Genomic DNA, 53,845 nt, shown 5'->3' on the forward strand with positions numbered 1-53,845 from the left:
ATGTAAACCCCCCCCCCCACCCCCGCCCCCCCGAAAAACCAAAAAAAAAAACAAACACCACAAAAAAAAAAACCCGGGGGGGGTGGCCCCCCCCCCCGGTTCTTTCGGCCCAAGGGCGGGAGATTTGAAAATGGTTAGCGCGACACGAAACAGTTGCCGCCGGCAGCCTTGTAGTTGGTGCACAGGCTGATCGCATCGTTGCGCGACTTCGCCGGGACGCGAACGCGATAGAACGTTCCCTTGCCGGCGATCTCGGCCTTGACGATGTTGGCCGTGTGGCCGGAAAGCACGCTGCCATAGCGACGCTGCAGATCCTGATAGGTCGACTGGGCGCTTTCGACGGTCGGCTGCGAGGCGATCTGCATCGACCACGAGCCACCGCCGGTCGAGGCCGCCGCCGGACTGATGGATGCAACCTGGTCGGGCTTGACTTCACCGACGACGTCGACCGGCTGGTCGGACGGACGCTGCGGCGCCACCGGAACCGTGGCCGGCGTGTTGGCAGGCTGGTTGGTTTGAGCTTCAGCCTCAGCCGTGGGCACGGCGGCCAGATTGACTGCTTCCGGCGTGGCGGTTTCGGCCCGGTCGCCGGCCACTGGGTCGCCCACCGGATCGCCGCCCAACAGGTCGCCACTTGCCTGGTCGGCAACAGACGCTACGGTACCGGTCTGCGCCGCGTCGCCGGCCTGACCCGCCGGGGCCACAAGCTGCGGCGCCGGATCGACAGGCTCGACGGCAGCCACCTGCGATGCCGCGGGCGCCGGATTCTCGCGCGCAACCAATGACCCATCTGATTTGACGACCATGGTTCTCACCTTGCGTGGCGCAACGGCGACGACATCCGGCTCGATGCCCTGCTCGGCCTCTTGCAGAACCTGGGCGATACGATCCTCGGACTTGGGTGCCGGCGCGGCGGCGTCGGCATTCCCGGCCGCTTGCGTGCCGCCGGCCGCTTGCGTGCCGCCGGCCGCATCGGCGGCTTCAGCCGTGTCGATGTCGTCGGGCGAAAGATCGACCACACGGCTCTGCGGCGGTTCCTTGGCCGCCACGTCCACCGGCTCTTCGGTGTTGGTGACCAGTTTTTCCTGGACCGGTTCGGCAGGCCTCGCGCCCCCCTTGGCCACGGCGTCGTAAACCTTGTTGTCCTGGTTCGGCACGACGGTGCCGCCCGGGTTTTCCGGCCTGACCTTGATCGGTGCGTTGTCCGCCTTGACGATGACCGGCGCATCGGTGCCGCCGTTGCCGCCGAAAGACAGCGCGAAGGCGCCGAGACCGCCGGCGATCGCCACGGCGCCGACGACTGCGGCGACCAGCAGGCCGCGGCTCCGGGGCCTCGCGGCATTCTGCTCGGCCAGGCCTGGAACCGACATGGCCTCATCCAGTTCGGGGTCGTAGTCGAGTTCGTCCAGGGCAAAATCGTTGGCTTGCGCTTGCGAAACCGGCCGGCCGCTGGGCAAGTCGCCCAGATCAAAGCCGCTGGCGGCATCGGCGTAAGACGCACTGACGGGCGCTGCTGCCGGTCTCGCCGCATAGGTCCGCGTTTCAACGCGGTCGGGCTCATGGCCTGACTGGAACCCGGCCGCTGACTGGAACCCTGCCCCCTGTTGGGGTCCGGCCCCCGGCTTGAATCCGGATTTGTAGGATTCGTCGTCATACGCCGTGCTGCGCGCCGGGCCGGCAGCGACGTCCACGGCATTCATTTCCGAGAGAAGGTTGGCGAACTCGGTATCGAGATCGTCATAGGCAGGCGCCGGCGGTGCGTCTTCATTGACGTCGAGTTCCGGAATATCGAGGTCGTCCGCCAGCGCTACGACGCGCTCGGGCACATCGACTGTCTCGACATCGGGCATCTCGTCATATGCAGAGGCTTGTTCGCTTTGATCGGGCGCAGGTGCCGCATTGGCGGCATCGTCTTCGGCCGGCTCATCCTGATAGGCCGGCTCATCCTGATAGGCCGGCTCATCCTGATAGGCCGGCTCATCCTGATAGGAGGGTGCCGCAGCGGTTGGCGGTGTCGTTGTTTCTGTGGTCGCCGAAGCCGTCGGCTGGGCTGCAAAGGCGGGTTGCGGCTGTGCCACCGGCGTTACGCGGCTCCACGAACGGGCCGGCGCAGGCGCGGCGGAGGGTGCCGCCATCCAGCTGAGCGAATCATTCGGATCCTGCTGTGGAGCGGCGTCATCGCCATGATCCAGACCGATGTCCTTGGCGAAGGCGGCGTGCAATGCATCGTCGTCGAAATCGATATCAGCCGGTCCGGCAGCGTCTTCGGCGCCGAAATCATGGCCCACGAGCCCGTCGAGGAGAACGGTGTCGAGGTCGGCGTCGGCGGCCTGGACCGCGTCTTCATTCGACTGCTCCGAAAGGTCTTGCTCGTCAAGGCTCCCGGCCAGTTCGTCGGTGGGATCCACTGGTTCGTCGGCGGCTTCTCCAGCCGCGGCTACAGGTTGCTGGACCATGGCGGCCGCGGACGCTGCCACCGGGGCAGCCCGTGCGCTCATGGTGCCCAACAGCGCGTTCAATTCGTCTTCGAGGCTCCGCTCCTCAGCGACGGCGGCTGGCGCCGTCGGTTCGGCTGCAACGCCGGGGGCCCGAGTAGCCGGCTCCTCGGCTTCATCGGCAAGCGTGTCGTCGAAGCTCAATTCAAAATCGTCGTCGAACGCATGTTCCGGGGTCGCGGCGGAAGGCTCGTCGTCGTTGGCGGCGATAGAATCCGGCTCGTCAATTTCTGGCTCGTCGACTTCGACCGGCTCAGCCGTGCGAATGTCGAAATCCATGTCGACGTCATCCATGGCGACGTCGGCCATAGTGTCGTGGTCGGCAAAGTCCTCGTCGGACTCATCCGAAACGGCCCAAACAGCCGCAGCGGGAGCCTCGACAGCGGCCTCGATCGGCTCATGCTCGTCGAGCGTCAGCTCGTCTTCGAGCGAGCTTGCGACGGCGTTGTCGAATTCATCGTCGAACGCGGGTTCGGCGGCCGGCGCGGCGATGTCGGCGGCTTCGGCAGCCTGCTCCACCTGCACGTGCTCGTCGAGCGTCAGCTCGTCTCCGAGTGAGCTGGCGACGGCGTTGTCGAATTCATCGTCGAAGGCGGGGTCAGCGGCCGGCGCGGAGATGTCGGCGGCGGTATTCTGTTCGTCCGTCGCATCGTCGTCCAGCCGGAAATCCTGTTCGAGCGACGCAGAGAGTTCGTCGTTTACCGGCAAATCGTCTTCGAACGGCGACACGTCTTCGAGCGAACTGGCGATCGCATGGTCAAAATCGTCGTCGAACGCCGCTTCAACAGCCGGCGCGGATACTTCGGCAACACCGGAACCCAGGTCGGCGGCGGCAACGGCATGGGCAGTTTCGTCCGCCGTGTCGTCGTCCAGCCGGAAATCCTGTTCGAGCGACGCGGCAAGCTCGTCGTTCCCAAGCTCGTCGTTCCCAAGCCTGTCGTCCAACGGCAAATCGTCTTCGAATAGCGACACGTCTTCGAGCGAGCTGGCGAGCGCTTCGTCGAAATCGTCGTCGAAAGCAGCTTCAGCAGCCGAGGGAGTTCCGGCAACGCCAGAGCGCACATCGTCGGCAGCAATGGCAACGGCGGTTTCGTCTACCGCATCGTCGTCGAGCAGGAGATCCTGTTCGAGCGACGCGACAAGCTCGTCGTCGATTGGGTCAGTAGCAGCCGCGTCGAAAGCCGGCTCGCGAAGCTCGGCTGCGCCGTCATTGGCGTCGCCGCCGAATTCGCCCATCAACTCCTTCTCGAGGTCGATGCCGAAATCGCCGTCGTCCGCTGGCTGACTTGCTGCAGCCGCCGTCGACTGGGCCTGCGGCTTGACCGGCTGGCGCGGGTCGAAGCCCATGATCCTGGTCAGTTCCGCGAACGGATCATCGTTGGCGATATCGTTTTGGGCGGCTGCTTTCAGCTGGGTTCTGTCTGCCATTATTGTTCCCGAACTCGCACTCATTCGGACGCCGTTGACGTCGCGCAGGGTTGGCCCTTACCAGCGCAATGTGGGCAAAAGGTGACAGGTTTTTTAGTCAAACCTAACGCATTTCGGTGGGCGCATCGGCTCCGATCAGCGTCAGGCCGGACGTCAAAACGTCCGAAACAGCCTGCACCAGCCCTAGTCTGGCATGGGTCAATTGTCGGTCGTTAACCTTAACAAAACGTAAGTCGGGATTTTCGGTGCCGCGGTTCCAATGTCCGTGGAAACTGGAGGCGAGATCGTAGAGGTAGAATGCCAGCCGGTGCGGCTCGAGCGCAAGTGCCGCGGATTCGATCAGCCGCGGATATTCGGCAAGCTTCCTGATCAGGCCGATCTCGCCTTCGTCGGTCAGCGAAGCGGTGGCGGCGGCCAGCCGATTGCGGTCGAAATTGGCCTCGCCCAGCTGTTCGCTCGCCTGCCGGAACACCGAATGGCAGCGCGCCGAGGCGTACTGGACGTAGAACACCGGATTGTCCTTCGACTGCTCGGTCACCTTGGCGAAGTCGAAATCGAGCGCCGCATCGTTCTTGCGGTAGAGCATCATGAAGCGGATCGGGTCGCGACCGACCTCCTCCACCACTTCGCGCAGCGTTACGAAATCGCCCGACCGCTTCGACATGCGCACCGGCTCGCCCTCGCGAAAAAGCTTCACCAACTGGCAAAGCAGCACGGTGAGCTTCACCTCGTCGCCGGAAATCGCCCGGGCGAGCGCTTCCAGGCGCTTCACATAACCGCCATGATCGGCGCCAAGCACATAGATCAGCTCGACGAAACCGCGATCGACCTTGTCCTTCAGATAGGCGACATCAGCGGCAAAATAGGTGAAGGTGCCGTCCGACTTGACCAGCGCCCGGTCCATGTCGTCGCCGACCGCTGTCGAGCGGAACAGCGTCTGCTCGCGATCCTCCCAGTCGTCCGGCTTCTCGCCCTTGGGCGGCGGCAGCTTGCCCTTGTAGATATGGCCCTTGAGGGTCAGGTCGTTGATCGCCGAGCGGATTTTCCGGGCGTTGTCGGCGTGCAGGGTGCGCTCCGAGAAAAAGACGTCGTGATGCACATTGAGCAGCGCCAGATCCTCACGGATCATTGCCATCATCGCGTCGATCGTCCTGTCCTTGACAAGGGCAAGCGCTTCCTCATCCGGCATCTGCAGCAAAGAACGGCCAAATTCGCTTACCAGAGCCTGGCCGACCGGCACGAGATAGTCGCCTGGATAGAGCCCGGCAGGAATCTCGCCGATGTCGTCGCCGAGCGCCTCGCGGTAACGCAGCATGGCGGAGCGGCCGAGCACGTCGATCTGCGAACCAGCGTCGTTGATGACATATTCCTTGATCACGTCATAACCGGCGAAGGCCATCAGATTGGCGAGCGCATCACCCACCACCGCGCCGCGGCAATGGCCGACATGCATCGGTCCGGTAGGGTTGGCCGAGACATATTCGACATTGGCCTTCTTGCCGCCGCCAACGGTCGAGCGGCCGTAATTGCGGCCTTCGCCGAGCAGCGCAGTCAGATGCACCTGCCAGAACGCGTCCTTGAGCCTGAGATTGACGAAGCCCGGACCGGCAACGTCTGCAGCGGCGATGTCCGGGTCGGCGCGCAGCGCTTGCGCCAGCCTTTCAGCCAGTACGCGCGGCGGCTGGCCGGTCGGCTTGGCCAGCACCATTGCCGCATTGGTCGCCAGGTCGCCATGGCTGGCGTCGCGCGGCGGCTCGACGGCGACGCGCGACAAGTCCAGCGAACCGCCGTCTTTGTCTTTCAAATCAAGCGCTTCGACGGCCTTTATGATTCGCGCGTTGAAATCGGCGAAGATGTTCATTGGTGTGGCCCTGGCTCTGGCGGCTTTGCGGGAATCCGGTCTATTGGCCGGCAAAATCGCGCCCCGCCTAGCTTAATTCAGGCGTATGGTCAAACAAACGGCGGTGTTCCTTCAAAGCGTAGGTATCCGTCATGCCCGCCAGGAAATCGGCGACGCTGCGCGCCTTGATGCGATCATCAGCCCGGTCGAGCCCTTCGCGCCAGCCATCGGGCATGGCGCGCGGATCGGCGAAATAGACCTCGAACAGGTCGTTGACGATCTGCTCGGCCTGGTTGCGCACGCGCACGACTTCGCTGTGTCGATAGAGATGCTTGTAGAGAAAGGCTTTCAATTCCTCTTCGAAAGCGGCCATTTCGGCTGAAAAGGTCACCATCGTCTCGCCTGCCGCCCTCACCGCGTCGGCGCTGTCCGGCTTGATGCGGGCCAGATTGGCGGTGGTGGAGACGATGACATCCTCGACCATCATCGTGATCTGCCGGCGCATCAGTTCGTGCCCTGTCCTCACATCGTCCAGCGCCGGATAGCGCTGACGCACGCCGTCGAGGATCGAGCCGGGCAGCGAAACCTTTTCCAGCATGTCGAGCTTCAGAAGGCCCGACCTCAGGCCGTCATCGATGTCATGGCTGTTGTAAGCGATGTCGTCGGCGATCGCCGCGCACTGCGCCTCGATGCCGGCGAAGCGGTCGAGCTCGAGGTCGTGCAGCTCCGAATAGTCGCGGATCGCTTGCGGCACCGGCCCCTTCAGCCCGTTTCCGCTGGCGTCGGTCAGCGGTCCGTTGTGCTTGACCAGTCCCTCCAGCGTCTCCCAGGTGAGGTTCAGCCCGTCGAATTCGGCATAGCGGCTCTCCAGCCGCGTCACCACGCGCAGCGACTGTGCATTGTGGTCGAAGCCGCCCCAGGCCGCCATCTTCTGGTTCAGCGCGTCCTCGCCGGTATGGCCGAAGGGCGTGTGGCCGAAATCGTGCACCAGCGCCACCGCCTCTGCCAGGTCCTCGTCGCCGCGCAGCGCCCGCGCCAGGGCGCGCGCGATCTGCGCCACCTCGATCGAATGCGTCAGCCGGGTGCGGTAATGGTCGCCCTCATGCGCGACGAACACCTGCGTCTTGTGCTTCAGCCGGCGGAAGGCCGTCGAATGGATGATGCGGTCGCGGTCGCGCTGGAATGGCGTGCGGGTCGGGCTCTCCACCTCGTCGAACAGCCGCCCGCGCGACTTTGCCGGATCGCAGGCATAGGCGGCGCGCGGCCGATAACCAAATCCGATGTCGCCCAACTCATTTGTCATCGCCCCAACCGATTTCCATAACCCCAACCAATTTCCATAGCCCCGCCAATTTCCATCGCAGTTGACTTGCCCCCTCGCGCTTCATACCTATCATGTGAAACCGAAAGCAAGGTGACGCCCATGGGCGCTGATGCCAAGACCGCCATGAAAGTTGAGATGACCGACGCCGCCGCCAGGCGGATTGCCAAGATTGTGTCTGGCGAAGCCGGCAAGACGGCGCTGCGCGTTTCGGTCGAGGGCGGCGGCTGTTCCGGCTTTTCCTACAAGTTCGACCTGGTCGACACCCGCAACGATGACGACGTCGCCATCGAGAAGGACGGCGCCACCGTGCTGATCGATGACCTCTCGCTGGTCTATATGGGCGGCTCGGTGATCGATTTCGTCGACGATCTGATGGGCCAGTCGTTCCAGATCAGGAACCCGAATGCGGTCGCCTCGTGCGGCTGCGGCACCAGCTTCAGTATTTAGAGAATGCCTACCATTAGCGCGGTCCGTCAGGTCGCGCTTTCAGCCGGGCGCGATCTCGATGCAACGCTGGCGTTCTGGCAGGATGTGCTTGGCATGGCCGTGCACGTGCGCTTCGATCCGCCTGGCATCGCCTTCATCATGGCCGGCGATGTCCGGCTGCTGTTCACCGATGGCCTGCCGGCCGGCACCGTCTATCTCGACATTTCGGGCCTTGACGATTTCCACGCCTCGGCAAAAGCCGCCGGCGTCCCCTTCACCGCGCCGCCGATGCTCGTCCACCGCGACACCGAGGGCCTGTTCGGGCCGGCGGGGGAAAGCGAATGGATGGCCTTTCTAAAGGATCCGGCAGGCAATACGATCGGCCTCGTCGAACGCCATCCGCCCGAGCAGCAATGAGGCCGTCATGAAAATCGTCACCTGGAACATCAATGGTGTTCGGGCCCGCATCGGCAATTTGACGCACTGGCTGACGGAAAGCGCGCCCGATATTGCCTGCCTGCAGGAGATCAAGACGGTCGACGAGCAGTTTCCGCGGGCCGAGATCGAGGCGCTTGGCTACAACGTCGAAATCTATGGCCAAAAGGGATTCAACGGCGTCGCCATCCTGTCGAAGCTGCGCTTCGACGAGGTCATCAGGGGCCTGCCGGGCGACGATGCCGACGATCAGGCGCGTTTCATCGAGGGCGTGTTCTCGACCGACAAGGGCGCGTTGCGCGTTGCCTCGCTGTATTTGCCGAACGGCAATCCGATCGATGACGAGAAGAAGTTCTCCTACAAGCTGTCCTGGATGGCGCGGCTGGAGCGCTGGGCCGAGGAAAGACTCGCGCTCGAAGAGGCGTTGGTGCTGGCCGGCGATTACAATGTCATCCCCGAACCGATCGATGCGAAGTTCCCGGAGAACTGGCTCGGCGATGCGCTGTTCCAGCCGCAGACCAGGCAGGCGTTCCGCCGGCTGAAGAACCTCGGCTTCACCGAAGCCGTGCGCGCGGTCAGCGACTCGCCGGACATTTTTACGTTCTGGGACTATCAGGCCGGCGCCTGGCAGAAGAACAACGGCATCCGCATCGATCACTTGCTGCTCTCGCCCGAGGCCGCCAATCGCTTTTCCTCGGCCTCAATCGAAAAGCACGTGCGCGCCTGGGAAAAACCCTCGGACCACGTGCCGGTGGCCATCGAATTGGGTTTTGCGCCAATCTGATCATTTCGGGGCCTGAACCGCCGGATTGCCGGTGGATGGACCGTCATATCGCCACAATCGGGGTTTCCGCTGCAATCCGGGTTCGGCCGGGGTTCAGGATGACGATCAGGTTTGCGATTTGCCCATGTGCCGCCGCGCTCGCCCTCGCGGCGACGTCGGCGTTTGCCAATCCTGCATGCCTGGCCAACGGAACATCATTCCAGATCGGCCAGGTCGCCTGCCTGACGCTTTCCGGTCGGAGCCATCTCGCCCGCTGCGACATGGTGCTCAACAACACGTCATGGACAAGGATCCGGAACGATTGTCCTAAAACCAAGCTGGCGCCGCCGGCCACGCCGATTTCAACGCCGGAGTCCGGTCCCGTTCCGACGCAACCGACCGAGAATTGATCCCGACTTTTTCGAGATCGCCACTCTTCCTGACTATTGACCCAGCCTTTCTTGGCTGTTGGCGTCGCGACTACCGGTCGCCGCCACCCTTGGTGAGGATGTCGTCGGCCAGCGAAATCGCGGTGCGGCGGTCGGCCTCGCCCGCAGCGGCAAACGCCTCTTCCTGCATGCCGCGTATCCATGGCTGGTCGGAAGGCGCGGCCCGTTCAAGCGCCGCGGTCATCATCGCCAGCCCCCGAACGATCTTGCCGCTCTGGAAGAGCAGGTGGCCGAGCGTCGCCTGCGCGCCGGCATGGCCCTTTTCCGCAGCGAGCTGGAACCAGCGTCCGGCCTGCTTGATGCTCGCCTTGACGCCGCCCTTGCCATTCAGGAAGATCTGGCCCATCTCGAACTGGGCATTCGGGTTGCGGTAGTTGGCGGCGGCGCGCATGTAGTACTCCTGGGCCGCCACCTCGTTCTCTTTGATCGGGCTGCCGGGGATGCCCTTCCTCAGATAGTCGCCGAGCGCCACGAGCGCGTCCGAGACATAGCTCTCTTCCGGCGAGCCGGGCTCGACGTCCTGGTCGACGATCTCGCTGAAGAACTTGAACGCCGCGTAGTCGTCGCGCTCGACGCCGTCACCCTCGGCATACATGCGCGCAAGCTTCCAGGTGGCGCCGATCTGGCCGTTTTCGGCCGCGTATTTATAAGCCTCAGCAGCCTGCTCCTTGCGGCCGTTCTTGTAGGCGGAGAAGCCGAACTGGAACACCGCCCACGGGCTCGACTGCGGCTTCACGCCGGTCTTGTCGTCGAACACCTTGTCATCGAAGGCCATGGCCTGGCCTGCGGCGCCCAAGGTCGCGCCAAAAGTGGCGATCGCGACCAGTGCCGAAAAGACAGACAGCCTCAGCAACTCAGATATCCGCATAACAATGTGTTTCTCTCGCACCACCGGGATGGGTGACCGCCCCGTCGCGGGCAGGCCCTACCGTTTGTGCATATTTCCAGATCGCGCCCGACTGATAATCGGTCGCGCGCGCCTTCCATGCCTTTGCCCTGGTCGCCAGTTCGGTGTCGGACAGCGCCACCTCGATGGTGCCGTTCACCGCGTCGATCGAAATCAAGTCGCCATCCCTGAGCAGCCCGATCGGGCCACCCACGGCGGCTTCCGGCCCGACATGGCCGATGCAGAAGCCGCGTGTCGCGCCCGAAAAACGCCCGTCGGTGATGAGAGCCACCTTGCCGCCCATGCCCTGGCCATAGAGAGCCGCCGTCGTCGATAGCATTTCGCGCATGCCCGGACCGCCGCGCGGCCCCTCGTAGCGGATCACGAGGACCTCGCCCTCGCTGTAGCTGCGATCCGTAACCGCCTGGAAACATTCCTCTTCCGAATCGAAGCAGCGTGCCGGGCCAGAGAATTTAAGCTCCGACATGCCCGCGACCTTCACGATCGCGCCTTCGGGGGCAAGGTTTCCCTTCAAGCCCACGACGCCACCCGTTCGGGTGATTGGTCGGTTGGCGGGACGGACCACATCCTGGCTATCATTCCAGGCAACGTGCTCCATATTTTCGGCTAAAGTGCGGCCGGTCACGGTCAGGCAGTCGCCATGCAGATAGCCGTGGTCGAGCAACGTCTTCATCAAGAGCGGAATGCCGCCGGCCTCGAACATGTCCTTGGCGACATATTTGCCGCCCGGCTTCAGGTCGGCGATATAAGGCGTCTTCTCGAAGATCCTGGCGACGTCGAACAGGTCGAACTTTATCCCCGCCTCATGCGCGATCGCCGGCAGATGCAGCGCCGCGTTGGTCGAGCCGCCGGTGGCCGAGACCACGGTCGCCGCATTCTCCAGCGCGTCCAGAGTGACGATGTCGCGCGGGCGGATATTTTTTGCGATCAGCTCCATGATCTTTTCGCCGGAGGCGAAATTGAAGCGGTCGCGCATCTCATAGGGCGCCGGCGCCCCGCAGGAATAGGGCAGCGCCAGCCCGATCGCCTCGGCGACGGTGGCCATGGTGTTGGCGGTGAACTGGGCGCCGCAGGAGCCGGCCGACGGACAAGCGGCTTGCTCGATTTCGAGGAGTTCGGCGTCGCCGATCGTGCCGGCCGAGTGCTGGCCGACGGCCTCGAACACATCCTGCACGGTGATCTGCCGGCCCTTGTAGGAACCGGGCAGGATCGAGCCGCCATAAATGAAGATCGACGGCACGTTGAGCCGCACCATGGCCATCATCATGCCGGGCAGCGACTTGTCGCAACCGGCAAGGCCGACCAGCGCATCGTAGCAATGGCCGCGCATGGTGAGTTCGACCGAATCGGCGATGACCTCGCGCGACACCAGTGACGATTTCATGCCCTGGTGACCCATGGCGATGCCGTCCGTGACGGTGATGGTGCAGAATTCGCGCGGCGTGCCGTTCGCCGCGGCAACGCCCTTCTTGACCACCTGCGCCTGGCGCATCAGCGAGATGTTGCAGGGTGCCGCCTCGTTCCAGCAGCTGGCGACGCCGACCAGCGGCTGCGCGATCTCGGCCGCCGACAAGCCCATCGCATAGAGATAGGAGCGGTGCGGCGCACGCGCCGGACCGACGGTCACATAGCGGCTGGGCAGCTTGGCCTTGGAGATGACTCTGGCGTTCATTCTCTTCCCTTGCCCCGGGCGATGCGACCTGCGGTGCGACCTGCCCCAACGCCGAGCCCTTTGGCATGCCCTGGGACGCATTCGAGGTGCGCCGGGTTTATGGCGGGAAGTAGGCAATGTCGGCGGGCGCGGTTGTGGCGCGAGGGTTGTTCAGAAACTGTTGCCAAAACATCACGATCGCGTGAGGCAGAGGGAAGCGGGGTCGTTGCAATGACGGAGCAATGCCATCAGCTTGGGACCACCGGCCAGAAGGCCCACTCAACCAAAAAGGCCGGGCATTGCCCGGCCTTTTTATCGTTTAATTTGAGTAACCTACCACTTGACCTTGAAGGAAGCTGAAAGGGCGGTCACGAGATCGTCGCCGAAATCGTATGAAACGTCTGTGCCGTGAGGAATTCCGTCCTCGTCAGTGACCACTCCGACCGAACCACTGGTCAGGATGCCGATGGCACCGCCAAAGCGGAGTTCGACGTTTTTGGTGGGCGAGAAAGACGCGCCGGCACCAACCGTCCAGGTATCGGTTTGGGTGCTCAAGCCCGTGGTCGTTCCGCGATCCCAGGTAAGCGTCGCTGCAGCGCTCCACTGATCGTTGAACTTGTGGCCGATACCGCCGGATACGGTCCATCCGTCGCGATAGAGCAGATCCAGAGACGTGACGAAGCTCGGGCCTCCGAAGGTGCAGCCAACCGGAGCGCCGACAGCGCAGAAATTGACAATCTGCAGCACACTCCAGTCGACCCACTTCACCGACCCGAAGGCAAGCCAGCCCGGAGCAATACCCGACTGGACCTTGAACTCGACCGACTGCGGCATGCTCGCCGTACCGATCACAGGAATTACACCCCGGCCAGGGACCTGTGTAAGATCGACGTCCCCGGTCACGTCTCCCAAATCAACTTCGCTGTTGTAGACCAAGCTGGCACGGAGCGCGATTTCCGGAATCTCATAAGCGGCGCCGATGCGCCAGCCAACCCCGTTGCCTTCGAGGTCGATCCGACCTACGCCGGTGAAGGGTACAGGAAAGCCGGTAAAATCCTGGACCAGCCGCTCCTTGAAGCCACTGATATCCTGGTAGAACACACCGCCAATGAAGCGAAACTGGCCTTTGCCCGCATCCATCTTGTAGGAGCAGGTGGCTGCAAAATTTTCGCTTTCGATCTTGGTTTCGATATTGCTGTTGGCACCTGCCCAATTCAGACCGGGGGCCGAATGGATCCCCCAAGGCTGTGAATAATCGCCCATGCAATCGAGGTGGTCCCCGACTCCGACCTTAATTCCCATGCGGGGGACAAAATAGCTCTCCGAATCATCGGCAGAACCGGACCGAGAGTTCAAATCGCCACCGCCACGACCAGTAACGGGCGGTGGAAATGCGCTACTTGTATCCGTGTCTACGGCATTCTTGATCTTCCGTTCCGGCATCACATAAGTGCCCGAAAGCTCTCCGGCGACAGGCGCCGGATCGAAAAGCAGGTCGATGTTGTAGCCGCCGCGCTCAAGGCCGCCGGCATGCGCCGTCCCGATCAAAGCCAGCGAAAAGCACCCCGCCCCCAGCAGCGCTTTCCGACGCAAATTGTTCATGAATGTCCCTCCCCTAGTACGAATGGACTAAGCTAGAACCAATTCGAGTTAACGGCGCAACAACGAATTCTCGATGCGTACATGTACGCCTTCGCCGACCGCATTTCAGACAAAGTGACAGCTCCACAGCAAAGCCGGAAAACGGCTTGTTTGGCGGCAAATCGAGCAAAAACTCGGAAAAACGCACATGGAACGGCGCCAAAACCGCCCGTTTTGCGGCAACTGAGCCCATTGTTACATTATGGCAACAATGGGGCTAAAACATTCCGTTTACGTCAAGATTTACGCTGCGGAATGCCTATTTTTCGTGCAGCAAGCCGCCCGAAAAGCGCGGTCGCAGGACTCGCGAATCCTGAGCATCAGGCGCCCAAGAAGCGGAAGACGGTTTGGCAAATCCGCTCCTCCGCCAATTCGGTTCTCAAATACCACAGATGGGTCAACCGGCGTCGCGCACGCGTGTCAGCGCCACCGAAAGCTTCTCTTGCGCCTCGCGATACTCGGCGAGTTTTTCGCGCTCGGCTTCGACGACATCGTCCGGCGCGTTGGCGACGAATTTGTCGTTGGACAGCTTCTTGTGCAGGCGGGCGATCTCTTCGGTCACCTTGACCAATTCCTTCTGCAGCCGCGCCGCCTCGGCGGCAAGGTCGATCAGGCTGCCGAGCGGCAGGCAGATGGTGGCTTCGTTGAGCACGATCTGGGCGGAGCCCTTGGGCGCCGTATCGACAAGCGAGATGTCGCCGACCCGCGCCAGTCGCTTGACGGCCGATGCCTGACGCTCAAGCCTTTCGCGGGTTGCGGTATTGGCGCCGATCACCATCAGCGGCGCGATCGCCGCCGGCGGCACGTTCATTTCCGAACGCACGGAGCGGATGCCTGAGACCAGGTCGATCAGCCAGTTGATGTCGGCGGCCGCTGCCTCGTCCTCGAAGTCGGGCGACGGCCACGCGGCATGGCAAAGCAGCGACGGCCGTTGCTTGCCCTCACCCGATGTCTCAGCCCACAGCTCTTCGGTCATGAACGGCATCATCGGATGCAGCAGCTTGTAGATCTCGTCGAGCACGAAGGCGACGCAAGCCCGGCTCTCGGCCTTGGCTGCCTCGTCCTTACCCATGAAGACCGGCTTCAGCAGTTCCAGGTACCAGTCGCAGAACAGGTTCCAGACGAAGCGGTAGGCAGCAGTCGCAGCCTCGTTGAACCGGTATGAGGTGATGCCGTCGGTGATTTCGCGCGCCACGCGTGTCAGTTCGGTCAGGATCCAGCGGTTGACCGCCAGCTTGGCGTCGTTCAGCCAGAAATCGTCGTTTCTCGCGACGTCGTTCATCTCGGCAAAACGCGTCGCGTTCCACAGCTTGGTGCCAAAATTGCGGTAGCCGGCGATACGAGCCGGATCGAGCTTCACGTCACGCCCTTGCGCGGCCATCACCGTCAGCGTGAAGCGCAGTGCGTCGGCGCCATATTCGTCGATGAGATCGAGCGGGTCGATGACGTTGCCTTTCGACTTCGACATCTTCTGCCCGTTCTTGTCGCGCACCAGCGCATGGACATAGACGGTGTGGAACGGCTCCTCGCCCATGAAATGCAGGCCCATCATCATCATGCGAGCGACCCAGAAGAAGATGATGTCGAAGCCGGTTACCAGCACGTCGGTCTGATAGTGGGTCTTCAGCTCCGGCGTCTGGTCCGGCCAGCCGAGCGTCGAGAACGGCCACAGCGCCGACGAAAACCATGTGTCGAGCACATCCTCGTCGCGGATCAGGATCTCGCCCGGCTTGAAATTCTCGAGCTTGTCCTCGACCCAGGCCTTCCACGGCCCTTCCAGCGCCAGATAATATTCGATTGCGGCGGCGAGCGCCTCCTCCTCGGTCTTCTCGACGAAGATGCGGCCGTCCGGCCCGTACCAGGCCGGGATCTGGTGTCCCCACCAGAGCTGGCGCGAAATGCACCAGGGCTGGATGTTCTCCATCCAGTCGAAATAAGTCTTCTCCCAGTTTTTCGGCACGAACCTGGTGCGGCCCTCGCGCACCGAGGCGATTGCCGGCCTGGCGAGCTCCGCCGCGTTCGCATACCATTGTTCGGTCAGGAACGGTTCGATCGGCACGCCGCCGCGATCGCCATGCGGCACGGCATGGCGATGCGGCTCGACCTTTTCGAGGAAGCCGCCCGCCTCCATCAGCTCGACGATCTTCTTGCGCGCGACGAAACGATCGAGGCCGTTAAGCTCATCCCAGACGGCCTGACGCTCGGGCGTTACCTCCAGCCCGGCGAGAAAGTCGTCATTGTCGGTGAGCGCGACCGCCGCCTCGACGGTGAGGATATTGATGGCCGGCAACTTGTGGCGCCTGCCGACCTCAAAATCGTTGAAGTCATGCGCCGGCGTGATCTTGACCGCGCCGCTGCCTTTCTCCGGATCGGAATATTGGTCCGCCACCACCGGGATCTTGCGGCCGACGATCGGCAGGACGAGGTTCCTGCCGAGCAGATGCCGAAAACGCTCGTCGTCGGGATGCACCGCCACCGCCGTATCGCCCAGCATCGTCTCGGGCCGCGTCGTCGCCACGGTGATGAAGGTTTTTGGATTTTCCGGATCGAAAACCTCGCCCTCGACGGGGTAGCGGAAATGCCAGAGATTGCCGTTGACTTCCTGCTGTTCGACCTCGAGGTCGGAAATCGCAGTCAACAGCTTCGGGTCCCAGTTCACAAGGCGCTTGTCCTTGTAGATCAGGCCCTCCTTGTAGAGGGTGACAAACACTTCGAGCACCGCCCTGGACAGCCCCTCGTCCATGGTGAAGCGCTCTCGGCTCCAGTCGGCCGAGGCCCCCAGCCGCTTCAGCTGGTTGAAGATCGCGCCGCCGGATTCGGCCTTCCACTCCCAGACCTTCTCGATGAACTCATCGCGCGTCAGGTCGCGTCGGTGGATCTGCTTCTCCATAAGCTGGCGCTCGACCACCATCTGGGTGGCGATGCCGGCGTGGTCCATGCCGGGCTGCCACAGCACGTTCTTGCCGCGCATGCGCTCGAAGCGCACCAGAATGTCCTGCAGCGTGTTGTTGAGCGCATGGCCCATATGCAGCGAGCCGGTGACGTTCGGTGGCGGGATGACGATGGTGAAGGCTTCCGCGCCCTCCTCGGCGCCTGCGCCGGCACGAAACGCGTCGGCCTCCTCCCAGACTTTGGCGATCTTCGGCTCGACGATCTTTGCGTCGTAGGTTTTTTCGAGCATGGGAAGGCGTCCGGGCTGTCGGGTTTTTGCTGGTCCGGTGTAAATCGGAAGGTTTTGGCCAAGTCAACCGCAAGCAAGCGGCAGACGGCCATGCCAGCAAATAGCGCCTGGGCAGATCGGGGCAACTTGCAGAAGTGGGCGTCGCAGGGCAATCGCTTGGAGGTTTGCGCTGCCCCTCATTGCCCTGCCGGGCATTTCTCCCCGTATAGTGACGGGGAGAAAGACACATCGCAAAAGATTTCGCCAATTTCCAGCGTTGCAGAAAGTGCGCCAAGGTTGCGGCCAGCCCGTCACTATACGGGGAGAGATGCCGGCAGGCAGATGAGGGGCGGCGCCGACTTCGGCGATTTGCCGGTTACTGCGCGCCGCGCGCTACACGTTCAATTTCTTCGCGCACCAGCCGCTCGACCAGCGTCGGCAGATTGTTGTCCAGCCAGTCCTGCAGCATGGGCCTCAGCATCTCCTCGGCCATCTCGTCGAAGGTTTTCTTGCTGCGGCTGGCGAACGCATCGGAAAGCTCGCCGAAGGCGGCGGCAACTTGCCGGCCGGTATGTTCGGAAAGGATCGCCGGACGAGCGGACGGTGCCTCGCTCGTCGCCGGGCGCGCCAACCCGCTTCGCGGCGGGGCCGGCTCGAAAGCAGGTTCGGCCGCGTCCTCGATATTTTCGGCCTTCGGTTCGGCATCCGGCGTCTGTCGCAGCTCTGTCCTGTCTGGGGCCCTGTCCGGCTTGGCCGCGGTCTTCGCTTCGCTGATTGCGGCGATATCACGCCGCCACCCGGCAACGATACTGTCGGTCGTCTCCGCAACCCTTGCCGTCGCAGGCGCATTCGGCTCCGGCTTGGCGGCCGGGGCCGCTTCGGCCGCGACCCTGTCACCAGCAAGCGTCACGGGCGATTTGACCGGAGCCGGATCGGACCGCACCGGCGGCTCGACGCGCGCGATGACAGGCTCGACGGCCGACGGTTGCGCCTGCACCTCGGTCAGCGTGGCCGGCCTCCTGGCGTCGAATCCCGGACGCAACTCGGCGCGAAACGCGCCTGCCTCCGGCGGCGCCCCGCCTGCCGCCGGTGCCGGCACAGCTGCCGCCGGTGCCGACACGGCTACCGCCGGTGCCGGCACGGCTACCGACGTCAGATCCTGCAGCAGGTCGTCCGTATCGTCCGACTGCTTGCGGCCGGTGTCGTTGTCCTCAATGATCCTCCTGATGGAAGCCAGTATCTCCTCCATGGAAGGTTCGCGCTGTACGCTGCTTGCCGTCGCCATCGTCACATCCGCCGCCCTTGTGACTCGTTGCAGATTTCCTGTCCGGCCAAAGCCCGGATTCGAATCATGGCAACAGCGTAACCCACGGATCGCCTTACGAGAATCCCCAATCTGAGGGCATGTTGGATTTCAACAGATTAGAGCCCGCGCGACCTTTTGGACGCGCAGGCTCTAAATAGCTTGAAACTGGACGGAAGTTGAAACTGGTGAGGGGATCAGCGGCCGTCTGGCGTGCGCAGGCCGAACCACTTGTCCTTGACCGCATTGTAATGTTCTTCGGGCTTGTATTTCACGACCTGAAGGGCGAGACGCTCGACCGAAAGATGACCGATAGCCGACAGGATGGCATAGCTCGCCACCACCAGATCGCGTTCGGCGCTGGCCTGGTTGATCTTGGCGGTGATGAGCGTGGCCTGCGCGTTGAGAACGTCGAGCGTGGTGCGCTGGCCGACGTTGCGCTCCTCGATGACGCCGCTCAGGGCAAGCTGCGCGGCGGCGATCACCTGCCTGTTGGCCACCACGGTTTGCTGAGCGGCGGTATATTGCGTCCACGCCGAGGTCACGGCCTGCCGCACGGTGTCGCGGCTGACATCGACCTCGATCCGGGCCTGGCTGAGCGATTCCTTGTTCTGACGTACTATCGCCGACGTCCGCCCGCCCGAATAGATCGGTATGGTCAAGGTGGCGCCGATGCTGGCCGAATTGGTTGTGCCGTCCTGCCCCGTATCGGCGGAGCCCGGAGCCGTTCTGCGATAGGCGCTGGAAACGCCGGCGGAAGCCGAAAGCTGCGGCAGCAGCGCGCCTTCGGCCGATTTCACCGAAAACGCCGCCGCGTCGACCAGGTGCTGGGTGGCGAGGATGGCCGGGTGCTCGATGGATGCAATCGCGATAGCCGCATCGAGGTTCGACGGCAACAGCTTCGCCAGCGGCGAAGCGGCCCTGAGCCTGCCTGGCTCGTCGCCGACGATCTGGCGATAGGTCGCAGCGCTCGCCAGCGCCTGCGCGCGGGCGGCCGCCAGTTCCGCCACAGCGGAGGAGCGCTCGGCATCGGCCTGCGCAACGTCGGTGCGGGTGCCTTCGCCGACCTCGAAGCGCGAACGCGCGGCGCGCGCCTGCTCGGTCAGGAACTGCAGGTTTTGCTCCGTCAGCACCGCCACTTGGCGGTCGCGAATCACGTCCATATAGGCGCTTGCCGCATTGAACAGGATGTTCTCTTCGGTGTTGCGCAGGCTCTCGAACGAGGCGCGGACCTGCGCTTCGGCGGCGGCGACGTTGTTCCTGGTCTGGAAGCCGTCGAACAGGGTCTGGTCGATCTGGACGCCGAAGTTGCCGGTGGTTAACGAAAGGTCTCGACCCGGCCCGCTACGGGGATCGAAATGGCTTCTGGAGAAGTCGATGTTCGCGGAACCGGTGATGGTCGGGCGCCAGCCGGACTTGGCGATGGCAACGCCCTCATCGGTGACGCGGACGCCGGCGCGGGCCGAATTGAGCTGGGAATTGTTCTGATAGGCTTTTGAAAGTGCACCGAGAATGGTTTCCGCCGAGGCGCCTAGCGGAGAAAGCGCGGTCGCCGAGAAGAGGACGGCGGCAAAAAGACTCTTTCGTAAAGACGGCACGTTATTCCCTCATTCGTTTTGCATGGGAACCACACCGCGCCGGCTTCCCCCATTCGAGCAGCCGGCGCCGTGTGTTTCAGGTTCCCTGCTGTCTGCCCCCAAAAGAACACCCCGGTTGTGCGGATCAGCAACAATTGTTCAAGCGCAAGCGAACATGACAACGGCTTTGCTGCAAGCCAAAATCACTCAGAACTCGAACGCACGAATACGATCGAATCCCGGTAGTGGCTTAATTGCCGCATTAAAGGCGCCTCTTCCGGTTACGACCCCCCCTGTTTTCAGGAACAATCGGGCCACGCCCGAATTCCCCTGCCCTTCGACGGCGACGAGCCGACCGCCTTCCGCAAGCTGGTCGAGCAGCGGTTCCGGCACTTTCTCGACGCTGCCGCCGATGAAAATGACGTCGTAGGGCGCTCCCGCGGCATGGCCTTCCGGCAGCGGTCCCTTGACCACGCTGACATTGTCGCAGCCCAGCGCCGAAAGCGTCGACATCGCGGTCTCGACCAAATCCGGATCGCTTTCCAGCGCAACGACGGACTTTGCCAGCCGCGACAGGATCGCCGCCGCATAGCCGGTGCCGCAGCCGACATCGAGCGCCGAATCGCCAGGGCCGATCTCGGCCAGTTGCATCAGCTTGGCCAGCGGCGAAGGCTCCATGAGATAACGCGGGCCGTCCGCGGTATTGGCAATGCGGATGTCCTCGTCGATATAGGCCAGATCGCGCTGATCGGGGGCGACAAAGGCCTCGCGCGGCACGACAAGCATCGCCTCGAGCAGCGGCGCGCTGGTTACGTCGGTGGTGCGGACCTGGCCGTCGACCATTTTTACCCGACGTTCGGCAAAATCAGCGCTCATGTTCCAACCAATCCGCCCAAGACCAACCTGTTCAAGATCAATCCGCCCAAGATCGATCCGCTTGCCGCGCCAAGACCGCGGCTCATGTCGACTGGAACTCAAGCCCCCTGGCGCTGGTGCGCGGGAGCTTGGGCAACTGGAGGCCTCGCCCGGAATCGAACCGGGGTGCAAGGATTTGCAGTCCTCTGCGTAACCACTCCGCCACGAGGCCTCATTGCTCCCGGCGTTCCACCCGGTTCCAATAGGTTGCGGCGAAAATGCCGTCAAGCGGCCATGGTGCATTCCCGACGGTTTCCCCTCGGCCATGATGCCACGCGCCGAGCCAACGACACGCATGCTCCGAGAACCGGAGCGCAGCGGACGTCAGAGCGCTGCGCCTCCAATTGGACGCGCGGCGCCGTAGGTAAGCGCAGAACCGCCATCATCTGGCCGTCGGAGCAGAATTTCCAAACAAGGCTCTCAGCCAGTCCGGGCATTTAGCCAGCTGAGTCGAGCCGGAAAGACGCCTTCGCAGGGCTTGCCGGCTTGCGAAGTCGGTATAGCCGTCAGTTCGGCCGCCGCCGCCGTTCCCACCACACGACGAGCCGGCGCCGGTGGCGGCGCACCACGGCAAACTCGTAGGAGAGCACCAGCAATCCGATCGGCACCATCCAGAAGCCCAGGATCGGCAGAAAGCCGAGAATGCCGCCGAAGATCAGCACGACGCCGATTGCAATCCTGAGGCCGCGCGAGCGCGGCATGGTGAACTCACGGCCGAAGACCGATATTTTTCGTGCCGGTGGGTGGTTGTGGCTTGCTGCGCTCATGTCTGGTCAGTGGTCCGTTCGGGCAAAGTAAAAGCTTCAGCTGACGAAAGCCGCAACCGCCTTTTCGGTTCCGCGCACCCCGCCAGACGGCTCATATGAGGACGCACGCACATGATTGCCAGAAATCGTGGCGCGAAAAAGCGCCGAAAAATACGAAATGCTTCTTTGCAAAGCCGAAACGGGTTTGCTATAGGCTGCGCCACTCACATGAGAGCCTCTGTTCCCCGGTAGCTCAGTGGTAGAGCAACCGGCTGTTAACCGGTTGGTCGCTGGTTCGAATCCGGCCCGGGGAGCCAACGCCTTTTCTACGCTACGGCGCGATATTGCGCGCAGACATGCGATTTTTTCTGCGCATCGATCCGATTCGTTCTCCTGGAATGGCTCGCAAAACGCAGAGATGCCGATCGAAGTCAGTGATAGCCTAGCGTAGCGCCCTCCCCCTCGCCTAGGCCTGCAAAAGCCCTCATCGTAAATTCGGCGGCCACATCGTGAAAAGACCTACAGCCGGCGCGATTGCGCCAAAACGAGCCGCTACATAGATTCGGCCGGCGAAACCTTCCAGCTCGAGAACGGGAAGAATTGATCTAAGGCGACCACTGCCAGGCTGCCACTGGACGACAGCCTTGCGCCTCCTCTTGGACATTGCGAGAGATGCCCGGAAGGTCGCGTCAAACCCTTGCGTCGTTAACCTTAGCCGGGGAAGCCGCTAACCAGTCGGGCGCACGCCGCGACAAATTTGTCGCTTGGCATGCGGCCATCCGCATCGCGGCGAATACTCCGGCTTAAGCCGGTTAAGGAAAAACATTTCGAGCCTGCCCCCATGCTTGGTTTCGATGGCGCCTCACGGCTTTTCGGCCATCCTACTGGGGCAGCATTTGGCATATTGGAAGCGGTGTTTTGGCGCGAACGTCTTCACCAATAACGAGCCGCACCGCCCCCGAAATATGCGCGAGTCGAGCCGTGCCTAGCCTCAATGACAGAGCCATGAAGCGCGAGGGCGCAAGATAACTTGCCTTCAGCGCCGACATCGCGGTCGTCTGAAATCGCACTGTCGCTCCAGCCCGTCGCCCAGTCGTCTAAACCCGCTGCAGTGCGATAGCGATCCCCTGACCCACGCCAATGCACATCGTCGCCAAGGCGTATGTTTTCCCAAAGGCGGCGAGTTCGAGAGCTGCGGTTCCAGCTATCCTCGCGCCGCTCATGCCCAAGGGGTGCCCCAAGGCAATGGCGCCGCCGTTGGAATTCACTTGGCTTGCGTCCTCAGGGATCCCCAAGTCGCGAAGCACTGCGATGGCCTGGCTCGCGAAAGCCTCGTTGAGTTCGATCACCTCGAATTCCGCCGGTGCAATCCCAAGGCGAGCGCAAAGCTTCTTGGTGGCCGGTGCCGGCCCAAAGCCCATAATCCGAGGTGGCACGGCGGCGACCGCACCACCTAGTATGCGGGCAATCGGCGTAAGCCCGTAGCGCTTGGCCGCTGCCTCCGACGCGATGATGAGTGCCGCAGCGCCGTCGTTCACGCCTGAGGCATTGCCAGCGGTGACGCTCCCTCCAGAGAACAGCGGCTTGAGCTTCGCCAGGGCTTCCATCGTGGTGCCGGCTCGAGGGTGCTCGTCCAGCTCGACGGGGATTGCGCCGCCCTTTTTCTGAGGGACCATTACGGGGACGATTTCCCGAGCAAGCCTGCCGCTCTTCTGCGCGGCGATGGCCTTGTCTTGGCTGCGCACCGCAAAGGCATCCTGCGCCTCGCGCGACACGCCAAAGTCCCGAGCGACGTTCTCACCGGTTTCCGGCATGGAATCCACGCCGTAGTGCTCCTTCATGCGCGGGTTGACAAAGCGCCAGCCGATGGTCGTGTCGTAGATCTCGGCATTGCGAGAGAAAGCCGTCTCGGCCTTGGGCAGCACGAACGGGGCTCGACTCATGGACTCGACGCCGCCGGCGATGACCAACTCCGCCTCACCGGACATGACCGCGCGGGCTGCCGTGATCACAGCATCCATTCCGGAGCCACAGAGGCGATTGATTGTGGTGCCGGGGATGCTCACAGGCAGGCCGGCCAGAAGCGAGCTCATACGAGCAACGTTCCGATTGTCCTCGCCGGCTTGATTGGCACATCCGAAAATCACGTCGTCGACTGCGTCCCAATCGACACCTGAGTTCTCCGCGATCAAGGCCCTGAGAGGAACGGCACCCAGGTCGTCCGCTCGGACCGAGGACAGGACGCCGCCGAGGCGGCCGATGGGCGTGCGCTTGTAGGCGCAGATGAAGGCTTCGCTCATTCCTAAACCTCCGGAACAATTAGGTCGCCGACCGTGCCGTCGACGAGAAGCTCGGCACCAGTTACCGCTTGCAGGGCGTCGAGGCTGAGCTTGGGAAGCTTCTCGCGCAGCACGAAGCGCTGGTTCTCGATGTCGACAACGGCAAGGCTGGTATAGACGCGGGTGACGCAGCCAACGCCGGTCAGCGGCAGGCCGCAGCGCCTGACCAACTTGGGGCGTCCGTCCTTGGTCACGTGGTCGGTGACCACAGCAACGCGCTTGGCGCCATGCACCAGATCCATGGCACCGCCCACGGCCGGCACGCCCTTAGGGCCCGTCGACCAATTGGCGAGGTCGCCATTTTCAGCCACTTCGTAGGCACCCAGAATGGCGACGTCTAGATGGCCGCCGCGGACCATGGCGAAGCTGTCGGCATGGTGGAAGAAGGCTGCGCCCGGCTTCAGCGTTATAGCCTTTTTGCCGGCGTTGATCAGGTCCCAATCTTCCTCGCCCTCCGGGGGACTTTCACCGAAATTGAGCACGCCGTTCTCTGTGTGAAAGATCGCTTGCCGGCCGGGTGGCTGGAACTTGGCCACCATCTCGGGGAATCCGATGCCCAAGTTCACATAAGCACCGTCGGCAATGTCCTGAGCGGCCCGCCAGGCGATCTGTGCGTTGGTGAGTTTCTCGGTCATCCGTAGGCCACTCCTGCCCGCATAAGGGCCTCTTCCTGTTGGGCACCCGCGACTTCCACGATGCGGTCGACGAAAATGCCCGGGGTAACGATCTGCTCCGGATCGATCCCACCAGGCCGGACGATCTTTGAGGCCTGCACGACGGTCAGCCTGGCGGCGGCGGCCATTAGCGGCGAAAAGTTACGCGCCGCCTTGCGATAGGTGAGATTACCCATGGTGTCGGCCAGTTCGGCCTTGATCAGGGCTGCGTCCGACTTGAGCCAACGTTCCTGCACGTACATGCGACCATCAAACTCGGCGGCCGGCTTCCCCTCCGCCAAATCGGTGCCGAAGCTGGTCGGCGTGTAGAAGGCCGGAATGCCCGCGCCGCCGGCACGGATACGCTCGGCCAACGTTCCCTGCGGCACGAGTTCGAGCCCGATCTGGCCAACACGATACTTCTCGGTGAAGGCGCGCGGATCGGCCGAGCGCGGAAACGAGCAAACCATCTTCGCGACCATTCCAGCGTCGATCATCGCCGCGATGCCGATCCGGCCATTGCCGGCATTGTTGTTGATCACGATGAGTGCCTTGGGAAAGCCGGTGGCGCGAAATCGATCGATCAGAGCGTGGATGAGTTCGATCGGGGCGCCTGAGCCGCCAAATCCACCAATCATCAGCGTCATCCCGTCTTCGATCCCGGCTACTGCTGTGGCGAGATCGGGAACCGTCTTATCCATAAAACCATCCTTCACGGCGAAGGCCGCTGCATCAATCGGGTGCGCGGGCTGGTGCCCGTGCACCCGATAAGACAGTGGCGAGCGCGATACCCGAAGCGAAGAATAGTCGACGGTTGATAGCCATTTTCTCCTCCTGATGACGGCTGTCCTAAAGAGCGCTCCTCCTACGAATGCGCCCGTCCTCTCAATGGGGTTATTCTCGCATGGCGGCTGGCGCGATAAAGCGCGCGAACATGGAAACAGTGTTGCGGTTGTTGCAAAAATGACTCACGAAAAAGCCCGACAACCTGGAGGTCACCGGGCTAGAAAGTTAAAGGTGAGCCTACGACGCGACTGAAACTTCAGCACCCGCTAGTTCGGACGACCTGAACATGCCTTCGAGCAGCCGATTGACGTTGTGGGCCTGCGTTGCCGGCACGACCGACGGCGAGCCCGACCGCAGTGAGGCAGCGAACGCCGCTGCTTCGCGATCGAAATAGATCGGGTTACCGATCTCGGCGATCTCGGGAGAATAGACCGTCTTTTTGGTCGCCCAGATTTCCGGGAAGCTCGTCTCACGCCACTCCGTCCATCCTTGCTGATGACCGTTCTTCCCACTGTCGTAGATCTTGTACGACGCCGGCAGAGGGCACGAGTGCATTATTCCCTCGGTCCCGTATGCCGACAAGTCCCAACTCTCCGTCCACGACAGCGGATCCCATGACATGAAGTCGACGGTGACCAACTTGCCGGGGTAGTTGAGGATCGCGCCACCGGCGTCTTCCCGAGACTCGGCGCCGAACACCAGCGGAAACTTGGTAATTCTAGCGTTGACTGTATCGGGCATGCCGAAATGGAGCAGGATGCGATCGATGAGGTGGCAGGCGATTACGAACATCGCTCCACCTATGTCTCCAGGCTGATTCATGTGGGCGGTAGCTGCCTCATTATGAGAGCAGCCGGCATGCGCCCTGACCTGGAGAACTTTCCCCAATCGCCCGCTTGCCAGAACCTCCTGCATCTTTCCGATGGAAGGCGCGAAACGCCAACAGTACCCAACCTGAAACAGGCCGTCCGTCTGGTCGACGGCGGCGACGATACGCGCGGTGTCGGCCGACCCTCGGCCGGCCGGCTTTTCACAAAGCACGGCCTTTCCCGCTTCAAGCGCCTCGATGGCAAAATCCGCCATAGCGTGGCTTTTGGGATGCACAAGCACCGCATGGACATCGGCATCCGCCAGGATCTCGTCCTTGCTTCGGGGCTCCAACCCAAGCGCATCGACAAACGGCGTCAGAAGCGGACTTTCGTCGTGGGCACCCAGCAGGCGCACCCCCGACATTCGCTGAAACGCCTTTACCCTGCCGGATGTGTGGGGGTGCGTAATTCCCAGGCAAGCGATGCCGAGCATGGCATCTTCACCAATAGCGTAGCCCATGGCCGTTGACCTTCGTTGTGGAGAAAAGAAGAAAGGGGCGATCCTCGTTGATCACCCCTCCAAAAAGCTCGCGCTGCCGTTGGTCCGATCAGAGATCGGCAAACTGAGCCATGGAGGACCTGAAAACTCGCTCGGCCATTTCGTCCAGTCCTAGCTTGCGGTGTTTGGCCGAAAGGATCTCCGTGCCGTACACGCCGCGGTAACCGGCTGCCTGTACCTCGCGAAGAAACGCCGGGACATCGAGTTCCCCTTCCCCGCAAAGCTCGCGATAAGCGATCGTGTCTTCCCAAATGTCTGGTACCGGCGCCACCTTCAGCGCGTCGTCAATTTCCACAGCCTTGATGAACCGAGCGGGTATCTTGCGAATTTCGCTATAGGGAATGTTGCCTCGGGCCATGTGCCATATGTCAATGAGCAGGCCACCGTTGTTGCGATTTGCACCGGAGACGATCGCCAACCCGGCTTCGATGGTACGCACATTTGACCAAGGCATGATTTCCAATACGATGTCGGTGCCATAGGGCGCAGCCTCGTCGCATAACTTGCCCAGTTCATCCGCCATCAGCGGCACGTCGGCGGGAGCATCCTCGAAGCCAGGACCGACCTTGATATCCTTTAGCCCCAATTCCGCCGCGACCTCGAGCATAAGCTTGCGGACCTTGTCGGACTCCTGACGCTTCTTGTCGCGGCGGAACCAATTGGTCAGGAACTCGATCTCGAGGTGCTTGATGCCGTTCGCCTCCACGACCCGGCGCATTTCCCGGTAGCCGATCTGATCCCTGACATGAACTACATCCTCCGAATGGAGGCCAAAGCCCTTGAATCCGGCGCGGGCGGCGGCCTCGACACGGTCCTTGAACGGGAAGGGGCTGATTTCCGTCGGGCCCAACGGAAAGACGTCTCCAGAAAGGGCGAAGTAGGAAATCAGGAGTTCAACGTCTGCAGCCATCACGATGTCCTTGCGGGAATGCATACCGTGCCTCCGCGAACAGCGCGGCACCCGTTTTGGCTAACGTTCTACCGTGCGAGAATAAACCCGGTCGCTGGGAAAACTGTGTTGCGTGGCGCGCAAAAATCGGCCTACCGAGTCCACAGTTCCTCGTAGTTGTTTGCGCGGAACTGCTCGACGAGAAAGTCGAGGAACAGCCGGGTCCGGGCAGGCATGAAGGATTTGCTCGGATAGGCGATATTCATTGTCAGCCTCGGGAGATCCCAATCATCGAGGACGCGGACAAGGCGCCCGGCTTCGAGATCTTTGTGGATGATGTACGTTGGTTGCGCCAGGATCCCAAGACCGTCGCGAGCGGCCGCGCAAATGAGCTGGCCGTCATTGGCATTGATGATGCCATCGACCTCGACGGCTACAGCATCCTCGCCCTTGCGGAAGTTCAGGTGATTCCAGTTGTCGGCCAGAGTGTAGAGGATCAGGTCGTGGTCCTTGAGGTCGCTGGGATGCTTCGGGACGCCGCGGCGATCGAGGTACTCCGGTGACGCCGCCAACAGCCGGCGCGTCTCGGCCAGCTTTCGAATAGTAATGGAGCTATCGGCCTCCACGCGACGCGTGCGGATCGCAAGATCGAGTCCATTTTCGATGATGTCGTAATAGCGGTTGGATGCCACCACTTCGATCAGCACACTGGGGTAGCGCTGCCTAAACTGCTGAACCACCGGCATCAGATGCAGCAACGAAAACGACAGAGAGGCCCCCACCCTCAACCTGCCGGTTGGCGCATGAGCCCGGGCCGTAACGTTTGCCTCGGCCTCCTCCCAGTTCGCCAGGATGTCTCGGGCGTCCAAGTAGAGCTGCTGGCCTTCGGTGGTCGTGCTGAGCCGGCGAGTGGATCGTTGAACCAGCCGGGCACCGAGCCTCGTCTCCAGATTCACAAGGTGGCGGCTAACTCCGGAAACCGAGAGGTCAAGGGCATCCGCCGCCTTTGTCATGCTCTGTTCCTCAACGATCTTGAGGAACACCTGTAGCTCGGTCCAACGATCCACTTTTTGCATCCGGCGGAAAGGTGTTTTGAGAAAGCCAGTCTTCATCGCTTCCCAAGCAAATGCAATCACTTCCGTCAAAGTCGCGCGGTCACTTGGCTTGAGAGGGAACGGATGGATCAGCTGGCGGCACAGAAGGGGCAAAGGGAGCGGGTTAAACATGTCGTCATGTGGAACCTCCTTCCAAGCGCCGACGGCCAGAAAGCCGCTGCGGTAGAAGCGGTCAAATCGCGCTTTGAGGCATTACTCGGAGCGATCCCGGGCCTTCTGCACATTGAAGTAGGCGTGGATTTCAGTGGCGTCGATTACGCCTGCGACGTGGTGCTATACTCAGAGTTCGAGAGCGCCGAAGCTCTGGAGGCATATGCCAACCATCCCGCCCACCTGAAGATACGTGACGAGCTCCAGGGTGTGCGTATTGCGCGGTACCAGGTCGACTACGTGTCAACGGAGGAACCCTCGCCATGAAGGTTGCCGTCCACTGCATCGATCATCCAGACGCGATCGATATTCGTCTTGCTCACTACGATGAGCATAAGGCCTATCTGGCCGCGGGAAAGATGAGGACCGTGATCTCCGGACCGCTGTTAGCGGCCGACGGCGCCACAATGATTGGGTCGCTGTTCGTCTTTGAGGCCTCCAGTGTGGCTGAGGTTGAAGCATTCAACGCTGCCGACCCCTTCAACCGGTCGGGCGTATGGGCCGAGATCAGCATCAAGCAATTCAACCTGCGCGTTGACAATCGGGAGTGAGCAAAATGGCAAGGCTGCCTGAGAGTTTCGTCTACAGCGCCAATGCGTCACGAGTGGTCTTTGGCGCGGGATCGGTTGGAAAGGTCGGAGAAGAAGTCGACCGCCTGGGGCTACAGCGGGTTCTGGTCCTCTCGACACCCCAGCAGGAGGACTTTGCGCTGACGGTGGCCTCCCGTCTCGCCGCGAAGTCAGTTGGGGTGTTCTCGGGCGCCGCGATGCACACTCCGGTGAATGTCACCGAACAAGCGATGCGAGACATTCAGGAAAAGGATGTCGACGGGCTCATCGCCATTGGCGGTGGTTCGACGACTGGCCTGAGCAAAGCTTTGGCCCTGCGCACCGATCTGCCGCAGATCGCCATCCCGACCACCTATGCCGGCTCTGAGATGACGCCCATCCTCGGTGAAACGGCGAACGGTCAGAAGAAGACGATCACTTCGCCGAAGGTCCTGCCTGAAGTGGTGATCTACGATGTCGACCTGACGCTTTCCCTACCGGTCGCCCTCTCAGGAACCAGCGGCATCAACGCTATCGCACACGCGGTTGAGGCGCTCTACGCTCAGGACCGGAATCCGATTATCGACCTGATGGCGGGCGAAGCCATCGGTGCATTGGCCAAGGCCTTGCCCACGATCAGGCTTGATCAGCGGGACAAGGAAGCACGATCCCTGGCCCTGTACGGTGCTTGGCTGGCGGGAACGTGCCTGGGGGCCGTGGGCATGTCCCTGCACCACAAGCTTTGCCATACGCTCGGCGGGACGTTCGACCTCCCGCATGCAGAGACGCACACCATCATGCTGCCTCATGCCCTCGCCTACAATGCGCCGGCAGTCCCGGATGCCATCGATCGCCTGAAGCGCGTTCTGAAAACCGACGACCCTAGCCTGGCGCTCTACGAACTCGCCGGCCAGGTAGGAGCCGCGCGCGCCCTCAAGGACATCGGCATGCCGGAAGAGGGTCTTGGTAAGGCCCGCGCATTGGCTCTGTCTAACCCCTACCGGAACCCACGGCAGCTCGATGAAGATCTGATAGGGCGCCTCCTCCATCGCGCCTACGCCGGCCTCCCCCCTCTGGTTGAATAGGTGATCGAATGGGTTCGCTTGAATTGCGGCTGCCCGACATCGTCGTTGTGACTGGGACAGCGTCAGGTCTCGGGCTCGAAGTGGCCAGGCAACTGCTGCAGAGCAACTGTCAGGTGGTCGGCGTCGATATGGCGCCATCTGCGCTCGAATCCGATGGCCGGTACCAACAGGTCACCGGCTCGATCGCTGATACAAGTACCTGGAACAGGGTGGTCGATCTCCTCGACGCCCAAGCGTCCGCAACGCTGGGGCTCGTGACCTGCGCCGCAATCCTCGACGTGGGCACTGTACCTGAAGCGACACCCCAGCGCATCGAGCGCACCATGTCGGTGAACGTGACCGGCACCGCCTTGGGGATGGCGATAATCATCCCTCGGATGGAGGCGAAGGGCGGTGGCGCCATCGTTGCGGTTGCGTCAGTCAACGCCACCTTGGCCGAGCAGCAACTGGCCATCTACAACGCATCGAAAGCAGCCGTGCGTCAGCTGGCTCGAACCGCAGCACTCGACCACGCACGGCGAGGCATCCGGATCAACGTTCTGAGTCCCGGTCCCATGATGGCTGGCCTCTTCAAGCGACACGTCGAGAGCGCCACCGACAGCTCCAGGTTCCTGGCAACCCGGGCAAATCGACAGCCGCAAGGCCGCATCCTCGAGGCAAGCGAGGTCGCGCAAGCAGCGTTGTTCCTATTGTCAGATGGGGCAACGGCACTCCTTGGCGCAGACGTGATCGCCGATGGTGGATTGACTGCTGGTTTCGATTTCCGAACCGGCGCCGAAGGGGCGTCCGTCTAAACTCACGATCGTTGGGAGGAAGCAATATGGACACTGGTCTCAAGGGAAAGGTCGTAATCATCACCGGCGCCGCCAATGGCATCGGCCGCGCCACGGCCTTGGGTTTCGCCAAGGAAGGCGCCGACCTCGGACTGTTGGATATCGACGAGAAAGGATTGGCAGAGGTCGCGGCCGTCGCCAGTCACCATGGTGTCACGGTTCACTCCGCAGGCGCCGATCTCTCGGAAGCGGCTGGAGTGTCCCGCGGCATGGACGAGCTTCTGAAGGCCTTCGGGAACCGCGTTGACGTGCTCGTCAACAACGTTGGTTCCGGCGCAATCCGCAGCTTCGACGACGTCGATGACGCGGCGTGGGATGCAACGCTTTCGCTCAACTTCATGAGTTATGTACGAGCGATCCGCAAAGCGCTTCCAATCCTGCGGGCCAATGGCGGCGTCATCGTTAACAATGCGTCGGATCTGGCGCGACAGCCAGAACCGGTGCCGGTCGACTACTCGGTATCGAAGGCCGCAATCCTCGCCCTCACCAAGGCATTGGCCCGAGCCGAGGCTCCCAAGATCCGCGTCAACGCTGTTGCTCCTGGCCCCATCTGGTCGCCTTTTTGGGAGAAACCCGGGGGCTTCGCCGAGACGATGGGCAAGTACCACAAGATGGAGCCGCAGGCGGCCGTCGAGCACGAAATGAAACTTCGGCAGCTGCCGCTGCAGCGGCTCGGGACGCCGGACGAAGTCGCGAACGTCATCCTGTTCCTCGCCTCTGATCTGGCCTCGTTCGTTACGTCCTCGGTCTGGGGCGTCGACGGTGGCTCGATCCGATCCATCATCTGACGTGAATGTCTCCGTCCCCAATGATCGGCTGCCGGCTGGCTTCGAGTTCGCCGTCGCCTGCGTTTGCGGCGCAATCGTCGCGAACCTCTATTTCGCACAGCCCATCGTCGGGGAAATTGCCGGCACGCTTGGGTTCGCGCCCGAAGGTGCTGGTATCATCGTGACGCTTGCCCAGTTGGGCTATTGTCTTGGCCTCCTACTTTTAGTGCCGCTCGCTGACGCGCTCGAAAACCGCCGCCTGGCTTTGGCAGTGCTCGTCGTCGGCTTCGCCGCCTCGATCACAATGGCACTGACAACCTCGCCGACGCTCTTCCTGATCGCGTGCTTCGGAATCGGCGTCGGGTCAGTGTCCGTCCAGATCCTGCTTCCCTATGCGGCCGCGCTTTCCGATCCTAAGCGCCAAGGCTTGATGGTTGGGCGAGTCATGTCCGGCATCCTGACTGGCATCATGCTGTCTCGGCCTGTGTCGAGCCTGATCACCGGTCCCCTCGGCTGGCGGTCGGTCTTCTTCGCCTCTGCCGCCATCTGCCTGGGCGCCGCTGGGCTGATCCTCGCTCGGATGCCGGCGCGACACCCCGAGAGCAAGCTTCGTTACGGAGCGATGCTGAAGTCCATGGGTTCGCTCGCTTTGGGCAACCGCCTGCTTCAGCGTCGGGCCGCCTACCAATTCTTGATGTTCTATTCGTACACTCTTTTCTGGACGGCCCTGCCCCTGCTTCTGAGCAGGCCGCCCTACAGCCTCGACCAAGTCCAGATCGCACTCGTGGCGCTGGCGGGAGCCGCAGGCGCGATCATGTCACCTCTGGCCGGGAGGGTAGCTGACCGCGGAGCGATCACCTTGGGAACGACGCTCTCCCTCAGCGCCGGCGTCCTATCCTGGATCGTTGCCGGCTGGGGCGGATCGGGTGGCGTGGTTGGGCTGGCGGCCCTGCTGGTTGGTGCCCTCCTTCTCGACGGCGCCGTCCCCGTGTCCCTGGTGATGAGCCAGCGTGAACTCTTTTCCGCTCACCCTAACGAACGGGCTCGCCTCAACGGCCTCTTCATGGCAGCCTTCTTCGTCGGTGGGGCAACTGGCGCCAGCGTCGGCGTCTGGGCGATTGAGAGCTTTGGTTGGCATGGCGCTATGATTGCAGGCGCTTCGGGCCCCCTGCTTGCGCTGACACTGCATCTGACTTTTCTGGCGCTACAAGTGCCGTCACGTTCAAAAGGAGTTCGAAAGTGAGAGCTGCGCGCTTCTACGCCAAAGGCGACGTCCGAGTTGAGGAACTTCCGGATCCGGTCGACCTGCAGCCGGACGAAGTTCTTGTCCGCAACAGGTTGTGCGGCATTTGCGGCACCGATCTGCACGAGTTTGCCGACGGACCCCACTTCATATCTTCTCAGCCCAACCCTTTCTCGGGAGCCTCAATTCCGCAGATTCTCGGCCACGAGTTCAGCGGTGAAATCGCGGCCGTTGGGAGCGACGTGTCCCACCTGAAGCTGGGAGACCGCGTAGCGATCCAGCCGCACATGGGCCCGGCCGATGGTTACTTCGGCGTCCGCGGCCTGCATTTCCTTGGCACCCGCGGGGCCGCGACTGGCCTGACATGGAATTGGGGCGGGTTCGCGGACTTCGCGGTCATGAAGGCCTCCGCGACCGTCAAAATGCCTGACACCCTGACTTTTGAACAGGGAGCGATGGTGGAGCCGGCGGCTGTCGCGGTGACAGCAGTCGACCGCAGCGGGCTTGAACCGGGCGGATCGATCCTGATCACTGGTGGCGGCCCAATCGGGGCGCTTACGGTCATGGCCGCCGACGCCGCTGGCGCGGGCAAGATCTTCCTCAGCGAACCCAATGCGGCCCGCCGCAAGCGCATCGAGTCGTTGGGCATTCCGGTCATCACGATCGACCCTACCAAGACGCCGCTTGCAGACTTCATTCGAGAGCACACATTCGAGCGCCTCGGATGCGATTCAGCTATCGAGTGCGCGGGCAACCCGCGAGCCATTGCCGACTGCATCAGGTCTGTGCGCTCGCAGGCAACGGTGGTACTGGTCGGCCTCACCAACGCCAAGGCTGAGTTCTCACCTTTTGACCTGATTACACGCGATATTCGACTGCAGGGGTCGCTCTGCTACCCGACGACACTATGGCCGCGTGTTTACGCAATGATCGAAAGCGGCCGTTTGCCTGCCGAACGCCTAATCGATGACACGATCGCCTTGGACGACATTGTCGAGAAGGGATTCAAGCCGTTGCTGGATCCGAGCGGGACCAAAATGAAGATCTTGGTCGAGCTGGGCGCTTAGCTCGCAGGCCCGCAGTCGTCGACACCGCTGCGCGACTGCCGCCCCTCTGAATGAGCCGCTGACGACGATCCTACAGTCGCTTCAGGACGAAGTCGAACTTAACTTTCCACTTGGTCGGCACGTCGACGAGCGGCTCGAAGGCGACGATCAATGTGTCCTTCACCCCAAACACGGAATCCGACTCCAGGTACGGGTCTCCCGCGACGAAGATGTGCGTGCAGAGGCGATCGTATCCGTTCGCGCCAACCAGGAAATGCACGTGTGCGGGGCGGAAAGGATGACGCTCGAGCTGTTCGAGCATTTGCCCCACGGGTCCGTCATTTGGAATGGGGTATGAAGTCGGCTTGATCCCGACAAAGCTGTATCGACCGTCAACGCCAGTTCTGAAGATGCCACGGTTGTTGAACGGCGGCTGTATGTCAGGCTGCTGAACGTCGTAGAAGCCTTCGTCGTTGTCTGACCAAACGTCGACATAGGCGTTGTCGATTGGATTGCCGTCAAGGTCGAGGACGCGGCCCTCGTAAAGACAAAGCTCACCTTTGCCATCGAGGTTGATGTTGTCACCCATCTGCCGTTCGGGCGACCCGTCGACGTGGAATGGTCCAAACACCGTGTTCTCCGTGGCACCGGTGGGACGCCGATGATTGATCGCGTCCACGAGCATCGAAACACCGAGCACGTCCGAGAGCAGGATAAATTCCTGCCGCGTGTCGCTGCACATCTGCCCGGTACGGGTCAGAAACGCGATTGCAATCTCCCACTCTGCCTCGGTAAGTTCGACATCGCGAATGAAACCATGGAGGTGATTGATCAGCGACTCCATAACGGTACGAAGACGAGCATTCGTTCCATCGCCCATCCTCGCGAGGACCGCTTCGACCGAGTTCTGTTCATTCAGGTACTTTGACAATTCGACCTCCTCTCGGTCGCGCTCCCAATTCGGGCCGCCCTCCGACGCGATCCCTAGATCGTTTTTCCGAGCGATGCTTCGAGCTGGGCGAGTTCCTGCCCACCGGCCATCAAACTTTGCAGTTCTTCTGATGAAATATGCCCACGATCGGCCGTGCCAAGCGTCTTGCCGCGGTTGAGAACGGTAAACCGGTCTCCGACCGCCATCGCGTGCCGGACATTGTGGGTGATGAACACGACGCCGATGCCCTTCTTGCGTACCCGGTCGATTGTCGTCAGCACATTGGCGGTCTGGCGCACGCCAAGCGCCGAGGTCGGCTCATCGAGAATGAGCACCTTGGCGCCGAAATAGACGGCACGCGCGATCGCGACGGTCTGTCGCTCGCCTCCCGAAAGAGTGCCAACCGCCTGTCCCGGCTCTCGCAAATTGATACCCATTTGCTTCATCTGCTCGAGTGTGATGGCATCGGCCTTCTTGAAATCCAACCAGCGTAAGGGGCCGAAGCCGGCCTCTGGCTCGCGGCCGAGCCAGAAATTCCGGCTGACGCTCATCAGCGGGATCATGGCAAGGTCCTGATAGACGGTGGCGATACCGGCAGCGAGCGCCTCGCGAGGGCTTGTGAAATGAACGGTGTCGCCCGCTACCCTCATCTCGCCACCAGTCGGGGTATGGGCTCCCGACATCGTCTTGATGAACGTCGACTTACCGGCACCGTTGTCACCGAGCAGGCAGTGACATTCACCCGGCATGACGCTGAACGACACGCCGGACAGGGCGATGATGCGGCCAAAGTGCTTCTGGATGTCGATCATTTCCAGGATTGGCGTGGTCATCACCTTTCTCCTGTGATTGAGCGGCGGATGTACGTGTTGGCCACAACTGCGCCGAGGAGGATTGTGCCAAGGAACACTCGGAAGAGTGAACTCTCGACGTTGGTGAAGAACAGACCCTGCTGGACCACACCGAAAATAATGGCACCCAGAGCGGCACCCACCACAGACCCGTAGCCACCGGTCAGCAATGCACCGCCGATGACGACACAAATAATCGCCTCGAATTCCTTCATGATGCCGCGATCGGACGCAGCCGACCCGAACTCGATCGCTTGGGAGATGCCGAGGAGCGCCGCGCATATTGCGGCAACGATAAACATCAGTACCTTCACTCGAGCCACGGGAACGCCGACGTTGCGGGCAGCCTGTGGGTCACCGCCGGCAGCGTAAATCCAGTTGCCGAACTTGGTACGGGTCAGAACCCACTGCCCGACGATCACCAGGCCGATGGCCCAAAGTATCAGCATGGGAATGCCATCGACGATCGGTTGCCCTGCCCGCGTACCTCGGGTGTACGTTTCGATGATGCCTTGCTGACCCAGCCATGTGAACAGGCCTGTGAACGCTTTACCTCCGAAGAGCCAGGCGATGGGGTCGCCCGCTGCAGCATCACCGATCCCCGATACAACCGGCTGCTTGTTGAAGGTGATCGCACTCCAGATCGTCGCGCCGCGAAGGATGAACATGAAGGCCAGCGTCACGACAAACGACGGAAGACCTGTGCGAATGACAAGGACTCCGTTGATGGTGCCAATCAAGGCGCAGACCACAAAGGTCAGCAGGATCGCCAGCCAGACAGGAATGCCAACGTGGACGACCAGCAATCCGAAGACCATGCCGGAAAAGCCCACCATGGACCCGAGCGACAGATCGAACTCGCCTGCGATCATCAGCAGCGACACGCCCACGGCCAGCACGATGAACTGCGCCGAAACGGTGCCCCAGTTAATGACACCGTCCAGGGCGAACATCTGGGTGCCGCCGGCGAGAATGAGGAAGAAAGCGAACACGGCTGCCGTGCCGCCAATTGCTCCAAGCTCCGGGCGAACGAGCGCTCGACGCAGGAGTGAGTTCCGCTTGAGGCGCTCGTCGGTGCTAGTTGTGGACGTCATCTGATCTTGCCCGCAAAAGGAATCTGTAAGAAAGGAAGGGCGGAAGCGCAGGTCGCTTCCGCCCCCCGGGAGGCGAGGCGTTTACCGGTACTTGCCGGCCAGCGACTCGACGAGAGTAAGGTTGTCCTTCGTGACGAACCCCGGTCCTGAAAGCACCGAATTGGCCTGCAGCACCCCATAGCGGAGATCATTGGTCAGCGTGATGACCGGCAGGTAGCCCTGCAGGAAAGGCTGCTGGTCGATGGCGAAGTTGATGACGCCATCTTTGATCGCCTGCGAAATGTCGGGGTTGAGATCGAAGGTCGCGAAGTAGATGTCGCCCGCCATACCGTTGTCCTTCAGCGCTTTGATCGTCGGAATCGCGGTCATGGGGCCGAGGGTCAAAACGGCGCCCGTATCCTGATGGGTCGAAAGGTAAGCCTTCACTCGGTTGGCGATTTCCGCCGCGTCGGTGCCGGAGTCGATCATCTGCTCGCCCAGAGGCACGCCCAGACCTTCCGCGAAGCCTTCACAGCGCTGCTGCCCTGCCACATTGGGGAACAAGCTGTTCACGCAGAGGAACGACTTCATGCCTTCGGCTTTTGCTCGTTCACCGGCGCCCTTGCCGGCTTCATATTCAGGCTGACCGACGTGGAGCAGAGCACCGAGTTTTTTGGATTCCTCTGCCGTGCCCGTGTTCATCGTCACTACAGGGATACCTTGGGCAACCGCGTCCGCGATTGCGCCGCCCACTGTTTCGAGATCGGGGATCGTAACGATGATCCCGTCGGGCTTCTCGGCGGTCGTCTGCTGGATAATGCGCACCATGTCCGCCAAGTCGCCGGACGGCGGATTGCGGAACGTGACGGTTGCACCAACTTCCTCTGCTGCCAGGCTGGCGCCGTTCTTGACGGTGTTCCAGAACGTCTCGCTGTCAGGGGAATGGTGGATAAGGACGTATTTCTCGTCGGCAGCGCTTGCTGACTGTACGACGCCCATTGCGGCTGTTGCGGCGAGACTCGCCAACAGCATCGCCTTAAACGATAGGTTTTTCATCTGCTCCTCCACGTTGTTGACTGTCGCTCTACTGGCGCAATCGGGTTCTCCGCTTTGCGCCACGGTCCCCCTCAACCGCCAGCGTGGGATTTATGCAGCTATCTTGTCGTGGGATGAACTGGGGCCAGCACAAAACTCTATTGCATATCACGCAATAATTGCCGGCAGAATGCCGTCCGCATCACGACCAAAGGCAAAGTCGGCATGAATGGGGCCATGGACCCGACGTCAATGGTCGGCCGCCCTTAGCCCCTGTATCGGAGGGCGTCGACCAGAAGCGTGAAGGCGGCAGTATGCTGCCGCCGGCTTGGATAATAGAGGTGGTAGCCCGAATATGGCGGGCACCAGTCTTCCAGCACCCGGACCAGGCGGCCCTCCGCAACATGCTGGGATATCTGGTTTTCGAACGTGTACACCAAGCACAAGCCATCGACTGCGGCATGCAAGAGCATCTCGTTGTCGTTGAAGATAACCGGTCCATTGACCCGGACCTCAAGTTCGACACCGTCCTGTTCGAACTCCCAGGCATAAAGGCCGCCCCCGGTGTTCTGGCGATAGCTTGCGCATCGGTGTTCGCTCAAGTCGCGGGGTGTCTGCGGGGCGGGACGATTGGCAAAGTAGGCCGGGGATCCCACGACAGCCATCCTGACGTCTGGGCTGATCCTGACCGCAACCATGTCCTTTTGCACCTGTTCGCCCATGCGGATACCGGCGTCGAAGCGCTCTGCGACAATGTCGGTGAGACCTTCATCGACATGGACCTCAACCGTGATGTCGGGATAATTCTGCAGCAGTTTCGACAATACGGGCCACAGGACAGTTTGGGCGGCATGCCGGAACGTGGTGATGCGGATCGTGCCTGCAGGCTTGTCGCGAAGCGCCGTGAGCGCAGCAATTTCACTGTCGATATGGTCGAATGCCGGCCGCAGGCTGATAAGCAGCCTTTCGCCTGCCTCGGTCAGCGACAGGCTGCGCGTCGTTCGCGAGATCAACCGCACACCGATCCGTTGTTCGAGCATGCGCACCGCATAGCTGAGCGCGGATTGGGAGAGGCCGAGCTTCGCGGCCGCGCGTGTAAAACTCCCCTCCTCGGCAACCGCGATAAACACAGCCCATTCGCTGAAGTCGCCTTTTCTCACCTATAAACCTCATTTCTATATCCATGAGGATTATGGCGGACAATCAGCATGCCTGTCTCGACATGTTTTATGCTCGGCGCAGCCTCGCCGGCACAGGCCAGCATTCGGGACTGCCTGGAACCGCGCGGATTCCGAACGCCCCAATGGCAGCCGAGCGCCGACAGGGCGGTTATCTGCCTTGCTCGCTGCCGGAACAACAAGCAGCGAGCAGAAGCGGTCTGGCGTAAAAACGGCTACGTCAGATTGAACGGCAATTGACGCAGCGGTTTTCCCGTGAGCCGTGCTATTGCGTTGGCAAATGCCGGCGCCAATGGTGGCAAGCCGGGCTCGCCCATGCCCGTGGGCGGTTCGGCGCTAGGCACGATGTGGATGTCGAATTCCGGCACGTCCGTGATGCGCGCAACCGTATAGTCACTGAAGTTGCTCTGCTCGACGACGCCGTCCTTGAGCGTAATTGCAGAGCCTGCCAGGCACATCGACAAGCCCATGATCGCCGCGCCCTGTACCTGCGCCTCCACGGTCAGAGGGTTGACGGCCAGATTGCAGTGAACCCCGGCCGTGACCCGATGCAGTTTAGGCTGTCCATCGGCAACAGAGGCTTCCACCACGTAAGCGACCACTGAGCTGAAGGACTCGTGCACCGCCACACCCCAGGCCCGCCCCTCGGACAATTGCGTCTTGCCGTACCCGCTCTTGTCAACGGCCAGTTGCAATGCGTCACGATGGCGGATGTGCTGATCGCCGAAGAGCTGCATGCGGTAGGCTACAGGGTCTTGGTCGGTTGCACGCGCTATATCGTCGAGCAGGGTCTCCATCACATAAGCCGTATGGGTGGAGCCGACGCTGCGCCACCACAGAACCGGCACGTTGTCCTTGGGATGATGCACGGTCAGCCGCATTGGAAGCGGATAGGGAGCCCGCATGCCCTCCGTCGTGGCGGCGTCGATGCCGTTCTTCACCATGAACTGCTCGAACACGGTTCCGGTAAGTATCGACTGGCCGACGATGCTGTGATCCCAGGCCAGCACCTTGCCCTTTTTGTCAAAGCCGATGCGGGCGTGGTGCAGGTGCATTGGACGGTAGTAGCCGCCCCTCATATCGTCCTCGCGGCTCCAAAGCGTACGGATCGGTGCATTCAGCCCCGCCGACCTGGCGGCCTTGGCTATTTCGCAGGCCTCGACCACGGTGTCGGAGGTGCTGGAAAAGCGCCGACCGAAGCCGCCGCCCGACATCTGCACGTTAAGCACGACCTGTTCCGGCTTGAGGCCGAGCGCGGCTGCGGCAGCGGCGGCATCGGGTCCGGCACTTTGGCTTCCCATCCAGATCTCGGCACGATCATCGGCAAGCCGTACCGTGCAGTTCAGCGGTTCCATCGCCGCGTGGGCGAGATACGGGAACACGAACTCAGCTTCCAGCTTCAGCGGCGCCGTTTCCAATGGCACCGTGTCTGAATCGAACTGGCGCGGGCCGGGCCGACTGGCCATCTCGCGATAGTGCGCGAGTTGCCGTTCGCTATCGACCTTTTCAACGGCAGATGTGTCCCACTCCACCTTGAGGGCATCGCGGCCCTGAGACGCCTGCCAATATCCGTCGGCCACGACGGCCACGCCCTCGGCACCGCGATCCAGCGGCACGCGCAGGACGGCCTTCACGCCCTTGACCGCCCGGGCTGCGCTGTCGTCCAGGGTGGCTATCTTGGCTCCGAAGACGGGAGGACGAGCCACCACGGCCGTCAACTGTCCCGGCAGCTTGAAGTCGATGCCAAAACTCTGTTGGCCGCTGCTCTTGGCTTGAGCGTCCAAACGCCGGGTGGGCTGGCCGATGATGCGGAAATACTTGGGATCCTTCAGCGCAATCTTCTGCGGCACTGGCAAGGCCATGGCCGCCTCGGCAAGCTCTCCATAACCGAGCTTGCGGCCATCGGAGGCCAGAACCGCGCCGGCCTCGGTTCGCAGAGTGGACGCCTCCACATTCCAGCGGGTCGCCGCGGCCGCCAGCAGCATGGCGCGAACACGAGCACCCAGTTCGCGATACTGCGTAAAGCTGTTCTTGATCGTGTTCGAACCGCCGGTAAGGTGCATGCCGAAGAGCGGATCGACATAGGCCATGTCATTGGTGCCGAGTTGGCTGCGCACCAGGTTCCAGTCCGCATCGAGTTCTTCGGCAAGGATCATGGGCAATGCCGTTTGGACGCCTTGACCGAACTCCAGCCGGTTGATCGTGACCGTAACCTCTCCATTGGGCGCGATGTGGACAAATGCAGAGGGCTGCTCGGTCGGCTTCAGACTGGCTGCCGCCGCATCGGCCTCGGACGACTGCGCGACTGCCAAATCAGGGAAAATGCCGACAGCCAGGCCGAGGGTCCCCGCCAGCTTGAGAAAGCTGCGGCGTGGCATCGCCTGGACCGTCGTTGAACGGCCCCGTTCCATGATGTGTTGCAGCGCACGCGGCAGCTCTTTGTGATCCATGTTGGGGAACATATGCGTCTCCTTCAGACGAGGGTGCTGGCGGCGTCGGCTATAGCGGCGCGGATACGGGCATAGGTTCCACAGCGGCAGATATTTCCGGCCATGGCGGAGTCGATCTCTTCGGCGGTCGGCTGCGCGCCGGGCGACAGCGACGCGAGCAAGGCCGTCGCGCTCATGATCTGGCCGCTCTGGCAGTAGCCGCATTGTGCCACGTCGTGCCTGACCCATGCAGCGTGGACAGCCGCGCCGACACGGTCGGTGCCGTCGGTTGTCTTTTCAATCGTGGTGATCTTGCCGCTTTCAACGGCGGAAACCGGTGTGCTGCACGAGCGGATTGCCTCGCCATCCAGATGCACCGTACAGGCGCCACAGAGCGCTGCGCCGCAGCCGAATTTGGTGCCGCTCATTCCGAGCGTGTCACGCAGGACCCAAAGGATCGGAGTTTCGGGGTCAACGTCAACCTCGTGCTCTCGCCCGTTGATATTCAATGAGATCATGGCCGGAAGGTTCTCCTGGGTTGCTCCACCCGAACAGGTTTCCCAAGCGGCCTGGAGCTTCCCGGCCGACTGAGACATTGGCAATCTGGTGGCTAGCGCTAAAGCTAGCTCGCCGGGCGATGCTGGATTAGACAGCGCAATTTGCATGACCTTAGAAACGTGGTTTCTGAATGCGTCACACAGGCGAGCACGTCCGCGTTTGCGCGGTCAGCGCCGGCATTGCCGTTCACGGGGATCGAAAAGCAGTAGATGCGCCAGTTGCGGCGAACGGCCCTGAAAAGGACTGCTGCTTCCGCTTCGGAAGATCAACACCTAGGCCGCCAAACGTTAGCGCTGTGCATAAACCCGGCTAGAGTGGATTGAATCGAACGCTTGGTACCCGCCCGAGACCGTCCTCACAGATCGGGGAAGAGCGGCGCGGCCCTGCTCGTTGCAGACGTTCGGAAGGTCGCCATAGGTGGGAGGCGGCCGTTGCCGCGAGGTAGTTGCTGCCTGCCCGAGCCGGGACCTGGACAGCCATCAAGGCTTCCAGATGTCATTCCACTACCCGAGCGGTTTCGACATCGATTTCGTCGTGAATTTTCTCATCATGACGGAAACTGATCCAGCTGATCGGAATGGAGGCGAGATAAAGGACAGTCAGAACAACCAGAAACTCGCTGGGGTAGAGCACGACGGCCGCAACTAACCCTGCGACTGCTAAGAACAACGCGATCATCATCCACTTGGGGACTTGGCAAGCCCACTTCTTCCCGGAAAAAGTCGGGATCGTCGAAACCATCAAGAAAGCGATCAGAGCTGCGTGCAGCCCCGCAATCTGAACAGTTGCAGGTGTCGGCGGAGCCAGCGATATGGGCAACAAAACCGTTAGGGCAGCGGCCGGTGTCGGCATCCCAGTGAAATACGCTTTCTGCCATGCCGCTGCTGCCGAATTTGACTGCGCATTGAAGCGCGCCAGGCGCGCGGCCGAAGCAAGAGCGAATGCCATTAGGCACAGGCTGAACGGGCCGGTCATCAATGCCTCGCCCCAAAAGAAAAGCAGGACGATCGGCGCTACGCCGAAGCTAAGAAAATCCGCAAGACTGTCAAATTCGGCTCCGAACTGTGACGACGCATGCAATCGCCTCGCCAGACGGCCATCAAGACCGTCGAGCACTGCTGCCACGACGATCGCCAACAGTGCGAATTCGAACTCGTTTTCGATCGAGAAGCGAACGGAAGCCAAGCCCGAGCAAAGCGCCAGCGCTGTTATGGCATTGGGTATCTGCTGGACAAGTCGAGAATGTGTTTTGCGGCCATCCGATAGCGTGTTCTTGCTGTCGTTCAATGCCGCGTCAGCCGACTTGCGTTCATTCGCCATTGTCGATCTTCCTTTTCTCTGCCATCCCCTGCTATTCGCTCGAGATTGGTTCTGGTTCTGCGACGCAGCCAATGCCGCCCTCGCAAATATTCGGACGCGAGTTCGTCAGCGTAACCAGGAGGTCAAGCCGCTGGCGACCCTTTTGAATCGTTGGATCGACGGAGTGCCAAGCGGGACGATTGGAGAACAATCCGAGGATATCGTCTGTTACGAACTGAAGCTGCGATGTAAGGCCGTGAAGGAGGGAGCTTTCGTATCGAGCCGATATTTCGGATGGTCGGTACCCCATCAACTCCAACAGCGTTGGCGCTATCGCAAAATGAGTGGCCATGTTCGGATATTGCGTGGCGACTTTCTCAAAGCGCGCCCGAAGCTCCTCATCCCCGGTTGAAACCAACATTGGAACTATGGCTTCGTTCGGGTCTACATTCGTATATGAACTGCAGTGCGTGAGACGGCCGGCGCTGAAATTTTGTCCATGGTCCGACGTGTAAATCATCGTTGCGTCCCTCCAGTCGGCCCCATCGATCAAACGGGACAAAGTGCGGTCTGTCGACCAGCGCACCGCGTTTGCATAGGATTGAAGCGTCCCTGAGGTGCCGGCGTCGGATGCAAACTCCGCAGGCGACCCGTCACTGTAGGGGAAATGCGCGCCATTCTTGTTCGCGTAGATAAAAACAGGATCGCCGACGCTCATTTCCTTGAGCACGATATTAACGAGTTCATCGTCGAGATCATGCGTTCGAATCGCATTGTCCAACTTGTAGAATCGGTCGATCGAAATCGCTTCGGCGGGCGTCATGTAGTTTTGCAGTTTGCCATAGACGGTGACGAAACCTGCCTGGGCGTCTATGAACACGGTGCGATAACCTGCCCTCTTTGCATACTGCCAAACTGTCGGGCTCGCCTTGACTGACTGGACTAGATCTCGAGGATAGGCCATGAAGCGAAGCAATGCGTTCGATTGAAGAGAACAATTCGAGCCGGACACAGCGGGGCCAAAATCAATCAATCGGCTTCTGAGTTCGGCCAGTTGCGGAGTGACGGGGTTACGGGGCTCAAGACTTACGAAGTCGGACCGAATGCTTTCGTCGACCAGCAGCACGATAGCCCGCGCCTGTTTTCGTTCCGGCGTCATGGATACGATTTCCCGCTCCGGGAACGTTCCACTGTTCAACTTGTAAGCTGCGATCGCTGCCAGGGACAGCGGCGAGAACTGCTTCGGCAACGCTTCTGAACCTTTGCCCTCTCGATAAATAACCACGCCCGCAATGAGGACGATCGGCAACATGGGCACTAGTGGTGACCAGTATCTGGTCTTGCGTGTCGCCAGTGGCGGAAGGGAGGGGGGCATGGCGATTGCGACAACACCCAATATCGCGACAGCGACCGACCACCAAATCGCGTTGGGATAAAATTCGGACGCCCTGTGAGCCTCGTGACGGACCGTCCAGAAATTGAGAACGTCGAAGATGAAGAACTCGGACCCTTGGACAAGGTAATAGCCATAGGCTGCGGCGCTTGATATCGCGAGGGGGACGGCCCACAGGAGCCGAATGATCCAGTTGGGATGAAAGGCAGCGGCCAACACTGCCAACACAGAGATGACCCAGATGATGCTGAAGATCATCAAGGTCAGCTGGCGCTGATCGTCAATGAGCAAACGGATGCGGTCGATAAAGCCATGATTGGTGAGGAGGATCACTGCGAGCAGCAACGCGCATTTCAGGGCAAGAAGTGCCCCCCTTGTCGCATTGACACCGCCTTGCCTCCCCATTCCCTCCCCCCTTCTCTGTCGCCCAGCATTGGCCACGCTTTGGGGTGTTCAGGCGGGGAGTCTATCGTCGGCTAAGTTTTCGGGAAGTTCACAATATGACAGATAGATGACGTTGTCGGACAGCAGAAAGGCGGTGCCTATAAGCCATGCACCAAGCAAAGGGAGTAGAAGCAGGCCTAGCATCAGCCCGATGGGGAACAGGATACCTGCGCGACGTCCTCGGACGCCTCTCTGACGGACCACGTGCGGGCGGAATCATGTAGGCGAAGACATTACGGTTCAAAGTCTGGAACGAAGCAGGCGTGCGCGGCGTCGAACACCGCTCACCTTCGAAAAGCACCTGGCCATGTTGGGGTGGACGTCAGAACAAAGCGGGTCCGTTGCCGCAGGTCGCAGAGACTGCACGTGTGCTCAGGGTTGGAGGCCGGCGCATTGCGGAAGGTGGCTCGCCACTTTCCGATGGCGGGCGGATTCGAAAACGATGCCCGCATTCCGGGATGCAAATTCGAGCCTACTGCGACAAGGACTTCAGGTATGCGACAATATTCTGTCGGTCCTCAGGCTTGGACACGCCCATCGTCATCGTCGTTTTCGGAACAACCTCGCGGGGCGCCGCTAGAAACCGGTCGAGCGTTGCCTCGTCCCATACCAATCCGGACGACTTAAGGGCTTCCGAATAACGGAACCCCTCCATAGATCCGGCGGGCCGTCCGACAATGCCGCCGAGGCCGGGGCCGGCTTTTCTCTGGTCGGCGGTTGAATGACATCCTGAGCAGCGTTGAAACGCTCTTTGCCCCAGCGCAGCATCTCCCTCCGCAAAGGCAGGGACAGATACCGACAGAAGGGCCAAGGCAGAGGACGCGACGCTGAGCAGAATTCTTTCCACGCTAATTGTTCCCGAATTGGACGGCCAAAAGCCCGACCGGAAAAGCTTAGTGAAGAGATGATCCGACTTCGATTTGCTCGGGCTTCTATCTGGCGACGATAACCTCTGTGCCAAAGTCGGATTAGCTGGCGTTCGTTGCATAAGCCCAGAAGTGCGATTTCTAAGTACGCAGTTCCGATCGGCGAGCACGCCGCTCCAAATCGGCGAGCGCGCGCAGGTAAAGCCCCTCGAACAAACAACGTTGGAAGGGAAATCCCCTGAGGCATAGGCAGGCCCGGCGAACTTCCGCGATCACGCCATAACCGATCTGGCAAACTTTGCTACGCTTCCTTCGTGGCGAACCCCAACGCCGCCTGGCCGGCGCCAACCTAGGCAACCCCACCTCCCCGCTCCCTGCGGCGCCGGCCATCTTTCCGCTGATGCATGTCGCGCAAAAGCACGTCCTCGGGCTGGAACCGAGGGTGCGCAGCGTTTTGCAATACGGCGTGCATAACTTCAAAAAACTAAGCGCGCCGCATGCGTCGCATGGGTCCATTCCAACGCGACGCGCTTTAGGCAGCTACATCGGTTACGCCGTCACGCCACCGCGACCGGTTTTCTGTGCCGTCATCCAAGGCATAGCTGCAGAGGCGTCCTCGAGGATTTTGGCCGATCTCGCGAAGCTGGCGAAAGCCTCGCGTGCAACGGAAATGGGAACCTGGCCATCATAGGCGCGCTGGCAGGCGCGGAACGCCGTGTCAAAGATTGGCCCTCGGCGATTGTTCGGCCATTCCTGCAGGAACTCGAAAGCATCGGCCAAGCATTCGATTTCCTCCACCATGAACTCCCCTTTCCTGACGAAAACAGGCCGGTCGAAAGTCCTGTCGTTCATTAGAACCTCCATTCAACTGAACGAGCGTTTGAGCTTCCACGAGAGCCGTGAGCGACGGCTGCGGGAAATATGTGAAGCGCACTTTTTGCTGTCAAGGAACGGCCAATTCGGGACTGAAGCAAAACGCCTCGCAGGACTGAGACCGCATGCGGAACGTTGCTGTATGCCGCTGCAACCTGCAACCGAGGACGGTCTGAACTCCCCGATGAAACCGAACTCTCGCAAAGGCCGTCGGCAGCATTCGTCATGCCGGAAAGCCTGGACAACAGCAGAAAGCCCGCGCCCTCGGGGAGAAGACGCGGGCTGACCGGAGCTACCGATCTCGCAGCATTGTATGAGGGGACAATACTACGCTGCTGGCACTAAACTTTCGTCGCAGGACAGTGTTCCAGCCTCACAGGCTGGCGCAGGCAAAAAAGTCCGCCGTACCCGCAGGTGCGACGGGGCGATCAAGCGGTCACCAAGCACGGCTTGGGGGCTGAGAATGTGCCCGGTGCGCGCGGACCGAGAAGAATCATTCGCGTGCCGGCTGCCCGGCGTCTACCAACCGCCAGTTGGAAGAGTGGGCCGGACGGAGAGCCCGCGCCTCTGCTGGAACAAGGACACGGCCTATTCGGCGCGCTTGCTGGCTCAGTCCGGCGCGCGCCTGGACGCGGCTTCCGCGCCCGGTCAATTCGCCTGGAACAAAACATTCCAGAGGTGGTTTTCCCCATGAAGGGACAGACTTTTCGAAGGAGACGTCTCGTGAAAAAAGTTCTGATCACCAGTATGCTGGCCATAGGCGTTGGCTGTGGCGCAGCATTCGCTCAGGAACAGCAGCCGGCCCAAAGCCAGTCCGGCACCGACTGCCCGGCCGGCTCGGCCGGTTGCCCGGAAGGTGCGATGGGCGAACAGGGTAAGGCCGGCGCCACCACCGAGGAGCAGGCTCAAGGCAAGGCGAAGATGCAGACCGACGAGCAAGCCCAGGGTAAAGCCGGCGTAACCACTGAGCAGCAGACCCAGGGCGAGGCTGGCGCCACAACCGAGCAACAGGCGCAGGACAAGGCCAAGACCCAGACCGAGCAGCAGACCCAGGGCGAGGCCGGCGCCACCACCGAGCAACAGGCGCAGGACAAGGCCAAGACCCAGACCGAGCAGCAGACCCAGGGCGAGGCCGGTACTGCCACCGAGCAGCAGACTCAGGGCACTACTCAGTCACAGGATGAGACGGAGACCGGCGCGATCAGCAATGTGACCGTTGAGCAGAAAACGCAAGTCACCCAGATCCTCAAGCAGGAAAAGGTCGAACCGGTTGCCGACGTCGACTTTGACATCTCAGTCGGTGTCGAGGTTCCGCGGCAGAGGGTTGAACTGCGTCCTCTGCCACGGCGAATCATCGAGATCGTCCCGGCTTACGAAGAGTACCAGTATTTCGTGTTGGCCGATGGCCGTATCGTCATCGTCGACCCGGATACATTCAAGATCGTCCTTATTCTGACCTGACGCCCTAGTTCGGGTTAATCGAGGGGTCCGCTGCCCCCACGGCGGACCCCTCGTCTGCATCGACAAGTCTCTGCCACCGAAGGCACGGCTATTACGCCTGTTCAAACTGACAGGCTTTCTGCGTGTCGAGGTTCCTTCCAGCCGCTTCCCACCTGGATTACATCTGGACGGCGTCCTCCCTGCTCAAAAGGCCTGAGCTAGGACTTCGGTCTGGCCGCTTGCCGACCATGGGCTGGCCCAGGCAGTGCTTTGGTCCGGGACCGCTATGGCAAAAGCCTGAAATGGGGGAGTTTGTAGGAACCGAGTTCCTGCAGGCGTCGTTGCGATGCCGACACCGTGACAGGAGGCTGCAATGGACCCCAGCATTCACCAGGCACGTTGGCTGCTTTTTCCGGTATTTGGCCTGGTGTTCGGGGTCGCCGCCGTCGGGCTTTTCATCGGCTGATGAGGTCCACCGATGAAGGCAACGCACTCGCGCAGTCATGAGTCCCTTCCTGCGCCAGCGAGACCCACCGGTTCTCCCCCTTGAGACTGGTGGGTCTTGACACAGCCCGATGATGGCGAAAGCCTGATAAATCGGTGCAGTTCAGAAGATTGGCTTGGGCGAAGGATTGACTTGGGCGAATTCGAAATAGGCAGAGATGCAACATAGGGCGTGACGGTAAAAGGATATTCTGGCGTGCTATTGGCAAATTCATTGATCACAGACGCAATACGGCCGCAGCGCCCGAAGCATTGTGAGACAAGAGTTCTCGCCGGTGCGCGGCCTGCCCGGCCTCAATCGCAGCGCAGTCTCAAATCTCTTCGAGGGCTTCGCGTCGCCATCTGCCTGAGCGCATCAGCCTTGGTTCTCGTCGTCAGCCCCTACCGTGTGGCACAGGACGGCCTGTCCCTGACGCTAAGCCCACAGGCCGCCTGGGCACAAGGGAACTCTGGGAACGCTGGGAACTCAGACTCCGGCAACTCTGATTCCGGCAACTCCGGCTCCGGCAACTCTGGCTCCGGCAACTCCGGCTCCGGCAACTCTGGCTCCGGCAACTCAGGAGACACTGAAAGCCCCGGCAACTCTGGAAACGCTCCTGGAAATGCCACAGACCCTGGAAATGCCACAGACCCTGGAAATGCCGCAGCCCCACAGGCCACGGACCCGAACGGCAATGCGAACGAAACAAAAGCACTGAACGTCACTCCCCCGACAAATCCGGCTACCGCGCTAAATCCTGGCAACAAGCCCAAGACGTATATTAACGTGACCACTGGAGACCGGATCGAGGTGCGCGGGGCAAGCGTGGGTGTGGTGCATTCCAACGGGCTGAGCGAGCGCATCGACGGCGGCCATTACGAGATGCGCGATGCCATGGGCCGCACCATCATTCGGCGGCAGGCAAAGAAATCCGATCGGGCAAGACTGCTCCGGATGATCGAGTGATGGCGCGTTCCACTGGCCGCAAGGCTGTCTTGCTTCATGCAGGATCGCGGACAGGCGGATGCTGATGCTCGGTCGCGTCGCGCAATGTCATCGCGGCTTCGGTGCGGTTGCTCACATTGAGCTTGGCCAGAATCCGCGTCATGTGATGCTTTATGGTTTTCTCGTGCAGGTTCAGCTGAAGACCGATCCGCTTGTTGCTCAATCCCGCGGCAACGAGCGTCAGGATCTCTCTTTCGCGACTGGTGAGTTCGGCCAGAACGTCGGGTTTCTCGATCGCGGTTGGTTGGCTGGACAGGTCGACCAACACGCGCGCCGACAATTGCGGACAAACATACCGTTCGCCCATCGCCACCGTGCGCAGTATGGCGGCCAGGGTTCTCGATCCGACACCTTTTAGGACATAGCCTCTTGCCCCGCTCTGCAAGGCGGTCATGACGTGCTGGTTTTCCTCCGAAACGGTCAGCATCACGATTTTCAGATCCGGGTGCCGCTCCAGGGCCGGCTCGACTGCGCTGAGGCCCCCTCCAGGCACCGAGATGTCCATCAGCAGAATATCGAGCTGCTGGTCTTCCGATATCCGCAAGGCGTCATCTCTACTGCTGCCTTGGGCAACGATCTCGAACCCGCCGATCTGCTCGAGGGTGCGCACAACGCCTTCCCTGAACAGCGGATGGTCGTCGACAATGGCGAGCTTTATGGCCGCTGCCATCACGCCTGTCCTATTTCGACTGTGTTGAGAACCATTTTCACCACCGTGCCGTTCTGTGAAGATGTTACATCAAATTGGCCGCCGAGGCTTTCTACCCGCTCACGCAGCCCGATGAGCCCCAGCCGTTCAGGATGGATGATCTTCGGGTCGAAACCTGGGCCGGTGTCGGAAACCTCGATAGAAACGCGCTCCCCGTCGAAATGTTTCGCGACCGATTGATCGGCACCCCCGGCATGGTGAAAGCCGTTGTTCAGCGCCTCCTGAATGAAGCGAAAGATGCAGATCTTGGCCGCTGGCGACAAGGGTGTGTGGCTCCCGGTCATGGACAGCATCACTTTGACGCCGGTCCGCTCTTCGTGCGCTCGCACGGCAAGCTCGAGGATTTCCGTCAACTCGGCATTCTCGACATGCGGCAGCATAAGACCCTTGCTGACATTCCTGATTTCTCGCATCGCATCGTCCAGATTCGCTTTGACCACCTGCAATTCCCGTGCGCGCGCCGCAGCCGGCGTGGCAGGATCGGCTAGCACGGGGCTGTCAATCCCTAGCGCAGCGAGGGCAACCAGTTGCGCCGGCCCGTCGTGCAGGTCCGCGCCGATCCGCCTGAGGTAACGCTCGTTAAGTGCCGTGGCGCGCTGCGAAGCACGTTGCACCCGCAGCCTCAACATTCTGTTTTGAGCAACCAGGACGGAAAGTTCGGCAATGCGCTGCTTCAAGGAGCGGCTCTGCGAACGAATCGTGCGGCTGCCACGAAAAACGATCACCGAAAGACCGAGGAAAAAAACCGCGGTGACGGCTGCGACATCGAACCAGGTCCGAACGAGTGCCTGCCGGAGATCCTTTTCAAAATCGGTGGCGATCTCGTCGAATTCCAAAACAGCCACGACTTCGCCCGACCATGGCTGAAGCATCGGATTATAGATTTCAAGAAGATGCAGGCCGCTGTCCCTCTCAGCCTGGTTATCGTAGTGCCTGTCCATTTCAGCAACCATGTCGCCGGCGAATGCGGCCCGGAGATTGTCGCTGAGTGGAAAGCGCTTCCCGACCAGATTTTTATTGGTTGAATAGAGGATGGTGCCATCGCGGCGCCATAGCTTGAACGATTCGAGCCTTTTGCCGAGCGCGCCTTGGCCCAGCGTTTCATCCAGCGCGTGCGCAACGCTCTCGTCCAGCATCTCGCTCCTGCGCATGTCGGGAAGCAGCGGCGCGATGACGCTGTCGACGTAAAGAGCGGTAGAGGCGGCCGAGTTCCGGGTGACCGCGGCTTCAATCTGGCTTGTCACGGACATTCCAACCACGATCATCGCCGACAGCGAAAACAGCCCGCCGGCGAGCAGAAACTGAGTGGCCAGCGACAGTGCATTCCACCGATCGAGCAATCTTGTCGGTCTGTTTGGCGCCATATCTCCACCGGCCCGGTCGGCGGCGCGTCGCGCCAGCGGCACGATTCGAGAGAACCAGCCAATCTGTCGTCGAACGACGCTAAGTGACGCCATCTTTGATCTGCACCGATCAATAACAAGGGAACTTAGGGCTTGCAGGCTGGACGAAAACCGCAACCTTGCGGTTTTTTGCGCAAGCGCCACTGCCATGGTTGAGCGAGGCAGCAAATATGACGCCTCAACCACGTGCTACCGGCACCTGTCGCCCCTGGCAGCGGAGGAAGGTGCTGCGTACTTTCACTTCCGGTCGCGCAATGCTCTCACCGCTTGCGTAAGGGTCATCCGATCGTTGCCGTTCTTTTTGATCAGCCTGCTGACCTGGCTGGGCGAAACGCCATTTTCTCGCGCGAAATGCTCCACCTCGTAATACTGGTCCACCGACAGGCGGTCGCGGTCGAGAAACGATCGATCTTTGTTGTTGTCGTCCATTTCCGTTTTCCCACTGAAGCTCGTTTGAACATTGGACGCAAACGAGGGACCACCCGCCAAATCGAGGAATGGCGGGTGGTCCCTTATCGGCGCAGGAAGGGACTTAGCTGCGCAGATATCTTCGTCCATCAGCCACATCGTCAAGTCGGTCGTTCGTCAGCTGACGACTATTCCAATTGCCAGGAAGGCGATGGAGACAGCGAAGACCGGTGCAAGTAGCCAGCGGGCTTGGTGAACACTATTCTCCATCGATTCCTCCCGTGACGCACGCCGAGCAACGAGTGCTGGCAGTCGTGGTTCCGGGCCACACGCCATCGTCGCCCTTTGCGCACGACAATTCAGACTTAGGTCCAACGGCACGGCGTCTCTGGTCGGACCGAAGCCCAGCCGCGGAACGTTTGCAGCTGTCTCGTTGTTGAAGGCGAGCTTGGCGCGACGAAGATGCGTCCCAGCGCAAGACAGCTCATTAGGAAGGAAAAACTTATGAGAATGCATCTTTCCACTGCAGCCGCAGGATTTCTGCTGCTGGCAAGTGTCGGCGCCGTGGCTGCCCAGGACGTGATCATCCAGCCCGAACAGGAGACCGTCATCAGGGAGTATGTGAAAAAGCAGCCGCTCGCCTCGGTGAACCTGCTTGGCGTGGAGCTCAATATCGGCTCGGCGCTGCCCGAGACGGTCGAGCTTCATGAGGTTCCCGACGTCCAATATCGCTACGTCGTCGTCGACAATCGGACCGTTCTTGTTGATCCAGGCACACGCAGGATCGTTAAAATCATCGATTGACTGAATGGCCTGGGGAGGAGAAGCTCGCCGCTTGGACGCGGCGGGCCTTCTTGCCGTTTCGCTGTCGCCTACGGTTCATAGCGCCTACGGTTTCATAGCGCCCATGGTTCATAGCAATTGAAGCGTGCAGTCGGTGCGCCCCGAAACCCGCGGCATCGTCCTTTGGGCGCGACGCGTCAGACTTAGGTCCTACGCAAAGGCCTGCCGAATCGGACCGAAGCCCAGCTAAGGAACGTTTGCGGCTGCCTCAAGTTTGGGTAAGCAAGGCGCTGATGCCGTCCGGCGCAAATGGGCTTACAAGTCACAGACATAAAGGAGGCAGTTATGAGAATGCATCTTTCCACCGCAGCCGCGGGCCTTTCTCTGCTGGCCAGCGTTGGCGCTGTTGCCGCTCAGGACGTGATCATCGCGCCTGAACAGGAGACCGTGATCAGGGAATATGTGAAAAAGCAGCCGCTCGCATCCGTGGATCTCCCTGGGGTGGAACTCAATATCGGTTCAACGATACCCGAGACGGTCGAGCTTCACGAGGTTCCCGACGTCGAGTATCGCTACGTCGTCGTTGACAATCGCACCGTTCTTGTTGATCCCGGCACACGCAAGATCGTCAAGATCATTCAGTGACCTGAACCGAGGGGAGGAGACGCCCCCCCCGTGGAAAACCGCGGCGGGCGCCAATGCGATTGGCAGTGGCAAAAATCGAAAAAAAAGCACACATTTAGATTACCCCGCCCAGGCCGCGCGGGCCCTTTGCGCCCGTAAGGCGGCACGAGGTTGTGA

The 53,845-nt window shown here is 61.3% G+C and carries 45 protein-coding genes and 2 tRNA genes; 15 read left to right on the forward strand and 32 right to left on the reverse strand.

Annotation, left to right across the window (positions count from 1 at the left end):
• Positions 1-134: 134 nt before the first annotated feature.
• The 3 genes from AC0L2A_RS18180 to AC0L2A_RS18190 all read right to left on the reverse strand — a co-directional run bounded on the left by AC0L2A_RS18180 (position 135) and on the right by AC0L2A_RS18190 (position 7,066).
• The gene (locus AC0L2A_RS18180) at positions 135-3,923 is read right to left on the reverse strand and encodes an SPOR domain-containing protein (protein ID WP_473609920.1); all 3,789 of its coding nucleotides are present in this window, start codon (positions 3,921-3,923) and stop codon (positions 135-137) included.
• 103 nt (positions 3,924-4,026) lie between these two features.
• Positions 4,027-5,784, reverse strand: coding sequence for an arginine--tRNA ligase (gene argS / locus AC0L2A_RS18185; protein ID WP_473609921.1), 1,758 nt, complete (start codon positions 5,782-5,784; stop codon positions 4,027-4,029).
• A gap of 67 nt (positions 5,785-5,851) precedes the next feature.
• Positions 5,852-7,066: a deoxyguanosinetriphosphate triphosphohydrolase gene (locus AC0L2A_RS18190; protein ID WP_287240624.1), complete on the reverse strand. Its 1,215-nt coding sequence runs from the start codon at positions 7,064-7,066 to the stop codon at positions 5,852-5,854.
• Between the two features lie 120 nt (positions 7,067-7,186).
• On the opposite strand from AC0L2A_RS18190, the gene erpA reads away from it, so the two are divergent.
• Genes erpA through xth form a run of 3 tightly spaced genes read left to right on the forward strand, consistent with a single transcriptional unit; the run spans position 7,187 to position 8,732 of the window.
• Positions 7,187-7,534 carry an iron-sulfur cluster insertion protein ErpA gene (gene erpA, locus AC0L2A_RS18195; RefSeq protein WP_006335221.1) on the forward strand — a complete coding sequence of 116 codons (348 nt, stop codon included), beginning with the start codon at positions 7,187-7,189 and terminating at the stop codon, positions 7,532-7,534.
• 3 nt (positions 7,535-7,537) lie between these two features.
• Positions 7,538-7,930: a VOC family protein gene (locus AC0L2A_RS18200; RefSeq protein ID WP_023802579.1), complete on the forward strand. Its 393-nt coding sequence runs from the start codon at positions 7,538-7,540 to the stop codon at positions 7,928-7,930.
• A gap of 7 nt (positions 7,931-7,937) precedes the next feature.
• Positions 7,938-8,732 carry an exodeoxyribonuclease III gene (gene xth / locus AC0L2A_RS18205; protein WP_236388633.1) on the forward strand — a complete coding sequence of 265 codons (795 nt, stop codon included), beginning with the start codon at positions 7,938-7,940 and terminating at the stop codon, positions 8,730-8,732.
• 459 nt (positions 8,733-9,191) lie between these two features.
• Here the strand turns inward: xth and AC0L2A_RS18210 are convergent, their stop codons facing one another.
• The 9 genes from AC0L2A_RS18210 to AC0L2A_RS18250 all read right to left on the reverse strand — a co-directional run bounded on the left by AC0L2A_RS18210 (position 9,192) and on the right by AC0L2A_RS18250 (position 21,081).
• Positions 9,192-10,028: a tetratricopeptide repeat protein gene (locus AC0L2A_RS18210; RefSeq protein ID WP_023802582.1), complete on the reverse strand. Its 837-nt coding sequence runs from the start codon at positions 10,026-10,028 to the stop codon at positions 9,192-9,194.
• Positions 10,015-11,739, reverse strand: a complete 1,725-nt coding sequence (ilvD, locus tag AC0L2A_RS18215) for a dihydroxy-acid dehydratase (protein WP_473609923.1) — start codon at positions 11,737-11,739, stop codon at positions 10,015-10,017. Before ilvD ends, AC0L2A_RS18210 begins: the two co-directional genes overlap by 14 nt.
• A 312-nt stretch (positions 11,740-12,051) precedes the next feature.
• Entirely contained in the window at positions 12,052-13,320 is a 1,269-nt protein-coding gene (locus tag AC0L2A_RS18220) for an OmpP1/FadL family transporter (RefSeq protein ID WP_091596901.1), read from the reverse strand.
• 436 nt (positions 13,321-13,756) lie between these two features.
• A complete protein-coding gene (locus AC0L2A_RS18225) occupies positions 13,757-16,540 on the reverse strand; it encodes a valine--tRNA ligase (protein WP_473609924.1) in 2,784 nt (927 codons plus the stop codon).
• A gap of 355 nt (positions 16,541-16,895) precedes the next feature.
• Complete coding sequence (locus tag AC0L2A_RS18230) at positions 16,896-17,804, reverse strand: PopZ family protein (RefSeq protein WP_473609925.1); 909 nt, start codon at positions 17,802-17,804, stop codon at positions 16,896-16,898.
• A 215-nt stretch (positions 17,805-18,019) separates the two neighbouring features.
• Positions 18,020-19,420 (reverse strand): TolC family outer membrane protein, encoded by a 1,401-nt coding sequence (locus tag AC0L2A_RS18235; RefSeq protein ID WP_473609927.1) that lies wholly within the window; start codon positions 19,418-19,420, stop codon positions 18,020-18,022.
• A 186-nt stretch (positions 19,421-19,606) separates the two neighbouring features.
• Positions 19,607-20,275 (reverse strand): protein-L-isoaspartate O-methyltransferase family protein, encoded by a 669-nt coding sequence (locus AC0L2A_RS18240; protein WP_473609928.1) that lies wholly within the window; start codon positions 20,273-20,275, stop codon positions 19,607-19,609.
• A gap of 137 nt (positions 20,276-20,412) precedes the next feature.
• Positions 20,413-20,486, reverse strand: a tRNA-Cys gene (locus AC0L2A_RS18245).
• 334 nt (positions 20,487-20,820) lie between these two features.
• A complete protein-coding gene (locus AC0L2A_RS18250; protein ID WP_023802589.1) occupies positions 20,821-21,081 on the reverse strand; it encodes a hypothetical protein in 261 nt (86 codons plus the stop codon).
• A 221-nt stretch (positions 21,082-21,302) separates the two neighbouring features.
• Between AC0L2A_RS18250 and AC0L2A_RS18255 the strand changes: the two genes are divergently transcribed.
• Positions 21,303-21,377 (forward strand) — tRNA-Asn (locus AC0L2A_RS18255).
• Positions 21,378-22,157: 780 nt separating this feature from the next.
• Here the strand turns inward: AC0L2A_RS18255 and pcaF are convergent.
• The 6 genes from pcaF to AC0L2A_RS18285 form a co-directional block, all read right to left on the reverse strand.
• The gene (gene pcaF, locus AC0L2A_RS18260) at positions 22,158-23,360 is read right to left on the reverse strand and encodes a 3-oxoadipyl-CoA thiolase (protein WP_473609929.1); all 1,203 of its coding nucleotides are present in this window, start codon (positions 23,358-23,360) and stop codon (positions 22,158-22,160) included.
• A gap of 2 nt (positions 23,361-23,362) precedes the next feature.
• Positions 23,363-24,034 carry a 3-oxoacid CoA-transferase subunit B gene (locus tag AC0L2A_RS18265; RefSeq protein ID WP_473609931.1) on the reverse strand — a complete coding sequence of 224 codons (672 nt, stop codon included), beginning with the start codon at positions 24,032-24,034 and terminating at the stop codon, positions 23,363-23,365.
• Complete coding sequence (locus AC0L2A_RS18270; protein WP_473609957.1) at positions 24,031-24,753, reverse strand: 3-oxoacid CoA-transferase subunit A; 723 nt, start codon at positions 24,751-24,753, stop codon at positions 24,031-24,033. Before AC0L2A_RS18270 ends, AC0L2A_RS18265 begins: the two co-directional genes overlap by 4 nt.
• A gap of 322 nt (positions 24,754-25,075) precedes the next feature.
• Positions 25,076-26,167, reverse strand: a complete 1,092-nt coding sequence (locus tag AC0L2A_RS18275; RefSeq protein ID WP_473609932.1) for a Gfo/Idh/MocA family protein — start codon at positions 26,165-26,167, stop codon at positions 25,076-25,078.
• A gap of 88 nt (positions 26,168-26,255) precedes the next feature.
• Positions 26,256-27,140 (reverse strand): sugar phosphate isomerase/epimerase family protein, encoded by an 885-nt coding sequence (locus AC0L2A_RS18280; protein WP_473609933.1) that lies wholly within the window; start codon positions 27,138-27,140, stop codon positions 26,256-26,258.
• Between the two features lie 107 nt (positions 27,141-27,247).
• Positions 27,248-28,231, reverse strand: coding sequence for a LysR family transcriptional regulator (locus AC0L2A_RS18285; protein WP_473609959.1), 984 nt, complete (start codon positions 28,229-28,231; stop codon positions 27,248-27,250).
• Positions 28,232-28,273: 42 nt separating this feature from the next.
• Between AC0L2A_RS18285 and AC0L2A_RS18290 the strand changes: the two genes are divergently transcribed.
• Genes AC0L2A_RS18290 through AC0L2A_RS18320 form a run of 7 tightly spaced genes read left to right on the forward strand, consistent with a single transcriptional unit; the run spans position 28,274 to position 33,903 of the window.
• Positions 28,274-28,627: a Dabb family protein gene (locus tag AC0L2A_RS18290; protein ID WP_077378143.1), complete on the forward strand. Its 354-nt coding sequence runs from the start codon at positions 28,274-28,276 to the stop codon at positions 28,625-28,627.
• Complete coding sequence (locus AC0L2A_RS18295) at positions 28,624-28,911, forward strand: YciI family protein (protein ID WP_091600589.1); 288 nt, start codon at positions 28,624-28,626, stop codon at positions 28,909-28,911. Before AC0L2A_RS18290 ends, AC0L2A_RS18295 begins: the two co-directional genes overlap by 4 nt.
• A 5-nt stretch (positions 28,912-28,916) precedes the next feature.
• Complete coding sequence (locus AC0L2A_RS18300; protein WP_473609935.1) at positions 28,917-29,993, forward strand: maleylacetate reductase; 1,077 nt, start codon at positions 28,917-28,919, stop codon at positions 29,991-29,993.
• A gap of 23 nt (positions 29,994-30,016) precedes the next feature.
• Positions 30,017-30,787, forward strand: coding sequence for an SDR family NAD(P)-dependent oxidoreductase (locus tag AC0L2A_RS18305; RefSeq protein WP_473609936.1), 771 nt, complete (start codon positions 30,017-30,019; stop codon positions 30,785-30,787).
• A gap of 26 nt (positions 30,788-30,813) precedes the next feature.
• On the forward strand, positions 30,814-31,614 hold the full coding sequence (locus tag AC0L2A_RS18310) for an SDR family NAD(P)-dependent oxidoreductase (RefSeq protein ID WP_473609937.1): 801 nt from the start codon (positions 30,814-30,816) through the stop codon (positions 31,612-31,614).
• Between the two features lies 1 nt (position 31,615).
• Positions 31,616-32,836 (forward strand): MFS transporter, encoded by a 1,221-nt coding sequence (locus AC0L2A_RS18315; RefSeq protein ID WP_473609939.1) that lies wholly within the window; start codon positions 31,616-31,618, stop codon positions 32,834-32,836.
• A complete protein-coding gene (locus tag AC0L2A_RS18320; RefSeq protein ID WP_473609940.1) occupies positions 32,833-33,903 on the forward strand; it encodes a 2,3-butanediol dehydrogenase in 1,071 nt (356 codons plus the stop codon). Before AC0L2A_RS18315 ends, AC0L2A_RS18320 begins: the two co-directional genes overlap by 4 nt.
• A gap of 70 nt (positions 33,904-33,973) precedes the next feature.
• Here AC0L2A_RS18320 and AC0L2A_RS18325 read toward each other — a convergent pair whose 3' ends face one another.
• The 11 genes from AC0L2A_RS18325 to AC0L2A_RS18375 form a co-directional block, all read right to left on the reverse strand.
• The gene (locus tag AC0L2A_RS18325) at positions 33,974-34,762 is read right to left on the reverse strand and encodes an intradiol ring-cleavage dioxygenase (protein ID WP_473609960.1); all 789 of its coding nucleotides are present in this window, start codon (positions 34,760-34,762) and stop codon (positions 33,974-33,976) included.
• A gap of 104 nt (positions 34,763-34,866) precedes the next feature.
• Entirely contained in the window at positions 34,867-35,646 is a 780-nt protein-coding gene (locus AC0L2A_RS18330; protein ID WP_091600581.1) for an ATP-binding cassette domain-containing protein, read from the reverse strand.
• The gene (locus tag AC0L2A_RS18335) at positions 35,646-36,758 is read right to left on the reverse strand and encodes an ABC transporter permease (protein ID WP_091600580.1); all 1,113 of its coding nucleotides are present in this window, start codon (positions 36,756-36,758) and stop codon (positions 35,646-35,648) included. The genes AC0L2A_RS18330 and AC0L2A_RS18335 overlap by 1 nt, the downstream gene beginning before the upstream one ends.
• 81 nt (positions 36,759-36,839) lie before the next feature.
• Entirely contained in the window at positions 36,840-37,793 is a 954-nt protein-coding gene (locus AC0L2A_RS18340) for a sugar ABC transporter substrate-binding protein (protein WP_473609942.1), read from the reverse strand.
• 245 nt (positions 37,794-38,038) lie between these two features.
• A complete protein-coding gene (locus AC0L2A_RS18345) occupies positions 38,039-38,932 on the reverse strand; it encodes a LysR family transcriptional regulator (protein ID WP_473609943.1) in 894 nt (297 codons plus the stop codon).
• Between the two features lie 233 nt (positions 38,933-39,165).
• A complete protein-coding gene (locus AC0L2A_RS18350; RefSeq protein ID WP_473609944.1) occupies positions 39,166-41,412 on the reverse strand; it encodes a xanthine dehydrogenase family protein molybdopterin-binding subunit in 2,247 nt (748 codons plus the stop codon).
• An 11-nt stretch (positions 41,413-41,423) separates the two neighbouring features.
• Positions 41,424-41,897 (reverse strand): (2Fe-2S)-binding protein, encoded by a 474-nt coding sequence (locus tag AC0L2A_RS18355; RefSeq protein WP_091600597.1) that lies wholly within the window; start codon positions 41,895-41,897, stop codon positions 41,424-41,426.
• A 535-nt stretch (positions 41,898-42,432) separates the two neighbouring features.
• Positions 42,433-43,257: a CDP-diacylglycerol--serine O-phosphatidyltransferase gene (gene pssA, locus AC0L2A_RS18360; protein ID WP_473609945.1), complete on the reverse strand. Its 825-nt coding sequence runs from the start codon at positions 43,255-43,257 to the stop codon at positions 42,433-42,435.
• Positions 43,258-43,288: 31 nt separating this feature from the next.
• Positions 43,289-44,974: a sulfatase-like hydrolase/transferase gene (locus AC0L2A_RS18365; protein ID WP_473609947.1), complete on the reverse strand. Its 1,686-nt coding sequence runs from the start codon at positions 44,972-44,974 to the stop codon at positions 43,289-43,291.
• Between the two features lie 571 nt (positions 44,975-45,545).
• Positions 45,546-46,061 carry a c-type cytochrome gene (locus AC0L2A_RS18370; protein ID WP_473609948.1) on the reverse strand — a complete coding sequence of 172 codons (516 nt, stop codon included), beginning with the start codon at positions 46,059-46,061 and terminating at the stop codon, positions 45,546-45,548.
• A 427-nt stretch (positions 46,062-46,488) separates the two neighbouring features.
• Entirely contained in the window at positions 46,489-46,791 is a 303-nt protein-coding gene (locus tag AC0L2A_RS18375; RefSeq protein WP_473495629.1) for a DUF982 domain-containing protein, read from the reverse strand.
• A 744-nt stretch (positions 46,792-47,535) separates the two neighbouring features.
• Between AC0L2A_RS18375 and AC0L2A_RS18380 the strand changes: the two genes are divergently transcribed.
• Together AC0L2A_RS18380 and AC0L2A_RS18385 are read left to right on the forward strand one after the other, a co-directional pair.
• Complete coding sequence (locus AC0L2A_RS18380) at positions 47,536-48,273, forward strand: DUF1236 domain-containing protein (RefSeq protein ID WP_473609949.1); 738 nt, start codon at positions 47,536-47,538, stop codon at positions 48,271-48,273.
• A gap of 844 nt (positions 48,274-49,117) precedes the next feature.
• Positions 49,118-49,702: a hypothetical protein gene (locus AC0L2A_RS18385; RefSeq protein WP_473515811.1), complete on the forward strand. Its 585-nt coding sequence runs from the start codon at positions 49,118-49,120 to the stop codon at positions 49,700-49,702.
• Positions 49,703-49,736: 34 nt separating this feature from the next.
• Here the strand turns inward: AC0L2A_RS18385 and AC0L2A_RS18390 are convergent, their stop codons facing one another.
• The 3 genes from AC0L2A_RS18390 to AC0L2A_RS18400 all read right to left on the reverse strand — a co-directional run bounded on the left by AC0L2A_RS18390 (position 49,737) and on the right by AC0L2A_RS18400 (position 52,411).
• The gene (locus AC0L2A_RS18390) at positions 49,737-50,411 is read right to left on the reverse strand and encodes a LuxR C-terminal-related transcriptional regulator (RefSeq protein WP_473513718.1); all 675 of its coding nucleotides are present in this window, start codon (positions 50,409-50,411) and stop codon (positions 49,737-49,739) included.
• Positions 50,411-51,814, reverse strand: a complete 1,404-nt coding sequence (locus AC0L2A_RS18395; protein ID WP_473609961.1) for a sensor histidine kinase — start codon at positions 51,812-51,814, stop codon at positions 50,411-50,413. The genes AC0L2A_RS18390 and AC0L2A_RS18395 overlap by 1 nt, the downstream gene beginning before the upstream one ends.
• Positions 51,815-52,090: 276 nt before the next feature.
• A complete protein-coding gene (locus AC0L2A_RS18400) occupies positions 52,091-52,411 on the reverse strand; it encodes a DUF3606 domain-containing protein (RefSeq protein ID WP_236376641.1) in 321 nt (106 codons plus the stop codon).
• A 354-nt stretch (positions 52,412-52,765) separates the two neighbouring features.
• Between AC0L2A_RS18400 and AC0L2A_RS18405 the strand changes: the two genes are divergently transcribed.
• Positions 52,766-53,065, forward strand: a complete 300-nt coding sequence (locus AC0L2A_RS18405; protein WP_027156174.1) for a DUF1236 domain-containing protein — start codon at positions 52,766-52,768, stop codon at positions 53,063-53,065.
• Between the two features lie 324 nt (positions 53,066-53,389).
• Complete coding sequence (locus AC0L2A_RS18410) at positions 53,390-53,689, forward strand: DUF1236 domain-containing protein (protein WP_473609951.1); 300 nt, start codon at positions 53,390-53,392, stop codon at positions 53,687-53,689.
• Positions 53,690-53,845 lie beyond the last annotated feature (156 nt).

Source organism: Mesorhizobium sp. WSM4844 (genome assembly GCF_055811775.1).

Bases quoted from the DNA above. Each gene is read 5' to 3' on its own strand.
- AC0L2A_RS18180 (WP_473609920.1), bottom strand. From the start codon at position 3,923: ATGGCAGACAGAACCCAGCTGAAAGCAGCCGCCCAAAACGATATCGCC.
- argS (WP_473609921.1), bottom strand. From the start codon at position 5,784: ATGAACATCTTCGCCGATTTCAACGCGCGAATCATAAAGGCCGTCGAA.
- AC0L2A_RS18190 (WP_287240624.1), bottom strand. From the start codon at position 7,066: ATGACAAATGAGTTGGGCGACATCGGATTTGGTTATCGGCCGCGCGCC.
- erpA (WP_006335221.1), top strand. From the start codon at position 7,187: ATGGGCGCTGATGCCAAGACCGCCATGAAAGTTGAGATGACCGACGCC.
- AC0L2A_RS18200 (WP_023802579.1), top strand. From the start codon at position 7,538: ATGCCTACCATTAGCGCGGTCCGTCAGGTCGCGCTTTCAGCCGGGCGC.
- xth (WP_236388633.1), top strand. From the start codon at position 7,938: ATGAAAATCGTCACCTGGAACATCAATGGTGTTCGGGCCCGCATCGGC.
- AC0L2A_RS18210 (WP_023802582.1), bottom strand. From the start codon at position 10,028: ATGCGGATATCTGAGTTGCTGAGGCTGTCTGTCTTTTCGGCACTGGTC.
- ilvD (WP_473609923.1), bottom strand. From the start codon at position 11,739: ATGAACGCCAGAGTCATCTCCAAGGCCAAGCTGCCCAGCCGCTATGTG.
- AC0L2A_RS18220 (WP_091596901.1), bottom strand. From the start codon at position 13,320: ATGAACAATTTGCGTCGGAAAGCGCTGCTGGGGGCGGGGTGCTTTTCG.
- AC0L2A_RS18225 (WP_473609924.1), bottom strand. From the start codon at position 16,540: ATGCTCGAAAAAACCTACGACGCAAAGATCGTCGAGCCGAAGATCGCC.
- AC0L2A_RS18230 (WP_473609925.1), bottom strand. From the start codon at position 17,804: ATGGCGACGGCAAGCAGCGTACAGCGCGAACCTTCCATGGAGGAGATA.
- AC0L2A_RS18240 (WP_473609928.1), bottom strand. From the start codon at position 20,275: ATGAGCGCTGATTTTGCCGAACGTCGGGTAAAAATGGTCGACGGCCAG.
- AC0L2A_RS18250 (WP_023802589.1), bottom strand. From the start codon at position 21,081: ATGAGCGCAGCAAGCCACAACCACCCACCGGCACGAAAAATATCGGTC.
- pcaF (WP_473609929.1), bottom strand. From the start codon at position 23,360: ATGAGCGAAGCCTTCATCTGCGCCTACAAGCGCACGCCCATCGGCCGC.
- AC0L2A_RS18265 (WP_473609931.1), bottom strand. From the start codon at position 24,034: ATGACCGAGAAACTCACCAACGCACAGATCGCCTGGCGGGCCGCTCAG.
- AC0L2A_RS18270 (WP_473609957.1), bottom strand. From the start codon at position 24,753: ATGGATAAGACGGTTCCCGATCTCGCCACAGCAGTAGCCGGGATCGAA.
- AC0L2A_RS18275 (WP_473609932.1), bottom strand. From the start codon at position 26,167: ATGGGCTACGCTATTGGTGAAGATGCCATGCTCGGCATCGCTTGCCTG.
- AC0L2A_RS18280 (WP_473609933.1), bottom strand. From the start codon at position 27,140: ATGCATTCCCGCAAGGACATCGTGATGGCTGCAGACGTTGAACTCCTG.
- AC0L2A_RS18290 (WP_077378143.1), top strand. From the start codon at position 28,274: ATGGATCAGCTGGCGGCACAGAAGGGGCAAAGGGAGCGGGTTAAACAT.
- AC0L2A_RS18295 (WP_091600589.1), top strand. From the start codon at position 28,624: ATGAAGGTTGCCGTCCACTGCATCGATCATCCAGACGCGATCGATATT.
- AC0L2A_RS18300 (WP_473609935.1), top strand. From the start codon at position 28,917: ATGGCAAGGCTGCCTGAGAGTTTCGTCTACAGCGCCAATGCGTCACGA.
- AC0L2A_RS18310 (WP_473609937.1), top strand. From the start codon at position 30,814: ATGGACACTGGTCTCAAGGGAAAGGTCGTAATCATCACCGGCGCCGCC.
- AC0L2A_RS18325 (WP_473609960.1), bottom strand. From the start codon at position 34,762: ATGGGCGATGGAACGAATGCTCGTCTTCGTACCGTTATGGAGTCGCTG.
- AC0L2A_RS18330 (WP_091600581.1), bottom strand. From the start codon at position 35,646: ATGACCACGCCAATCCTGGAAATGATCGACATCCAGAAGCACTTTGGC.
- AC0L2A_RS18335 (WP_091600580.1), bottom strand. From the start codon at position 36,758: ATGACGTCCACAACTAGCACCGACGAGCGCCTCAAGCGGAACTCACTC.
- AC0L2A_RS18340 (WP_473609942.1), bottom strand. From the start codon at position 37,793: ATGAAAAACCTATCGTTTAAGGCGATGCTGTTGGCGAGTCTCGCCGCA.
- AC0L2A_RS18350 (WP_473609944.1), bottom strand. From the start codon at position 41,412: ATGTTCCCCAACATGGATCACAAAGAGCTGCCGCGTGCGCTGCAACAC.
- AC0L2A_RS18355 (WP_091600597.1), bottom strand. From the start codon at position 41,897: ATGATCTCATTGAATATCAACGGGCGAGAGCACGAGGTTGACGTTGAC.
- pssA (WP_473609945.1), bottom strand. From the start codon at position 43,257: ATGGCGAATGAACGCAAGTCGGCTGACGCGGCATTGAACGACAGCAAG.
- AC0L2A_RS18370 (WP_473609948.1), bottom strand. From the start codon at position 46,061: ATGCAACGAACGCCAGCTAATCCGACTTTGGCACAGAGGTTATCGTCG.
- AC0L2A_RS18375 (WP_473495629.1), bottom strand. From the start codon at position 46,791: ATGAACGACAGGACTTTCGACCGGCCTGTTTTCGTCAGGAAAGGGGAG.
- AC0L2A_RS18390 (WP_473513718.1), bottom strand. From the start codon at position 50,411: ATGGCAGCGGCCATAAAGCTCGCCATTGTCGACGACCATCCGCTGTTC.
- AC0L2A_RS18395 (WP_473609961.1), bottom strand. From the start codon at position 51,814: ATGGCGCCAAACAGACCGACAAGATTGCTCGATCGGTGGAATGCACTG.
- AC0L2A_RS18400 (WP_236376641.1), bottom strand. From the start codon at position 52,411: ATGGACGAAGATATCTGCGCAGCTAAGTCCCTTCCTGCGCCGATAAGG.
- AC0L2A_RS18405 (WP_027156174.1), top strand. From the start codon at position 52,766: ATGAGAATGCATCTTTCCACTGCAGCCGCAGGATTTCTGCTGCTGGCA.
- AC0L2A_RS18410 (WP_473609951.1), top strand. From the start codon at position 53,390: ATGAGAATGCATCTTTCCACCGCAGCCGCGGGCCTTTCTCTGCTGGCC.